The 56,073-nt window shown below is 34.5% G+C and carries 69 protein-coding genes, 1 pseudogene and 1 riboswitch (2 of these 71 running past the window's edge); of the genes and pseudogenes, 48 read left to right on the top strand and 22 right to left on the bottom strand.

The window, feature by feature from the left end; all coding sequences use genetic code 11:
- From FH036_RS21765 to cbpA, 8 genes are all read left to right on the top strand, one after another.
- Positions 1-887, top strand: partial view of a putative 2-aminoethylphosphonate ABC transporter permease subunit gene (locus FH036_RS21765; protein WP_000425510.1) — the 3' portion only. It extends 871 nt beyond the left edge of the window; the window shows 887 of its 1,758 coding nt (coding positions 872-1,758); its start codon lies off the left edge, out of view; its stop codon occupies positions 885-887.
- 21 nt (positions 888-908) lie between these two features.
- Positions 909-1,703 (top strand): phosphonoacetaldehyde hydrolase, encoded by a 795-nt coding sequence (gene phnX, locus FH036_RS21760; protein WP_000687359.1) that lies wholly within the window; start codon positions 909-911, stop codon positions 1,701-1,703.
- 15 nt (positions 1,704-1,718) lie between these two features.
- Positions 1,719-2,816, top strand: a complete 1,098-nt coding sequence (gene phnW, locus FH036_RS21755; protein ID WP_044792807.1) for a 2-aminoethylphosphonate--pyruvate transaminase — start codon at positions 1,719-1,721, stop codon at positions 2,814-2,816.
- Positions 2,813-3,997 carry a saccharopine dehydrogenase family protein gene (locus FH036_RS21750; protein ID WP_044792808.1) on the top strand — a complete coding sequence of 395 codons (1,185 nt, stop codon included), beginning with the start codon at positions 2,813-2,815 and terminating at the stop codon, positions 3,995-3,997. The genes phnW and FH036_RS21750 overlap by 4 nt, the downstream gene beginning before the upstream one ends.
- Before the next feature lie 40 nt (positions 3,998-4,037).
- Positions 4,038-4,820, top strand: coding sequence for a DeoR/GlpR family DNA-binding transcription regulator (locus tag FH036_RS21745; RefSeq protein ID WP_000117662.1), 783 nt, complete (start codon positions 4,038-4,040; stop codon positions 4,818-4,820).
- Between the two features lie 413 nt (positions 4,821-5,233).
- Positions 5,234-7,552 (top strand): NEAT domain-containing leucine-rich repeat protein, encoded by a 2,319-nt coding sequence (locus tag FH036_RS21740; protein ID WP_139896223.1) that lies wholly within the window; start codon positions 5,234-5,236, stop codon positions 7,550-7,552.
- Between the two features lie 249 nt (positions 7,553-7,801).
- Entirely contained in the window at positions 7,802-8,431 is a 630-nt protein-coding gene (locus FH036_RS21735) for a class II aldolase/adducin family protein (RefSeq protein ID WP_000895996.1), read from the top strand.
- Positions 8,432-8,556: 125 nt separating this feature from the next.
- Positions 8,557-9,180, top strand: a complete 624-nt coding sequence (gene cbpA, locus FH036_RS21730; RefSeq protein WP_001264219.1) for a cyclic di-AMP binding protein CbpA — start codon at positions 8,557-8,559, stop codon at positions 9,178-9,180.
- Positions 9,181-9,247: 67 nt separating this feature from the next.
- Here the strand turns inward: cbpA and FH036_RS21725 are convergent, their stop codons facing one another.
- Positions 9,248-10,018, bottom strand: coding sequence for a divergent polysaccharide deacetylase family protein (locus tag FH036_RS21725; protein WP_000549804.1), 771 nt, complete (start codon positions 10,016-10,018; stop codon positions 9,248-9,250).
- 336 nt (positions 10,019-10,354) lie between these two features.
- Between FH036_RS21725 and FH036_RS21720 the strand changes: the two genes are divergently transcribed.
- On the top strand, positions 10,355-10,636 hold the full coding sequence (locus FH036_RS21720; protein WP_000495540.1) for an aspartyl-phosphate phosphatase Spo0E family protein: 282 nt from the start codon (positions 10,355-10,357) through the stop codon (positions 10,634-10,636).
- 29 nt (positions 10,637-10,665) lie between these two features.
- Here the strand turns inward: FH036_RS21720 and FH036_RS21715 are convergent, their stop codons facing one another.
- Positions 10,666-12,162 (bottom strand): DUF3149 domain-containing protein, encoded by a 1,497-nt coding sequence (locus tag FH036_RS21715; protein WP_139896222.1) that lies wholly within the window; start codon positions 12,160-12,162, stop codon positions 10,666-10,668.
- Between the two features lie 190 nt (positions 12,163-12,352).
- Here FH036_RS21715 and FH036_RS21710 point away from each other — a divergent pair, with 190 nt between their 5' ends.
- The 4 genes from FH036_RS21710 to FH036_RS27485 all read left to right on the top strand — a co-directional run bounded on the left by FH036_RS21710 (position 12,353) and on the right by FH036_RS27485 (position 15,543).
- On the top strand, positions 12,353-12,799 hold the full coding sequence (locus FH036_RS21710; RefSeq protein WP_000203342.1) for a MarR family winged helix-turn-helix transcriptional regulator: 447 nt from the start codon (positions 12,353-12,355) through the stop codon (positions 12,797-12,799).
- Between the two features lie 161 nt (positions 12,800-12,960).
- Positions 12,961-14,655, top strand: coding sequence for a M3 family oligoendopeptidase (locus FH036_RS21705; protein ID WP_138322280.1), 1,695 nt, complete (start codon positions 12,961-12,963; stop codon positions 14,653-14,655).
- Between the two features lie 138 nt (positions 14,656-14,793).
- Positions 14,794-15,327 carry a DinB family protein gene (locus tag FH036_RS21700; protein ID WP_000941979.1) on the top strand — a complete coding sequence of 178 codons (534 nt, stop codon included), beginning with the start codon at positions 14,794-14,796 and terminating at the stop codon, positions 15,325-15,327.
- Between the two features lie 99 nt (positions 15,328-15,426).
- Positions 15,427-15,543: a DUF6254 family protein gene (locus FH036_RS27485; protein ID WP_000038254.1), complete on the top strand. Its 117-nt coding sequence runs from the start codon at positions 15,427-15,429 to the stop codon at positions 15,541-15,543.
- Positions 15,544-15,554: 11 nt separating this feature from the next.
- On the opposite strand, the gene kinB is transcribed toward FH036_RS27485, so the two are convergent.
- Entirely contained in the window at positions 15,555-16,763 is a 1,209-nt protein-coding gene (gene kinB / locus FH036_RS21690; protein ID WP_139896221.1) for a sporulation sensor histidine kinase KinB, read from the bottom strand.
- Between the two features lie 207 nt (positions 16,764-16,970).
- Positions 16,971-17,014, top strand: a riboswitch (PreQ1 riboswitch).
- 93 nt (positions 17,015-17,107) lie between these two features.
- On the opposite strand from kinB, the gene queC reads away from it, so the two are divergent.
- Genes queC through queF form a run of 4 tightly spaced genes read left to right on the top strand, consistent with a single transcriptional unit; the run spans position 17,108 to position 19,486 of the window.
- Positions 17,108-17,770 carry a 7-cyano-7-deazaguanine synthase QueC gene (gene queC, locus FH036_RS21685; RefSeq protein WP_000711596.1) on the top strand — a complete coding sequence of 221 codons (663 nt, stop codon included), beginning with the start codon at positions 17,108-17,110 and terminating at the stop codon, positions 17,768-17,770.
- Positions 17,770-18,261 carry a 6-carboxytetrahydropterin synthase QueD gene (queD, locus tag FH036_RS21680; RefSeq protein WP_098669890.1) on the top strand — a complete coding sequence of 164 codons (492 nt, stop codon included), beginning with the start codon at positions 17,770-17,772 and terminating at the stop codon, positions 18,259-18,261. The genes queC and queD overlap by 1 nt, the downstream gene beginning before the upstream one ends.
- The gene (gene queE / locus FH036_RS21675) at positions 18,254-18,970 is read left to right on the top strand and encodes a 7-carboxy-7-deazaguanine synthase QueE (protein ID WP_139896220.1); all 717 of its coding nucleotides are present in this window, start codon (positions 18,254-18,256) and stop codon (positions 18,968-18,970) included. Before queD ends, queE begins: the two co-directional genes overlap by 8 nt.
- A gap of 18 nt (positions 18,971-18,988) precedes the next feature.
- Positions 18,989-19,486 (top strand): preQ(1) synthase, encoded by a 498-nt coding sequence (gene queF / locus FH036_RS21670; RefSeq protein WP_000918895.1) that lies wholly within the window; start codon positions 18,989-18,991, stop codon positions 19,484-19,486.
- A gap of 55 nt (positions 19,487-19,541) precedes the next feature.
- Here queF and FH036_RS21665 read toward each other — a convergent pair whose 3' ends face one another.
- Positions 19,542-19,727, bottom strand: a complete 186-nt coding sequence (locus tag FH036_RS21665) for a YkvS family protein (RefSeq protein ID WP_001165081.1) — start codon at positions 19,725-19,727, stop codon at positions 19,542-19,544.
- Between the two features lie 259 nt (positions 19,728-19,986).
- Here FH036_RS21665 and FH036_RS27220 point away from each other — a divergent pair, with 259 nt between their 5' ends.
- Positions 19,987-20,145, top strand: a complete 159-nt coding sequence (locus FH036_RS27220; protein WP_180358392.1) for a hypothetical protein — start codon at positions 19,987-19,989, stop codon at positions 20,143-20,145.
- Positions 20,146-20,233: 88 nt separating this feature from the next.
- Positions 20,234-20,836 (top strand): histidine phosphatase family protein, encoded by a 603-nt coding sequence (locus FH036_RS21660; RefSeq protein WP_139896219.1) that lies wholly within the window; start codon positions 20,234-20,236, stop codon positions 20,834-20,836.
- 35 nt (positions 20,837-20,871) lie between these two features.
- On the opposite strand, the gene FH036_RS21655 is transcribed toward FH036_RS21660, so the two are convergent.
- The gene (locus FH036_RS21655) at positions 20,872-21,450 is read right to left on the bottom strand and encodes a GNAT family N-acetyltransferase (RefSeq protein ID WP_000619538.1); all 579 of its coding nucleotides are present in this window, start codon (positions 21,448-21,450) and stop codon (positions 20,872-20,874) included.
- 245 nt (positions 21,451-21,695) lie between these two features.
- Between FH036_RS21655 and FH036_RS21650 the strand changes: the two genes are divergently transcribed.
- The 12 genes and pseudogenes from FH036_RS21650 (at position 21,696) to FH036_RS21590 (ending at position 31,541) form a co-directional block, all read left to right on the top strand.
- Entirely contained in the window at positions 21,696-21,890 is a 195-nt protein-coding gene (locus tag FH036_RS21650) for an abortive phage infection protein (RefSeq protein ID WP_139896218.1), read from the top strand.
- Positions 21,891-21,915: 25 nt separating this feature from the next.
- The gene (locus FH036_RS21645) at positions 21,916-22,233 is read left to right on the top strand and encodes a hypothetical protein (RefSeq protein WP_139896217.1); all 318 of its coding nucleotides are present in this window, start codon (positions 21,916-21,918) and stop codon (positions 22,231-22,233) included.
- A gap of 476 nt (positions 22,234-22,709) precedes the next feature.
- The gene (gene nrdI, locus FH036_RS21635; protein ID WP_000959450.1) at positions 22,710-23,069 is read left to right on the top strand and encodes a class Ib ribonucleoside-diphosphate reductase assembly flavoprotein NrdI; all 360 of its coding nucleotides are present in this window, start codon (positions 22,710-22,712) and stop codon (positions 23,067-23,069) included.
- Positions 23,056-24,183 (top strand): annotated as a pseudogene (locus FH036_RS21630) (ribonucleotide reductase N-terminal alpha domain-containing protein); the annotation flags it as partial. The gene nrdI and the pseudogene FH036_RS21630, both read left to right, overlap by 14 nt.
- Before the next feature lie 382 nt (positions 24,184-24,565).
- Positions 24,566-25,516 (top strand): ribonucleotide reductase large subunit, encoded by a 951-nt coding sequence (locus tag FH036_RS21625; RefSeq protein WP_073536430.1) that lies wholly within the window; start codon positions 24,566-24,568, stop codon positions 25,514-25,516.
- A gap of 81 nt (positions 25,517-25,597) precedes the next feature.
- Positions 25,598-26,566: a class 1b ribonucleoside-diphosphate reductase subunit beta gene (gene nrdF, locus FH036_RS21620; RefSeq protein WP_001203038.1), complete on the top strand. Its 969-nt coding sequence runs from the start codon at positions 25,598-25,600 to the stop codon at positions 26,564-26,566.
- 216 nt (positions 26,567-26,782) lie between these two features.
- Complete coding sequence (locus tag FH036_RS21615) at positions 26,783-27,163, top strand: GntR family transcriptional regulator (protein ID WP_000706234.1); 381 nt, start codon at positions 26,783-26,785, stop codon at positions 27,161-27,163.
- Complete coding sequence (locus FH036_RS21610) at positions 27,160-27,858, top strand: ABC transporter ATP-binding protein (protein ID WP_000137715.1); 699 nt, start codon at positions 27,160-27,162, stop codon at positions 27,856-27,858. The genes FH036_RS21615 and FH036_RS21610 overlap by 4 nt, the downstream gene beginning before the upstream one ends.
- Complete coding sequence (locus FH036_RS21605; protein ID WP_000804803.1) at positions 27,855-28,643, top strand: hypothetical protein; 789 nt, start codon at positions 27,855-27,857, stop codon at positions 28,641-28,643. Before FH036_RS21610 ends, FH036_RS21605 begins: the two co-directional genes overlap by 4 nt.
- A 14-nt stretch (positions 28,644-28,657) precedes the next feature.
- A complete protein-coding gene (locus tag FH036_RS21600; RefSeq protein ID WP_000528824.1) occupies positions 28,658-29,560 on the top strand; it encodes an ABC transporter ATP-binding protein in 903 nt (300 codons plus the stop codon).
- Positions 29,560-30,336 (top strand): ABC transporter permease, encoded by a 777-nt coding sequence (locus tag FH036_RS21595; RefSeq protein WP_000916000.1) that lies wholly within the window; start codon positions 29,560-29,562, stop codon positions 30,334-30,336. Before FH036_RS21600 ends, FH036_RS21595 begins: the two co-directional genes overlap by 1 nt.
- Positions 30,337-30,527: 191 nt before the next feature.
- Positions 30,528-31,541, top strand: coding sequence for a CPBP family intramembrane glutamic endopeptidase (locus tag FH036_RS21590; protein WP_000558799.1), 1,014 nt, complete (start codon positions 30,528-30,530; stop codon positions 31,539-31,541).
- 29 nt (positions 31,542-31,570) lie between these two features.
- Here FH036_RS21590 and FH036_RS21585 read toward each other — a convergent pair whose 3' ends face one another.
- Entirely contained in the window at positions 31,571-31,753 is a 183-nt protein-coding gene (locus FH036_RS21585; RefSeq protein ID WP_000707103.1) for a DUF3913 family protein, read from the bottom strand.
- Between the two features lie 100 nt (positions 31,754-31,853).
- Positions 31,854-32,306: an Lrp/AsnC family transcriptional regulator gene (locus FH036_RS21580; protein WP_001175495.1), complete on the bottom strand. Its 453-nt coding sequence runs from the start codon at positions 32,304-32,306 to the stop codon at positions 31,854-31,856.
- A 126-nt stretch (positions 32,307-32,432) separates the two neighbouring features.
- On the opposite strand from FH036_RS21580, the gene FH036_RS21575 reads away from it, so the two are divergent.
- The 3 genes from FH036_RS21575 to FH036_RS21565 all read left to right on the top strand — a co-directional run bounded on the left by FH036_RS21575 (position 32,433) and on the right by FH036_RS21565 (position 33,893).
- Entirely contained in the window at positions 32,433-32,861 is a 429-nt protein-coding gene (locus FH036_RS21575) for a carboxymuconolactone decarboxylase family protein (RefSeq protein ID WP_000439766.1), read from the top strand.
- A complete protein-coding gene (locus FH036_RS21570) occupies positions 32,854-33,408 on the top strand; it encodes a cysteine hydrolase family protein (RefSeq protein ID WP_001064616.1) in 555 nt (184 codons plus the stop codon). Before FH036_RS21575 ends, FH036_RS21570 begins: the two co-directional genes overlap by 8 nt.
- Positions 33,409-33,494: 86 nt before the next feature.
- Complete coding sequence (locus FH036_RS21565; protein WP_000435209.1) at positions 33,495-33,893, top strand: SseB family protein; 399 nt, start codon at positions 33,495-33,497, stop codon at positions 33,891-33,893.
- A gap of 27 nt (positions 33,894-33,920) precedes the next feature.
- On the opposite strand, the gene FH036_RS21560 is transcribed toward FH036_RS21565, so the two are convergent.
- Positions 33,921-34,841 (bottom strand): S66 peptidase family protein, encoded by a 921-nt coding sequence (locus FH036_RS21560; RefSeq protein WP_000640094.1) that lies wholly within the window; start codon positions 34,839-34,841, stop codon positions 33,921-33,923.
- A gap of 115 nt (positions 34,842-34,956) precedes the next feature.
- Between FH036_RS21560 and FH036_RS21555 the strand changes: the two genes are divergently transcribed.
- Positions 34,957-36,051 (top strand): NAD(P)H-dependent flavin oxidoreductase, encoded by a 1,095-nt coding sequence (locus FH036_RS21555; protein ID WP_000495253.1) that lies wholly within the window; start codon positions 34,957-34,959, stop codon positions 36,049-36,051.
- 17 nt (positions 36,052-36,068) lie between these two features.
- On the opposite strand, the gene dltD is transcribed toward FH036_RS21555, so the two are convergent.
- The 5 genes from dltD to FH036_RS21530 form a co-directional block, all read right to left on the bottom strand.
- Positions 36,069-37,244, bottom strand: a complete 1,176-nt coding sequence (gene dltD / locus FH036_RS21550) for a D-alanyl-lipoteichoic acid biosynthesis protein DltD (RefSeq protein WP_044792823.1) — start codon at positions 37,242-37,244, stop codon at positions 36,069-36,071.
- Positions 37,241-37,480, bottom strand: coding sequence for a D-alanine--poly(phosphoribitol) ligase subunit DltC (dltC, locus tag FH036_RS21545; RefSeq protein ID WP_000807310.1), 240 nt, complete (start codon positions 37,478-37,480; stop codon positions 37,241-37,243). Before dltC ends, dltD begins: the two co-directional genes overlap by 4 nt.
- Positions 37,481-37,549: 69 nt before the next feature.
- Positions 37,550-38,716: a D-alanyl-lipoteichoic acid biosynthesis protein DltB gene (gene dltB, locus FH036_RS21540; RefSeq protein ID WP_000127945.1), complete on the bottom strand. Its 1,167-nt coding sequence runs from the start codon at positions 38,714-38,716 to the stop codon at positions 37,550-37,552.
- A complete protein-coding gene (gene dltA, locus FH036_RS21535; RefSeq protein ID WP_000770505.1) occupies positions 38,713-40,227 on the bottom strand; it encodes a D-alanine--poly(phosphoribitol) ligase subunit DltA in 1,515 nt (504 codons plus the stop codon). Before dltA ends, dltB begins: the two co-directional genes overlap by 4 nt.
- 12 nt (positions 40,228-40,239) lie before the next feature.
- Positions 40,240-40,386: a teichoic acid D-Ala incorporation-associated protein DltX gene (locus tag FH036_RS21530; RefSeq protein WP_000440293.1), complete on the bottom strand. Its 147-nt coding sequence runs from the start codon at positions 40,384-40,386 to the stop codon at positions 40,240-40,242.
- 337 nt (positions 40,387-40,723) lie between these two features.
- Between FH036_RS21530 and FH036_RS21525 the strand changes: the two genes are divergently transcribed.
- The 5 genes from FH036_RS21525 (at position 40,724) to FH036_RS27210 (ending at position 43,796) form a co-directional block, all read left to right on the top strand.
- Positions 40,724-41,893: an amidohydrolase gene (locus tag FH036_RS21525; protein ID WP_001082778.1), complete on the top strand. Its 1,170-nt coding sequence runs from the start codon at positions 40,724-40,726 to the stop codon at positions 41,891-41,893.
- Positions 41,894-42,116: 223 nt separating this feature from the next.
- Positions 42,117-42,293, top strand: a complete 177-nt coding sequence (locus FH036_RS27215; protein WP_000929023.1) for a hypothetical protein — start codon at positions 42,117-42,119, stop codon at positions 42,291-42,293.
- A complete protein-coding gene (locus tag FH036_RS21520; RefSeq protein WP_138322273.1) occupies positions 42,286-42,732 on the top strand; it encodes a flavodoxin in 447 nt (148 codons plus the stop codon). Before FH036_RS27215 ends, FH036_RS21520 begins: the two co-directional genes overlap by 8 nt.
- Positions 42,733-42,762: 30 nt before the next feature.
- Entirely contained in the window at positions 42,763-43,536 is a 774-nt protein-coding gene (locus FH036_RS21515) for a hypothetical protein (RefSeq protein WP_138322272.1), read from the top strand.
- Between the two features lie 98 nt (positions 43,537-43,634).
- Positions 43,635-43,796 carry a hypothetical protein gene (locus FH036_RS27210; protein WP_000651087.1) on the top strand — a complete coding sequence of 54 codons (162 nt, stop codon included), beginning with the start codon at positions 43,635-43,637 and terminating at the stop codon, positions 43,794-43,796.
- 2 nt (positions 43,797-43,798) lie between these two features.
- Here FH036_RS27210 and FH036_RS21510 read toward each other — a convergent pair whose 3' ends face one another.
- A complete protein-coding gene (locus tag FH036_RS21510) occupies positions 43,799-44,701 on the bottom strand; it encodes an aminoglycoside phosphotransferase family protein (protein ID WP_138322271.1) in 903 nt (300 codons plus the stop codon).
- An 83-nt stretch (positions 44,702-44,784) separates the two neighbouring features.
- Here FH036_RS21510 and FH036_RS21505 point away from each other — a divergent pair, with 83 nt between their 5' ends.
- Complete coding sequence (locus FH036_RS21505) at positions 44,785-45,303, top strand: biotin transporter BioY (RefSeq protein ID WP_138322270.1); 519 nt, start codon at positions 44,785-44,787, stop codon at positions 45,301-45,303.
- A gap of 64 nt (positions 45,304-45,367) precedes the next feature.
- Here the strand turns inward: FH036_RS21505 and FH036_RS27205 are convergent, their stop codons facing one another.
- The 3 genes from FH036_RS27205 to FH036_RS21495 all read right to left on the bottom strand — a co-directional run bounded on the left by FH036_RS27205 (position 45,368) and on the right by FH036_RS21495 (position 47,144).
- Positions 45,368-45,517 carry a hypothetical protein gene (locus FH036_RS27205; RefSeq protein WP_000744619.1) on the bottom strand — a complete coding sequence of 50 codons (150 nt, stop codon included), beginning with the start codon at positions 45,515-45,517 and terminating at the stop codon, positions 45,368-45,370.
- A gap of 18 nt (positions 45,518-45,535) precedes the next feature.
- Entirely contained in the window at positions 45,536-45,709 is a 174-nt protein-coding gene (locus FH036_RS21500) for a hypothetical protein (protein ID WP_000343560.1), read from the bottom strand.
- A gap of 73 nt (positions 45,710-45,782) precedes the next feature.
- Positions 45,783-47,144 carry an MATE family efflux transporter gene (locus FH036_RS21495; RefSeq protein WP_139896216.1) on the bottom strand — a complete coding sequence of 454 codons (1,362 nt, stop codon included), beginning with the start codon at positions 47,142-47,144 and terminating at the stop codon, positions 45,783-45,785.
- A gap of 180 nt (positions 47,145-47,324) precedes the next feature.
- On the opposite strand from FH036_RS21495, the gene uppP reads away from it, so the two are divergent.
- Both uppP and FH036_RS21485 read left to right on the top strand, forming a co-directional pair.
- On the top strand, positions 47,325-48,116 hold the full coding sequence (uppP, locus tag FH036_RS21490; RefSeq protein ID WP_000796249.1) for a bacitracin resistance undecaprenyl-diphosphatase: 792 nt from the start codon (positions 47,325-47,327) through the stop codon (positions 48,114-48,116).
- Positions 48,117-48,303: 187 nt separating this feature from the next.
- The gene (locus tag FH036_RS21485; protein WP_139896215.1) at positions 48,304-48,777 is read left to right on the top strand and encodes an SRPBCC family protein; all 474 of its coding nucleotides are present in this window, start codon (positions 48,304-48,306) and stop codon (positions 48,775-48,777) included.
- A gap of 27 nt (positions 48,778-48,804) precedes the next feature.
- Here the strand turns inward: FH036_RS21485 and FH036_RS21480 are convergent, their stop codons facing one another.
- Positions 48,805-49,392: a thioredoxin family protein gene (locus FH036_RS21480; protein WP_139896214.1), complete on the bottom strand. Its 588-nt coding sequence runs from the start codon at positions 49,390-49,392 to the stop codon at positions 48,805-48,807.
- A gap of 33 nt (positions 49,393-49,425) precedes the next feature.
- Positions 49,426-49,857, bottom strand: coding sequence for a regulatory YrvL family protein (locus FH036_RS21475; RefSeq protein WP_139896213.1), 432 nt, complete (start codon positions 49,855-49,857; stop codon positions 49,426-49,428).
- Positions 49,858-50,019: 162 nt separating this feature from the next.
- On the opposite strand from FH036_RS21475, the gene FH036_RS21470 reads away from it, so the two are divergent.
- Positions 50,020-50,439, top strand: coding sequence for a MarR family winged helix-turn-helix transcriptional regulator (locus tag FH036_RS21470; protein ID WP_000081439.1), 420 nt, complete (start codon positions 50,020-50,022; stop codon positions 50,437-50,439).
- 136 nt (positions 50,440-50,575) lie between these two features.
- Positions 50,576-50,731 (top strand): hypothetical protein, encoded by a 156-nt coding sequence (locus FH036_RS21465; RefSeq protein WP_000184931.1) that lies wholly within the window; start codon positions 50,576-50,578, stop codon positions 50,729-50,731.
- A 22-nt stretch (positions 50,732-50,753) separates the two neighbouring features.
- Here FH036_RS21465 and FH036_RS21460 read toward each other — a convergent pair whose 3' ends face one another.
- Positions 50,754-51,989 carry a dicarboxylate/amino acid:cation symporter gene (locus tag FH036_RS21460; protein WP_000814817.1) on the bottom strand — a complete coding sequence of 412 codons (1,236 nt, stop codon included), beginning with the start codon at positions 51,987-51,989 and terminating at the stop codon, positions 50,754-50,756.
- A gap of 995 nt (positions 51,990-52,984) precedes the next feature.
- Between FH036_RS21460 and FH036_RS21455 the strand changes: the two genes are divergently transcribed.
- Positions 52,985-54,328 carry a TrkH family potassium uptake protein gene (locus tag FH036_RS21455; RefSeq protein WP_139896212.1) on the top strand — a complete coding sequence of 448 codons (1,344 nt, stop codon included), beginning with the start codon at positions 52,985-52,987 and terminating at the stop codon, positions 54,326-54,328.
- Positions 54,329-54,361: 33 nt separating this feature from the next.
- Here FH036_RS21455 and FH036_RS21450 read toward each other — a convergent pair whose 3' ends face one another.
- Positions 54,362-54,754: an imidazole glycerol phosphate synthase gene (locus FH036_RS21450; RefSeq protein WP_001997037.1), complete on the bottom strand. Its 393-nt coding sequence runs from the start codon at positions 54,752-54,754 to the stop codon at positions 54,362-54,364.
- A gap of 112 nt (positions 54,755-54,866) precedes the next feature.
- Between FH036_RS21450 and ytfJ the strand changes: the two genes are divergently transcribed.
- Together ytfJ and FH036_RS21440 are read left to right on the top strand one after the other, a co-directional pair.
- Complete coding sequence (gene ytfJ / locus FH036_RS21445; RefSeq protein WP_002071000.1) at positions 54,867-55,334, top strand: GerW family sporulation protein; 468 nt, start codon at positions 54,867-54,869, stop codon at positions 55,332-55,334.
- A gap of 108 nt (positions 55,335-55,442) precedes the next feature.
- Positions 55,443-55,532: a hypothetical protein gene (locus tag FH036_RS21440; RefSeq protein ID WP_000608225.1), complete on the top strand. Its 90-nt coding sequence runs from the start codon at positions 55,443-55,445 to the stop codon at positions 55,530-55,532.
- A gap of 352 nt (positions 55,533-55,884) precedes the next feature.
- On the opposite strand, the gene FH036_RS21435 is transcribed toward FH036_RS21440, so the two are convergent.
- Positions 55,885-56,073, bottom strand: the 3' portion of a protein-coding gene (locus FH036_RS21435) for a YkuS family protein (protein ID WP_000101003.1). The gene runs 51 nt beyond the window's last position; only the last 189 of its 240 coding nucleotides appear in the window; the start codon falls outside the window, past its right edge — the gene reads right to left on this strand; the stop codon is at positions 55,885-55,887.

The raw sequence follows: 56,073 nt of genomic DNA, 5'->3' as shown, positions 1-56,073 counted from the left end.
CGAATTTCTTATCTTCCAAAGCAGTGCCATATAGAATAACGGCTAATAAGAAAAGAGATGTAGTCTCATTCATATATTGTAGTGTGATTACATTTATGATTATTCTTTTATTTGTGGCGGTTGGTATTGCTGCAAGTGTGAAAGTATGGCCATATAATATGAGTTTTACATTTGAGCATTTTAATTTTTCGAGTTTAACAGGAGATGGACTTGAAGCATTTAAAAATAGTGTGATTGTCTCAGCAGTTACAGCAGTTATTGGGGCAATTTTAACATTTATGTTCGCATATGCGATTGAGAAAATAGATCAGCTAAAGTTTTTCCGAAAAACAGGCTACTTTTTCTCGATTGTCCCTTTAGCAATCCCAGGTTTAGTACTTGGATTGGGATACGTCTTTTTCTTTAGTCAACCAACGATTCAAATACTTGGACTTTCAGTAACGAATCCGTTTCATTCTTTATACGGAACAATTGCTGTGCTAGTACTAGTAAACATCATTCATTTTTATTCGGTAACATTCGTTACCGCAACGACTGCTTTAAAGAAATTAGACCGAGAGTTTGAGCTTGTTTCGCAGTCGATGGGAATTCCGTTTTATAAAACATTCTTTAGAGTAACAGTACCGATGTGTTTACCAGCAATTTTAGAAATGGTGATGTACTATTTCGTCAATTCGATGGTAACTGTGTCAGCGGTTGTATTCTTATACGCAGCTGATTTTAAACTAGCTGCCGTATCAATCGTAAATATGGATGATGCAGGAAATGTAGCGCCAGCAGCTGCAATGAGTGTACTTATTGTTGTTACAAATATTGTAGTGAGAGTTGTATATGAATGGGGAACGAAAGCACTTCGTAACCGAACTTCACAATGGCAAAAAAGATAAGTGAGAAGGGTGATGGATTGTATGAAAATAGAAGCAGTTATTTTTGATTGGGCAGGTACGACAGTTGATTACGGATGTTTTGCACCACTGGAAGTATTCATAAAAATTTTTCGTAAACGTGGTGTTAAAATTACAGATGAAGAAGCCCGTAAACCGATGGGATTATTAAAGATCGATCATGTAAGGGCACTAACAGAAATGCCTCGTATTGCGAATGAGTGGGAGCGTGTTTTCGGACATTTACCAACAGAAGCAGACATTCACGAGATGTATGAAGAGTTTGAAGAAATACTCTTTACTATTTTGCCACACTATGCCACGCCAATTGATGGGGTGAAAGAAGTGGTTGCTTCATTACGTAAAAGAGGCCTTAAAATTGGCTCAACAACTGGTTATACGAGAGAAATGATGGACATCGTTGCAAAAGAAGCAGAAATACAAGGATATAAACCTGATGTTCTTGTGACGCCAGATGATGTTTCAGCAGGCCGTCCATACCCTTGGATGTGTTATAAAAATGCGATGGAACTTGGTGTGTATCCGATGAATCATATGATAAAAGTCGGGGACACAGTGTCAGATATGAAAGAGGGCAGAAATGCTGGTATGTGGACTGTGGGTGTAATTCTCGGTAGTAGTGAGCTCGGCTTAAGTGAGTGGGCAGCTGAAACTATGGATCCGGTAGAACTTCGTGAAAAAATGGAAGTAGTTCGAAAGCGTTTCGTTGAAAACGGGGCTCATTTTACAATTGAAACGATGCAGGGACTCGAAAACGTAATTGAACAGATCGAGAAACAAGAATTTATTATTTCATAAAAGGGGAAGAGGATCATGACTGAAAATCACTACTTATTATTAACGCCAGGACCATTAACGACAACAAAAACAGTAAAAGAAGTTATGCTATACGATTGGTGTACGTGGGATGTTGAATATAACACGATGGTGCAACAGGTAAGAGCTAAACTTGTATCGTTAGCAACGAAGGAAGAAGAGAGATATACAACAGTATTAATGCAAGGAAGCGGTACGTTTTCAGTTGAAGCAGTAATCGGTTCTGTCATTCCAAAAAACGGAAAGCTGCTTGTTTGTACAAATGGTGCGTATGGTAAGCGAATTGTACAAATGGCAGAGATGTTACATATAGATGTGGTGGTCAGTCAAACAGAAGAGTGGGAGCCTACTAATATTGTAGAAGTAGAAAAGATATTACAACAAGATAAAGAGATTACACATATTGCAGTTGTTCATTGTGAAACAACAACAGGTATTATCAATCCAATTGTAGATGTATGTAAATTAGGGAAGCAATACGGAAAAGTAACACTAGTTGATGCAATGAGTAGTTTTGGTGGTATTGAAATAGATATCGCTGAGTTGCAAATTGACTTTCTAATTAGTAGTGCGAATAAATGTATTCAAGGGGTTCCAGGGTTCGGATTTGTTATTGCAAAGCGCGATGAATTGTTGAAATGTAAAGGGCAGGCACGTTCATTATCTTTAGATTTATACGATCAATGGGAAACGATGGAAAATCAAAATGGAAAATGGCGTTTTACATCACCTACACATGTTGTACACGCTTTTTATCAAGCACTACTTGAATTAGAAAAAGAGGGCGGAGTAAAAGCACGTTACAATCGATATGATAACAATCAAAAACTATTAGTGAATCGAATGAGAGAAATCGGATTTAAGCCACTAGTAGATGAAAAATATCAATCGCCTATTATTACATCTTTCATTTATCCAGAAGAATGGTTTGATTTTGAGCGATTATACAATGAATTAAAGCGTGATGGATTTGTTATATATCCAGGTAAAATTTCAAAAGTAGATACATTCCGCATTGGAAATATCGGTGATGTACATGAGGCAGATATTCATCGCTTAGTTGATAGTATCGCTAAAGGAGTTGTTATAGGTTGAAAGTATTTTGCTTAGGTGGAGCAGGTAAAATTTGTCGTGAAGCAATTTTAGATTTAGTGCAATTTTCATCTTTTGAGACGATTACAGTAGCAGATTTTAACGAAGAAGAGGGGCTTAAAGTAGTAGAATGGCTCAACGATCCTCGCGTTGATTTTGTGAAAGTAGATGTAACGAATCATGAGGATACGGTTGCAAAAATGAAGGGCTATGACATTGTAATGGATGGTACAACAATTAAGTTAAATGGGTTATCTACTCGATGTATTGCAGAAGCAGGTTGTCACGGTGTGAATTTAAATGGATTTGGTGAAGAAAATGATTCGCATTCTATATTTGTTCAAAACGGAAAAACATGTTTACCTGGGTTTGGTATGACGCCAGGTGTAACGCAAATGATGGCGATGCATGCAGCAAATCAGTTACATACTGTAGAGTCAGTTCGTGTAAGTCATGGTTCGTATCGTCCCATTGCTTTTTCTGCATCCATTACAGAAACAACGACATATGAATATGATCCACATTTGCCATCGCGTACAGTGTATGAAGATGGTGAGTTTAAGCAAGTGCCTCCGTTTGCGCGTCCAAGAGAAATTGAATTACCGGCGCCTTATGGTAAGACAACGCAGTATATCATACCGCATTCTGAAACGATTACGTTAGCAAAAGCATTAGAAAATAAAGGCGTTAAACTAATAGAGACGAGAGGAACTTGGCCAAAGCAAAATATGCAGCTCGTACGTGCATTGTATGATTACGGTATATTGCGTAATGATCCAGTTGAAATAAATGGAAAAGAAATCGGCATTATGGATTGTATTTCGAAGTATTTATTGCAATCGAAAGAAGGACAAGAAACAGAGATTTACGGTTATGCACTTCATGTAGAAGTAATAGGTATGAAAAATAATGAGAAACAAAGACGTGTATTATATCATACACACCCGTTATCTGATGGATCTGTTGTAGGATGGGAAAAATTAAGAGCTTATACGAGAAACGTCGGTATTCCATTTGGGATTGCTACAGAGCTAATCGCAAATGGGAATGTAAATAAAGTTGGTGTTGTGACACCCGAGGAAGCTTTTGTCAAACCACAAATTATTTTTGATGAACTAAAAAAGCGTGGTATTCATATTCACGAGGAAGTTTTCGTTGAAAAGGAAAGTTATAACTTTGTATAAGTAAGGCAGTGTATGAGGTAGAAATCAATGGGGTGAGGTTATGTCTGTAGTAGGTGAAGAAAGAAAGCGAACCATTCTTGAGAAGGTAGAGTTTAAAGGGAAGGTAAAAGTTTCAGAATTAGCGAGAGAGTTTGCTGTATCAACAGAGACGATTCGTCGTTATTTAGAAGAATTGGATCGTGAAAAGAAGTTGAAGAAAGTGTATGGTGGAGCCGTCCAACTTCCGGGAGCTGGAATAGAGGCACCAATGTTAGAACGAGAGATGCTACATATAGAAGAGAAGAAGCGAATTGGGTATAAAGCAGCAACATTTGTAGAAGATGGAGATGTTATTGCGATTGATGACGGAAGTACACCACTTCAAATGGTACCATATCTTGTACATCGCAAAAATTTAACGATTGTAACAAGTTCATTTCCAGTAGCAACACAATTAATTTCTTCTATTAATAAAAAGATGTTTCACGGTGAAGTTTTATTTATTGGTGGAAAAGTATCTCCAAAACATTCACGCGTATCAGGATCTATTTCGCAGCAAGTTATCCAGCAATTTCATTTTCATAAAGCATTTGTTTCGATTGATGGATTATTACCTGGTTTTGGAGTTTCTAGTTTTGAATTAGAAAAGGCTAAACTGTCAGAAGCGATGATGAAATTAGCAGAGAAAACATATATTTTATGTGATCATACAAAGGTAGGCGTAAAAGGAAATTACCGAATAGCAGCGTTTTCGCGCATTCAACATGTAATTTGTGATAAGAAAATGCCCTATAGTTTTGAAGAGGAAGTTAAAAGGCATAATATTCAATGGACAATTTGTTAAATACGTAGAACTCCCACCTGATTGTGAGGTGGGAGTTTTACTGCCTGCAAATAGCGGGATAAAAGATTCGTATTTATGCAAAAAAAGTGGACACATTTTCCCATCTCTTTCATATAATTTACCAATACAAAAAAAGTTGGTCGAAGGAAAGAAGGGGAAGTATGTCAGAACGGATATATAATAAACTTGTATTGTATGCAAATATTTTGCAAAAAATTGGTGTCATCAATGAGAAGGAGAAAAATGAAATTCTTCATACGATAGGTAAAAAAGCTCTTTGAATAAAGGGCTTTTATATTTTTTGCCTTTAAAAATATAAATTTAATGTAATATTCTCGTTGACATCGATAATGATATTCATTATCATTTATTTATGAGTAATTGATAATGTTTATCAATTATAAAGATTATATATGATAGGGGATATTATTTTGAAAAAAAATTATATGAAGGCGCTAGTAGTAGCGACAACATTAGCAATTCCATTTGCTGCATACTCTACTCCAGCGTTAGCAGCAATAAAAATTGAAGCAAACCAATCGGTAGCGGCAGCTAGTGAACGTACATACGATACTGAGATTAAAATATATAAGGATCAAAAAGACGAGCCATCTATGGTTTCTCAATATATAAAAGATCCTAAAGTAACGATTGCGGATGGGAAAAAAATTGTAACTGTAACAATGCAAGATAGCGATTATTTTCAATACCTTAGAATAGAGGATAAAAACCAACCTGGCGTATTTCATGATGTAAAAGTTTTGTCAGAAGATAAGAGGAAGAATGGAACGAAAGTAGTTCAATTTGAAATTGGCGAGTTTGAGAAGAAGCACAATATGCAAATGCATATACTTATTCCGGCTATTGGATATGATCACAAATATCAAGTTCAATTTGAAATTAAAGATCCAACTGTAGGTGACAAAGAAACAGAGAAACCAGATGATAACTCTAATTCAGGCAATATGGAGACGGATCATCCAGTTGATAATCAAAATATGATAACAGATAATAAATTAAGAGAGCTTGTTAATAAAAAGGTATTTAATAGAAAAGATTTAAATACACCAATCACGAAAGAAGAGTTATTACAAGTAAAGGACTTGTTTTTAAATACGAATGAGATACTGGATTATAGTGCATTAAAATATATGCCAAATTTAAAATCTTTAACAGTTGCGAATGCGAAGATAAAAGATCCATCATTCTTTACGAGCTTAAAACAATTGAAACATTTAGCTTTACGTGGTAATGAATTTTCAGATGTAACACCACTTGTTAAGATGGATAATTTAGATTCTCTTGATTTAAGTAATAATAAAATTACGAACGTTGCACAACTAATTGAAATGAAAAATGTAAAAAGTTTATATTTATCAGGTAACCAAATAGAAGATGTAACAGCATTAGCGAAAATGGAACAACTAGATTACCTGAATTTAGCAAATAATAAAATTACGAATGTTGCGCCATTAAGCGCGTTGAAAAATGTAACATATTTAACTTTAGCAGGTAATCAAATTGAAGATATTAAACCGTTATATTCATTACCTTTAAAAGACTTAGTATTAACACGTAATAAAGTAAAAGATTTATCCGGTATTGAGCAAATGAAGCAATTAGAAGAATTGTGGATCGGGAAAAATGAAATAAAAGATGTTACTCCTCTAAGTAAGATGACACAGTTAAAACAATTACACTTACCTAACAATGAGTTAAAGGATATTACTCCATTATCAAGTCTAGTAAACTTACAAAAGCTTGATTTAGAAGCGAATTATATTTCAGACTTAACACCAGCTAGCAATTTGAAAAAGTTAGTATTCTTAAGTTTTGTTGCAAATGAAATTCGTGATGTTCGACCAGTTATAGAACTAAGTAAAACAGCCTATATCAATGTTCAAAATCAAAAAGTATTTTTAGAGGAAACAGAAGTAAATAAAGAAGTAAAAGTACCTATATACGAGAAAGATGGTAAAATCTCTACAAAAATTCGTTTAAAGAGCGAAGGTGGTACGTATAGTAATGATGCAGTTAAGTGGAGTACACCGGGTGAGAAAGTATATGAATTTGGTGTAAAAGATCCATTTGCGGATACAGGAATCTTCTTCACAGGATCTGTGATTCAAAATGTGGTAGAAAGTAAAGAAGATAACACTTCTAAAGAAGACAATAATTCTAAAGAAGATGAAAAAGTAGGAGTAGTAGAATTTAAAGATGTACCAAAAGGACATTGGTCAGAGGAAGCAATTCATTATTTAGCGAAAGAAAATATTTTTAAGGGATATGGAAATGGACAATTTGGATTTGGGGATCGTATTACTCGTGGACAAGTTGCGTCTTTAGTACAAAGGTATTTGAAATTAGAAAATAAAGTAGAGCAGAAAGAGAGATTTACAGATACGAAGGGACATATGTTTGAGCAAGATATTGCTACAGTTGCGCAAGCTGGAATTATGCAAGGAGATGGTACTGGGGAGTTTCGTCCAGATGGAGTATTAACTCGATACGAAATGTCTGTAGTATTATATAAAGTATTTCAGCTAAAAGAAGATGAAAATAATAAAGTGAACTTTAATGATGTACCAACTGGTCATTGGGCAGAAGAATATGTGAAAGCGTTAGCGGACAATAACATATCAAAAGGTGATGGAAAAGGAAACTTTTTAGGTGATGATTTTGTAACACGTGAACAATATGCACAGTTCTTATATAACGCAATGACGAAATAAAAGATGAGAAAATACGTTATTCTTTGATTGAAAAAGAATAACGTATTTTTTATGTATAAAATGAAATAGTCAATATACAGGAGTATAGACATATGAATAGCCCTTTTTAAAGAAGAGACGTGAAACTATATTGACAAAAAGGCGTTCTCATGTGATAATTCAATTAAATTTTTAGAATAATCAAAAAAATACTCCTTTTACATAGAAAGGATTCGAACATTATATGAATATTACGCCGGGGGTGACGAAATGTTATTTTTTCTAAAGAAATGGAATGAATTAAAAGATGTGAAATCTGAACTAGCACTTCGTGATTGGTTTTATGGTACAAAAATTAGCTTATCACTTTGTACGTCAAAAGAGCCGTTAACTTTTTTAGTAAACGTTGAGGGAAGAGATAAAGGGTTATTTTCAGAAGAAGATTTTATTGTTGTGAACTGTATGTGTGAACCAGTATTTGAAAATGAAGAAAAACCAGCTGCGGAATCATTTATGCATGCAGATATTTATAAAAAAAGTAGTGCAGAATGTATTCTACAAGTACAGACTGTAGATAGTCATTTAATATCAGAGTTGTATGGAGAAAAAGGGGAAGTAACATTCGATAAACGTAGCGTGGAACGTGTTTTTGGAAAAGAAGGTATAACAGAAATGACAATTCCCATCGTAGAAGATGAGAAAAAATTCGCAGATTTATTAGAGAATAATGTGCCGAATTTTATTGAAGGTGGAGGAGTAGTTCTCGTTCATAATTATGGCATGATTGTGTGGGGAAGAACTCCAGAATACGCGAAAAAATGGTTGGAGGGTATAGAATATTTAATGAACTACCATGTAAAATTGTTAATGATAAAAGGTGCAAAGAGCTCTGTTATATGAAATGTTTGTGATGTCGTTACAAGTCAATAAGTAAATGAAAGCGTTTTAAAAATAATTTTACTCATAAAATATAGGTCTCCTTATTATATATAGATTACATGTTGACATGTAAGGAGGAACATATTTTGCGAGTTAAATATCATTTTCTGCCAAAACAGCAAGTAACATTTTGCAAAATGAACGATTCAGGTAAGAAGGCTCTGCAAATTATGAATGAAACGGGATTTCGAGCAATCCCTGTATTAGCAGAAGATGAAAAGAAATTCATGGGGATTATTTATAAAGTGGATCTTTTAGAAAAGAAGTGTAATGGTGGATTAGAGGAATTAAGTACGGAACATATGCTGGAAGATTCCACTGCATTTATTTTTGAAAAGGACTCTTTTTTCAGAGCATTTTATGTTATTCGTCGTTTGCCGTTTTTAGCTGTATTAAATGATTATAATGAATTTGTTGGCATCTTAACTCATTCCAATATATTTGATGTTATTGAGGATTCATTTGGTATGCGGACGGGTGGTTATATATTAACGATTGCAACACAAGATTGTAAGGGAACGATTAAAGAACTTGGGACATTGTTGAAAGCATTTCATATCGGTGGACTATTTACGCTAGATAACGGCGATCAATATATTCGCCGCGTTATTGTCAATATAACAGATGAGTTAAATGAAAAAAGATTAAAGCAATTAATCGAAAAAATAGAGAAAAAAGGATTCAGGGTGAGTCATGTAGATTATATTTAAGATGAAAAGGAAAGGGAGCAATTTGCTATATGCAGATTGCTCTCTTTTTTAGTTTGAGTCATGAATCTTATTTTGAAACAGGAGGCGGAGATAATGCTAAATCGGATAAAAAAATAAAATCTGCATGTTCACGAATTTTAGGAATAGAGGTTTCTATAACACGTGATGTAATTTCACCTGGAGGCCCAACATGTCCGATAGCTACCATAATCGGTTTTTCTTGAAGTTTTTTAATGAGTAATTGGGCTTGTTTTGAAATATGTGCCGCTGTGTACACGTCATCAAAAAATAATTGATTTTCAATAATTGGTACTCCTAATTCTTTCCCGATTTTTGGGACGACACTCTTAGGATTTGTTTTGCTATCTAAATAAAATAAACCGTGTTTTTTACAAGCTGCGAGTATAAGTCGTACAATTCTTTCGTCTGCAGTCACCTTTGATCCCATATGATTATTCATCCCAATTGCATGTGGTACTTCTTGAATCGCTTGTTCGAGTCGATTATTTATTTCTTCGTCGCTTAAATCAGTTGTAATTGCTTTTGGTCCAAGCCATTCTTTTTTACCTTTAAGCGGTTCCATTGGCATATGTATAATAACTTCGTGTCCTTTCTTATGAGCCGCTATCGCATCTTCCTTTGTGGAAGGAAGAAAAGGCATAACAGCAACAGTTAGTGGAATAGGAAGTGATAACATTTTATCAGTTCCTTTCATATTATTGCCGAAGTCATCAATGACAATAGCTACTTTATTTGTATGGGCCTTGGCCTCAACAGGAAACAAGAAGGATGGTAAAAACATAGTCAAAATAAGCAATGCAATCGTATATTTGTGCATATAAATAGTTCCTTTCTATATTATCAATCACCATTATGGTTTGCGTTTTTATATAAATTAAACAAAAAATGTCGAAGAAAAGTATATGGAAAATAGGGAATCCGCTATTTAATTGGTGTTTGTAAAAAAAGGAGATAAAAAAATTGTCTATTATTGCGAATGTATTTACAAAGATAGAATAATTTGTAATAATTCTCAAAGTGAGGGTAAAGATTTGTAAATTACAGGGAGAAAATGTTAAATTTTCTGATTCTTCAAATTCAAATATGATAAGCAGTTAAAAGTTCAATGGAGAAGTGAAGTAGAGAGCATGGAAGTATAATAAGGGGGATATGAATGTTTACTGTAAAAAGGAAGTACACATTAGAAAAGCTTTCACGTGATATTCATATGAAACGTGAAGAGATGATTCAATTAGGTTTAACGAGTGGGTTAAATAGTACGGAGACGATTCAAGTTAGTCAAGAATTGGACAAGCTTATTTTACAGTACCAGTGTTATAAAGAAAAACAAACACCAAAATGGTTATCAATTATAAAGGTACCTATTTTTCAAATTGGGTATGAAGGGAAATCAAGTAATTTTTGGCGAATGCTTGTGGCTGGTTTTATGAAATAAGTATAATTACCCTTTAGGGATAAGGATAATTATACTATGTGTAACGGAATTTCGATATGAACTGTCGTTCCTTCGTTTTCTATACTGTTAATAAAAATATGCCCGTTGTACATCTCTATAATTCGTTTACATATGACAAGTCCAAGACCTGTTCCAGTATCTTTATTAGTAAAGAACGGATGAAAGAGGTGTTTTTGAATATGTTTTGGAATCCCTTTTCCAGTATCTATAATTTGCAATTGTGCGTGTGTTTCATTGTTTGTTACGAAAATAGTTAGTGTATCGCCAGAAGTCATAGCTTCAATTGCATTTTTTGTAATGTTTAAAACCACTTGTTTCATATGGTCTTTTGAGCACCGGATATGAACAGGACGGTCTGGCAAATGTAAATGGAATACAATATTATGTAGATTCGCCTCAGATTGAATAATTAATGCTACCTCATTTAGAATGGTTCTCACATCATATGTTTGTTCAATGATTGCAGTTGGCTTTCCAAGAATAAGAAATTCACTTACAATTTCATTAATTCGTTCTATTTCTTGTTCGATGATGGAAAAATAGAACTGATCTTGTTCATCTTTATATTTCTCTTTTAATAGAGCGACGAGCCCTTTAATTCCGGTAAGTGGATTACGGATTTCGTGGGCGGTACTAGCTGCAAAAGTTCCAACTAATTCAATTTTTTGTAGTTCATTTTGTTGTCTTTCTAGTTTTGTTTGTCGTTTTAACAACATATATTGAGCGAGTAAAAATAAAATTGATATTAAAAATAAAGTAGCTATACATTCTACGGCAACCCACTGATTTAAAGTTTTTTGATGAATAGGTAACGGAGAAACAGAGACCTTCCAATCTAATCTTTGGAGTGGAGTAGTAAGCATATTAGAATGTGCATCACTTGTTTCGTTATTATCATCGGTTAGAAAAACTACATCATACTTATCAGTTACTTCAAAATGGTATTGTGGCTTAATGGCATTTAAAGATGATGAAATGTAGTCAAAGCGTAAACTTGCTAACAATAAGCCTGAGAGCTCCTTCTGTTTATTAAAAATGGGGGAAGCAATCATAATAGCTTGATGGCCAAGAACACGATCTGTAATGACGGATGATACAGTTGTTTTCTTAGTTTGTAATGCGTTTTGAATATATTTACGATCTGAGACATCAACAGGTGGTCGGTCACCTTCCGATGCGATTGTAATGATACCTTCTGGTGTAGCGTAATATAGACCAGAAAAACGTGCATCGTTTCCATCTGTATCATGTACAATTTCTTTCATCCCATTAATATTTCCAGTCTCGGTTCCTACGACCTTTGCGAGCATTTCTAGGGCAGAAATTGCTTCGCCAAGGTGGTGATCTAAATAGTCTCTATATAAAAAGAGGACCGTATGGGCAACTTGTTTATTTTCTTGTTTCATTTTATACGAATGATATGAATAAAATGTAGCACCAATCCCTGTTGTTGGTAGGATAACAAGCAATATATATAAAACTATGCTGTGGAATTTGAACTTCAAATTTGGTACTCCTTCTTTTTTATTATCATTATATATAAACTATGTTAAAATTGTCATGTTTTTATTCAAGAATCATTCATAATATATTTGGGGAGAGATAATGAATGAGTGAATACTCATTCGGAATTTATTTGAAGTACTATTTTGTTCTTTTTATTATTGAGAATTTAAGTGAAGGGTTGAAAGTTGTATGACATCAAATAATGAACGAGAAGATATTTCTCAATCTTTAAAAGTATTTATTGCATTATCTCGTGTACATCGTTCTGTTATGGATACGACAAATAAGTCTATACAAAGTAACGGTTTAAATCCAACTGAGTTTGCTGTATTAGAACTGCTATATCATAAAGGCGGTCAACCACTTCAGCAAATTGGTGAGCGTATTTTAATAGCTAGTGGTAGCATTACATATGTTGTAGATAAGTTAGAGAAAAAGGGACTAGTAAAGAGAATTCCATGCCCGAATGACCGACGTGTTATTTATGCACAATTAACTGAATCTGGAGAGAACTTTATTTCTTCTATTTTTCCAGGGCATGAGCAAGTTATTCATCAGTCTTTTGAAATGTTAACGAAAGAGGAAAAGGAAGAATTACTGGATCTATTAAAAAAGATTGGAAAGTATGAAAAGTAATAATATGTTCCAAAGGAGCTTTGGATAAAGAAATCCAAAGCTTTTTTGTTTACATGTAATGATGGCAGTATATGCCGTATTTTGTTGAAGAATAAGAGGAGATTTGGAAGTAAGTATTGAATTATAGTAAAGGATGCATTTAATGGAGAGGAGGCTCGTTCATGTCATTTAAAGACTATGAATATAAAAGGCCAAATATTGAAGAATTAAAAGAGAAATTTACAGCTGCTTTAGAGAGGTTTGATAACGCAAAAACTGTAGAGGAACAAAAACAAGTCATTCATTCAATTAACGAAATTCGTAACGATTTTGGTACAATGGGGAATCTTTGTTACATTCGTCATTCTGTTGATACAACAGATGCTTTTTATAAGAAAGAGCAAGATTTCTTTGATGAATTCTCTCCAGTTGTACAAGGATATGGTACAAAGTATTATAATGCGTTAATTCATTCTCCATTCCGTGAAGAATTAGAAGCGTATTATGGGAAGCAATTATTTGCTCTTGCGGAGTGTGATTTAAAAACATATTCTGATGAAGTCGTGAAGGATTTACAATTAGAGAATAAATTATCTTCACAATATACACAATTATTAGCATCTGCAAAAATTAATTTTGCAGGAGAAGAAAGAACGTTATCACAGCTTATTCCATTTATGCAAGGGAAAGAAAGAAGTGAACGTAAAGCAGCAAGTGAGGCGTATTACGGATTTTTAGCTGAGAATGAAGAAGAGTTAGATCGTATTTATGACGAGCTTGTTAAAGTAAGAACAAAAATCGCCAAATCTTTAGGTTTCAAAAACTTTGTTGAACTTGGATATGCAAGAATGTACCGTACAGATTATAATGCGGAAATGGTAGCGAATTATCGTCAGCAAGTGCTAGATTATATCGTTCCCGTCACAACGGAATTAAGAAAACGCCAACAAGCACGTATCGGTGTAGAGAAGTTAGCGTATTACGACGAAAACTTTGAATTTCCTACAGGTAATCCAACTCCAAAAGGAGATGCGGATTGGATTGTTAATCATGGGAAAACGATGTATAAAGAGTTATCGGCTGAAACAGATGAATTTTTCAATTTCATGTTAGATAATGATTTATTAGATTTAGTTGCAAAAAAAGGAAAAGCTGGCGGTGGATATTGTACATATATTGAGAATTATAAAGCGCCGTTTATCTTCTCAAACTTTAACGGAACATCTGGTGATATTGATGTATTAACACATGAGGCAGGCCATGCTTTCCAAGTATATGAAAGTCGTAAATTTGAAATTCCAGAATATAATTGGCCAACATATGAAGCGTGTGAAATTCACTCTATGAGTATGGAATTCTTCACATGGCCATGGATGAAGTTATTCTTTGAAGAAGATGCAGATAAATATTACTTCTCTCACTTAAGTTCAGCACTTCTGTTTTTACCGTATGGTGTATCTGTTGATGAATATCAACATTATGTATATGAAAATCCTGAAGCATCACCAGAAGAGCGTAAGACAGCATGGCGTAATATAGAGAAAAAGTATTTACCGCATCGTGATTATGAAGATAATGATTATTTAGAGCGCGGTGGATTCTGGCAACGTCAAGGACATATTTATAGCTCGCCGTTCTACTATATTGACTACACGTTAGCACAAATTTGTGCACTGCAATTTTGGAAACGTGCAAGAGATAATAGACAAGAGGCATGGGAAGATTATGTGAATCTGTGCCAACAAGGTGGAAGTAAATCATTCTTGGAATTAGTAGAAGTTGCCAATTTAACATCACCATTTGCTGAAGGTTGTGTGAAAAGTGTTATTACAGAAATTGAAGCATGGCTACAAGCAATTGACGACACAAAATTGTAAAAAACATGCGCTTTTTTTCACATGTTTAACATCGACATAATGAGAAAATGATGAGATAATAAAAGAAAATTCAGAATACTAAAGAGGTGTTTCTAATAAGGGGCACCTCTTTTCACCAACAAAAGGGGGGAAAGAAGTATGCTTCAATCTAATATGGATGTGAGTTTAGAAAGTTTGGTGAGCTCATTACAGTCTACCCGAAGCACGCTATTGTCAGAAATTGAAATGTTAAATGATACAGAAGTGAATGTAAAGCCACGTCGTGATAAATGGAGTATTATTCAAATTTTGCATCACTTGCATTTAGTTGAACAATCTGTCACGTCTGCCCTTGTATATGCCTTACAAAAAAATGAAAGAAACACGACTCCATTTAAAGACCTCCAACTTACGCTGGATCGCACACATAAACGAGAAGCTCCTCAGCAAATGAAACCAACAGAAACGCTAATGAAAAAACAGCAAGGAATCCAATTACTAGAACATTCACGACAAGAACTATTACATGCGCTTCATAGCGTTATAGATGAAAAAGACCTATTTGAAAATGGATTAAAGCATCCTGTTTTTAATGATTTGAATTTGTATCAGTGGGTTCAATTTCTTGATTTGCATGAACAAAGACATCTTACGCAGTTAAAAGAAGCGAAACACGCAATTTTACAGCGATAATTAGGAAGAAGTGGGAGACCACTTCTTTTTCATATGTGCATAGTTTTTCTTCTTATTTTGGAATACTACAGAGAGAAAGAAAAGAAGGAGTTGAAAAGTATGTCCAAGAAAAAGAAAGAAGAAGAGCGCGCTTGGAAAGCACGTAAAGAAAATCAAAAACCACATGGAAAAGTGAAAGCTTTTGCTGAATTAGTTGAAGGAACAGAAAAAACGTGATGAGTATTTCATCACGTTTTTTGTATGAGTGGAAAAGTTAATAAGAAAGTTGTACCTGTACCTTTTTCACTTATAATATCAATTTTTCCGTTCATAGCTTGCACAACACTGAATACGACCATCATTCCAAGACCAGTACCTTTTTCTTTTGTTGAATAGAAAGGGGATCCAAGACGTTTTACTTGTTCTTGATCCATACCAACTCCTGTATCTTTTATATATAATTGAATATGCTTATGATCAGGAACTAATGTGAAATAAAGATCACCGCCTTTTGGCATGGCCTCAATGCAGTTTTTTAAAATATTTAACAAACATTGATTTAGTTTTTGTTTTTCTCCCGCGATAAAAAAAGAAGTACTTTGCTTTATATAATGTGTACGCACATTTGTTAAATTAGCAAGCGGTGTAATTAACGATAATGCATGCAGTAGTTCTTCTTCTAACTGTAATGTTTGTTCTTTTTCAATACTTGGTTTTGCAAAGGTTAAATAATCTGTAAGAACGTGATTTGCTTGTTCGATTCCGTTGATGGCTATGTCAATATATAATTTTCGCTCTTGCTCAGTGCATGTATCTGACTGCAAAAGTTGTAAAAATCCTTTTGTTGAAGTTAACGGATTGCGAATCTCATGAGAGATGGACGCTGCCATTTCGCCAATTAAATGAAATTTTTCAGCATTCATAAGTTCGTTTTGGAGACGAACTTGAGTTTGTAATATGTGTAGTAAATATAAAATAAGAATCGTACCAAGTATCGTACATAACTCATACACAATAATATGTGGTATATAATCAGTCTTATTTGTAACCTTTGAAAGGAAGAAAGGTATCCAACTCAATCCGTATGTGAGACTGTATATAATAGCGAGTGTTATTTTTATACGATTAGAAGTTCGATTGAAAAATTTATATGTAAATAGTAGAACAATAAATAGAAGGATAGAACCGATAAGCGATGGGAAAACACCTATTCCTCCTAATAAGAAGCGATATATATTTAATACAACTAATATTGATCCACCAGCAATAGGACCTCCGGTTAATGTACCGACAACTAATACGATATGACGCATATCAAATTGAAATCCATAATTTGTTTTTGCTGCGAAAGTGATACATAGTATAGTAACGAGGCAGCATAATACAATAAATATAGCTGAATTTAATTTAGGAGAGCGTTTCCCTTTTTGATTCCAAAATAAATGGTATACGAGCATTGTAACAAGGATGAATAATATATTTAGAAAGAGATAAATAATAAAGGATTTCAGTGGGATGCCTCCTCTCTTCTTATATTAAATTAATCATACTATAAAATGAAAGAAATGAAATGAGAAATAGCGGAAAAATCAGAAATTTTTTCTGGTAGTATACAATATGTTACAATAAGCTTTGTCAATGAAAGAAGGAATTCCGTGCAATGCGCGGGAGAGGTTCGCGAACTCCCTCTATAAAAAACTATGGAAACAACAATATCTTTAGGTATTGTTTTGTTTTTTTATTGTGACAGTTCAAGAACGTTCTTTCTTCTTATTCGTAGTAGAGAAGGAGAATGAGTGAAATGAAAAAAGAAAAGGCAGTTGTTGTTTTTAGTGGAGGACAAGATAGTACGACATGTTTATTTTGGGCAATAGAGCAGTTTGCAGAAGTAGAGGCTGTAACGTTTAATTACAATCAACGTCATAAGCTAGAAATTGATTGTGCAGCGGAAATTGCAAAAGAGCTAGGAATTAAACATACAGTACTAGATATGAGTCTATTAAATCAACTTGCTCCAAATGCGTTAACGAGAACGGATATGGAGATTACACATGAAGAAGGTGAATTACCATCGACGTTTGTAGATGGACGAAATTTACTGTTCTTATCATTTGCTGCTGTATTAGCAAAACAAGTTGGAGCACGTCATATTGTAACGGGTGTATGTGAAACTGATTTTAGTGGTTATCCAGATTGCCGTGACGTGTTTGTGAAATCGTTAAACGTTACTTTAAATTTATCTATGGATTATCCGTTTGTAATTCATACACCACTTATGTGGATTGATAAAGCGGAAACATGGAAATTATCAGATGAACTTGGAGCATTCGAGTTTGTTCGAGAAAAAACATTAACATGTTATAACGGAATCATTGGTGATGGTTGCGGTGAATGTCCAGCATGTCAACTTCGTAAAGCAGGATTAGATACGTACCTACAAGAACGCGAAGGAGCGAGTAACTAATGGAGAATTTCTTTGGATTTCGCATCGTAGAAAATTTGCAAAAAATGGACAAGGATATTCAGCGTAAACAGCTCAAATATCATAATAAACGAGTAATGGTCAGCAAGGAATTTACTTTTGATGCAGCACACCATTTACACTGTTATGAAGGAAAATGTAAAAACTTACATGGTCACACATATAAAGTGGTATTTGGGATTAGTGGATATGTAAATGAAATAGGTCTTGCAATTGACTTTGGAGATATAAAAGAAATTTGGAAGAATGAAATAGAAATTTATTTAGACCATCGTTATTTAAACGAAACGTTACCAGCGATGAATACAACTGCTGAAAATATGGTCGTTTGGATTTATGAAAAGATGGCAGAAGCGTTAACAAAAGATAATCGTGTGAACGAATATAAAGGAGCTCGTGTTGAATTTGTTCGTCTATTTGAGACTCCGACTAGTTATGCAGAAGTAAGACGGGAGTGGATGCTCGATGAGTAAGATCCCTGTCTTAGAAATATTTGGTCCGACTATTCAAGGTGAAGGAATGGTTGTAGGACAAAAGACGATGTTTATCCGTACAGCTGGTTGTGATTATAGCTGCGCTTGGTGTGATTCTGCTTTTACGTGGGATGGATCTGCTAAAGATCAAATTAGACAGATGACAGCAGAAGACGTTTGGAATGAGCTTGTAGAAATTGGTGGCGAAAATTTTTCTCATGTTACGATTTCCGGTGGAAATCCGGCATTGCTGAAAAATATTGAGTTTCTTCTTTCTATATTAAAAGAGAATGGAATGCGAACGGCAATCGAAACGCAAGGGAGTAAATGGCAAGATTGGTTACTCCAAATTGATGAGGTAACGATTTCTCCAAAACCACCAAGTTCGACAATGAAAACTGATTTTCAGAAGTTAGATGCTATGATTCAGAAACTATCAGGAAAAGATATTAGTTTAAAGGTAGTAGTATTTGACGATTATGATTTCGAGTATGCAGTTAAGATGCACGAACGTTATCCAGATGTACCATTTTTCTTACAAGTAGGGAATGATGATACAAAAACTGTGGATGATACGATGTTGATTAAAAAGTTATTAGATAAGTATGAGTGGCTTATTGAAAAAGCGGTTAACCGTAAAGAAATGAATAATGCAAAAGTATTGCCGCAGCTTCATGCGTTAGTATGGGGAAATAAACGCGGAGTATAATAAGAAGGGATGTTTAAAATGGCAGGAAGATTAGATGAAGATTTAAAAGATGTAACATTATTAGGAAATCAAAATACAAAATATTTATTTGAATATAGCCCAGAAATTTTAGAGGTTTTTGATAATAATCATCCAAACCGTGATTATTTTGTAAAATTCAATTGTCCTGAATTTACAAGCTTATGTCCGAAAACAGGCCAACCAGATTTTGCGACAATTTATATTAGCTACATTCCAGAACAAAGAATGGTAGAGAGTAAATCTTTAAAACTATATTTATTTAGTTTCCGCAATCATGGTGACTTCCACGAAGATTGTATGAACGTTATTATGAATGACTTAATTAAATTAATGGATCCACGTTACATCGAGGTATGGGGTAAATTCACACCACGTGGAGGGATTTCAATTGATCCTTACTGTAACTACGGTCGCCCAGGAACGAAGTATGAACAAATGGCTGACTACCGCATGATGAACCATGATTTATATCCAGAAACAATTGATAATCGTTAATATATAATAGAAAGAAAGGATCTGTATAACATACAGATCCTTTCTTTCTATTATATTATGCATTTTGATTAATGACAGTATAGTTTTTATGACTTACAACTGTAAGAGGTTCCATATCTAGTTCTCTAAAATTCTCCATAATTGTTATATCTACAATAACGGAGTTTTGATTTACTTTTTGAACACGGCCTTGCATTCCACCTTTAAATTCAATGATATCTCCAGTTTCTGCGATCTGCATAAGCAACTCTCCTTGTTACAGTTTTCCCAAAAAAGAATAATTTTGGTTTTTTTTATTTCCTCTTATTTTGAACCATATTGTCCACTTTGTAAATGTTTCCAAAGTAAAAATTCGAAAAATATTCACTTTTTGTAAGAAAATATGCAAAAATGTCATGTTATTAGAAAAAAAGAAAGGTTTAAATGCAGACATCTTTATATAGGGGTATAATAAAAATATACAATAACCTACTAAAGTGGGAGAAATTAGAGGCGGTAAAATGATGTTTGAATTTGTGGGGAGTGTTATAGTATTAACTTTATTTGTATTTTCTTATATAAATTTAAAAAAGATTCGTCATCATGAAACGACTACATATTTTGATGGGATGGATGGGATACATGCTGGGGTCACACATGAGAGTGGGGGGGATATGTAAAGTTGTATAACTTTCTTTTTTTGCGTGGTATGATATGTAAAAATAGTACATAATAGAGTTCGTAAGTGATGAATGGAGAGTGGAAAGAATGAAGATTTCTTTTATTCGTCATGGTCGCTTAAATCGTACTATAGAACCAATGACGGTTACATCCTTTCATGAATGGATGAAAGGATATGACTTACATACTATAACAGAAAAAGCACCTATACCAATGGAAACAAGAGAAGCGGTTGAGGCAGCAAAATTGATTGTATCAAGTGATCAACGGTGTGCTGTACAGTCAGTAGCTGAATTAATGGATTCTTTATCGTTTATACAAAATCCTCTCTTTAGAGAAGCTGCAGTTCCCACGAGCTTTTATGCTCCGAAATGGATAAAATGCAAGCCTAACGTATGGATGTTTATCGGACGAACATTATGGATACTTGGTTACCATAAAGATGTTGAGTCTTATAAGGAAGTAAGAGAGAGGGCGAGACAAGCGGCTTACTTATTACATCGTTACGCTCTGGTACATGGAAGTATTGCTCTTGTAGGTCATAATTATGTGAATGTAATGATTGGTGCCGAACTGAGAGCGATGGGATGGTCTGGTTCTCCTATTTTGCACAGAGGGCCATGGGGATGTACAACATATACGTTTCATGAGGCGATGAATGCAAATGTATTAAATACGAATTTAACATAAAAGCACACGATTTATATAAATCGTGTGCTTTCTTTTTAAGATATAGAAATTTTGATGTTCAATGGTTTTACGAGATGCGCATAAGGTTCGCCTACAAGCATAACGATTTGATCTTTTTTGTAACCTAGTTTTTCGTATAGTGAATAGGCACGTTTGTTTTCTAAATTAACAAGTAATGCGATTTTTTTATGCTCCTTTTCAGTTGCATAAATTTCAGCAGCTTCAATTAATTTAGAACCAATTCCTTTTCCGCCATATGCATTTGAAACGGATAATGTATCAATGTAATATTCATCAAGTTCAGCTTCTTTTTCTAACGTAATTGATTCATCTTTATGTAATTCTCTTAAGTGATGTACAATTGGTGCATCAAGCATTGTTGCTTCACTACCGTGATAAGCGACAATAACTCCAACTGCACCCCCGTCTTGCTCATATACAAAACAGTTTTCATAGCTCAGTCGATTTCTCTCTTTTGAGAACCATGTTTCAAGTCCTAGTAATACTTCTGTCTCAACTGTGCTACCTGTGATTTTTTCAGCAATTTCGTGCAGAGCGTTATACAATAAAGGTGCTACCAGTTTCGCATCTGTCTTTTTTGCTTTCCGAATCATAGTATCCCTCCTAGTTCTATTTATATATTGTAGCATAGTGGTATGGAACTTTGCATAATTGAATGTCGAAATGTTTGATATAGAGAAGTAGCTATGTTAGTATATGATATTTAGTGGACATATAATTAAGAGATATCTTTTGAAAAATAATGAAAATGAAATGAAGGTATAGCATCTGGATAATTTTACAGTTGTTGACCTATAGAATATAAGTTAAAATAAAATATTGCATAGAGGTGAAATACATGGATAAAGAATTAGCAAATACAATTTTGGATCAGCTGAAAAATGGTGAAATAAAGGAGTATGTTGTTACGAAAGATGTATTTTATACGTTCAGAGAAGTTTTAGTAAATCGAGAAGACTTTAAACATTTCATTGGTGACGCACAGCGCGGCGGACAGGTCATTTATACATACTCAGAAACGCCACGTTCGTAACTAGAAGAATATAGGGAGGAGACTTATGGGCGATTTTAAACAAGGCATATTACCGCATTGGGATTATATGTGGAAAGATAGAGCCGGCAACCGATTTATGGGAATGGTCATGTATCCAGAGAAAAGAAAGTGTTCGACAAAAATGCTTCAGAAAATAAAAAGAGCATATGAAGAGGCTGTAGAAATTAAAATAACTGTACAAGTTCAACATACGTATCAGTACATAGAAGGAATGATTGTATACTTTGATGAAGAAGCTCCTGTATGTACAATGATTGATAAAGATGAAAATCCACATCATATATTTGTAAAAGATATTTTGCGTATTGAGTACTCTGCATAATCTTTTCATAAATAACTTGAATTTCCATAATAATAATCTTTTTCTATAATAGTTATCTTTTAGTATGTAACGCGAATCGAAAGTATATGTATAATATTTAATAAAGTAAAGTTGATAAATGTAATCGTTTTTTAGAACAGATTATCGTTTCATGTCTGTTCTTTTTTGCGTGATGCTGGAGAAATATATTCCTCCAGCATTTGCCGTTTTATGACAAAATATATTGTTAACTTTTTTAAAAATAAGGTTAAATTCGTTGACAACTTTTTTGAAAAGCACTTTATTGACATGAGTTTTAGAATGTTGTTTCATAGTCATTGTATTGAAAAAAATCGACGGTCTTGTCGAAAAGTAAAAGTTAAAAAAAGAAAGAATTTATACATATATCTTGTGTCTTATTTTGAAACGTAATACAATATATAGAGAAATCAAGAAACAACATACAGAGAGTATAGATTGAAAAGGGAGGGTCGGAAATGTTAGTTGCATATGATTCTATGACAGGAAACGTGAAGCGTTTCATCCACAAATTAAATATGCCGGCCGTTCAAATTGGTGAAGATCTAGTAATAGATGAAGATTTTATTTTAATTACGTATACAACAGGTTTTGGCAATGTACCAGAACGTGTTTTAGAATTTTTAGAGCGCAATAATGAAAAATTAAAAGGCGTATCTGCAAGCGGCAATCGTAACTGGGGAGACATGTTCGGTGCAAGTGCTGACAAAATTTCTGCTAAATATGAAGTGCCTATTGTATCAAAATTTGAGTTATCAGGAACAAATAACGATGTAGAATATTTTAAGGAAAGGGTGCGGGAGATTGCGACACATTGAACTGAATAATGAAATCACGCAAATGCAGGACGGTTTTTATCAGCTTCATAAAGATAAAGAGGCATTAGAAGTCTTTATGGAAGAAGCTAGAGAGAATACCGTTCATTTTAATAGCGTGGCAGAGCGAATGGAGTATATGAAAGAACATGATTACTATTACAACGTTCTGGACGAGTATAACTTGGAGGAAGTAGAAGAGGTATATAACATCGCTTATGGTGAAAACTTCGAGTTCCAATCTTATATGGCAGCATCTAAGTTTTACAAAGATTATGCGTTAAAAACAAATGATCAAAAACAATACTTAGAAAGCTATGAAGATCGTGTAGCAATTGTGTCATTATACTTAGGACGCGGTGATGTTGCGAAGGCAAAACAATTCGCAAGCATGATTGTCAAACAAAACTACCAACCAGCGACACCAACCTTTTTAAATGCGGGAAGAAGCAGAAGAGGAGAAATGGTGTCTTGTTTCTTGTTAGAGATGGATGATAGCTTAAATTCAATCGGCTTTAACATTAATACTGCAATGCAATTATCAAAAATCGGCGGAGGAGTAGCTTTAAACTTATCTAAGCTACGCGCACGCGGTGAGCAAATTAAAGGTATCGACAACGCTGCAAGTGGTGTAGTACCTGTTATGAAATTACTTGAAGATTCGTTTTCATATGCGAATCAACTTGGCCAACGAAAAGGTGCTGGCGCAGTATACTTAAACATTTTCCATTGGGATATTATTGAATTCCTTGATACGAAAAAAATAAATGCCGATGAGAAGAGCCGTATTCAGTCTCTATCAATCGGAATTATCGTTCCAAGTAAGTTCTTTGAGCTTGCTGAGAAAAACGAACCTTTCCATGTTTTCGCGCCTTATACGGTGTATAAAGAATACGGAAAGCATTTAGATGACATTGATATCGATGAAATGTACGATGAATTAATGAGCAATCCGAAAGTGAAGAAGAAGCCGCTAGATATTAGTGCACGTGATATGCTTATTAAAATTGCTATGATTCAGCTTGAGTCGGGTTATCCGTACTTAATGTTTAAATCAAATGCAAATAATCAACATCCACTGAAGGATATTGGAACTGTGAAGATGTCGAACTTGTGTTAAATATGTAGCACCTTCTAGTAGAAATGCTAGTCGAAAACTCCGTTAAACGGGGAAAGCCTCAAATTTGAGGTAACCTACCGTGCTAAATCTTATCTTAGAATGAAAATATAAAAGTTCAGAATGTATCTTATTATTTTGTATAGCAGAGTTATGGGACAACATAAAGTAATAAGAGACTTTCTGAAAGATTAAGATAAGTAAAAGCCTAACGACTATCCCTTATGGGAGTAGAGCGCAAGCGATTGGCGTTCGAAAAGCGGAGCACCTAATCAGGTAATGCTGTAGGTGATGATATAGTCTGTCCTGTATGGTGACATACAGCAGTTGCATGAGCAACGGACTGAGGAGTAGCGAACTCGGTTGAACATTCGAGACAGAAATCTTCCAGCTTCAAGAAACTTCTGAAATAAATGATTACGGTACAGATGACATTATTCGTCGTGATATTAACTGTAACTTAGGATCGTTAAATATCGTAAATGTAATGGAAAACAAAGAAATTCGTGAAGCGGTTCATGCGGGAATGGAAGCTTTAACAGCTGTTTCTGATATGACGATTATTCCGAATGCACCAACTGTGAAAAAAGCTAATGATGAGCTTCATTCAGTAGGGCTTGGCGCAATGAACTTACACGGATATTTAGCAAAAAATAAAATCGCTTATGAAAGTGCAGAAGCGAAAGAATTCGCTCGTACATTCTTTATGATGTTAAATTACTACTCTATTGAGAAAAGTATGGAAATCGCTAAAGAAAAAGGCGAGACATTTAAAGACTTCGATAAATCTGATTATGCGAGCGGCACATACTTTGAAAAGTATGAAACGACAGATTACAGTCCAGTAACTGAAAAAGTTCAGCAATTATTTGAAGGAATTCATATTCCAACAAAAGAAGATTGGACAAGTTTAAAAGAGCAAGTACAGAAGAATGGTTTATATAACTCATATCGTCTTGCTATCGCTCCGACACAATCAATCAGTTACGTTCAAAATGCAACTTCAAGCGTAATGCCGATCGTAAGTCAAATCGAATCAAGAACGTATGCGAATGCGACAACATATTATCCAATGCCGTATTTATCAAAAGATACGTTCTGGTACTATAAATCTTCTTACGATATGAATCAGTTTAAATTAATTGATTTAATCGCAGAAATTCAAGAACATATTGACCAAGGGATTAGTACAATTCTTTACGTTAATAGTGATATTTCAACACGTGAATTAGCACGTTACTACATCTATGCACATAAAAAAGGCTTAAAGAGTCTGTATTATACGAGAACGCGTAAATTAAGCGTGGAAGAGTGTGTGGCTTGTACCGTTTAATATAAAAAGTGAGACATGATGAGCAGGGTTTTCTGAACCCTGCTCATGCTTAGTTATCATATTTAGAGAAGGGGCGATTGAATGCGTGCGGTAAACTGGAACAAAAAAGAAGATGATTTTAGTTTAATGTTTTGGAAGCAAAACATCGCTCAGTTTTGGACAGAAGAAGAAATCGCGGTGTCTTCTGACAAAAATACTTGGGTGCAATTATCAAAAGAAGAGCAAATTGCTTATAAGCGTGTATTAGGTGGTTTAACACTTTTAGATACGAAACAAGGCGGCGAAGGGATGCCACTTGTACTTGTTCATCTTGAAAATTTACAAGCGAAGAGTGTATTAGCTTTCATGGGTGCAATGGAAGAAGTACATGCGAAGAGTTACAGTCATATCTTTACAACATTAGCTACTGAAGAAGAAATCGATGAGATTTTTGACTGGGTAGATACTCATCCGTTACTTGAGAAAAAGGCTGGTATTATTACGAGTTACTATCGTCGTTTATTAAAACCTGAAGTGACGAAAAAAGAGTTATACATGGCAATGGTAGCAAGTGTGTTCTTAGAAAGTTACTTATTCTATAGTGGATTCTTCTATCCGCTTTACTTAGCTGGTCAAGGAAAACTAACAGCAAGTGGTGAGATTATTAACTTAATAATTCGTGATGAGTCAATTCACGGCGTATTCGTCGGTATTTTAGCACAACAAATCTTCGCGGAACTTTCTGCAGAAGATCAACAAGAAGTGCAAAAAGAAACGCAAGAGTTATTAATGGAACTATATGAAATCGAAATGGCATACACAGAAGAAATTTACACTTCTATCGGTCTTGTAGAAGATGTAAATCGTTTCGTTCGTTACAATGCGAATAAAGGACTTATGAACTTAGGACTTGAGCCGAAGTTTGAAGAGGAAGAAATTAACCCAATCGTTTTAAATGGTTTACGTACAGATACGAAAAACCATGATTTCTTCTCTGTAAAAGGAAATGGTTACGTAAAAGCAACGAACGTTGAAAAGTTATCTGATGATGACTTCGTGTTTAATTTTTAATATATGATCATAAAGAAAAGCTGTCTTATTCATTGATAAGACAGCTTTTCTTTATGGTTTTGTTTACATAACACTATTATTTTCTTATAACGATTTCTGTTTGAAAAATTCTATCTAGCTAACGGATAGAATTTTTTTGTAAGTAAATGGGTATTTACAATCCTTTTGTATCAGTGTATTATTTAACTAGTACACCGATACAAAAGGAGGGAAGAAATGAAAATAGTGTTTTCTCCAAATACACCAATTTACATTCAGGTAATGGAATACATAAAAAAAGAAATCGTAACAGGACATTTATTGCCTGGTGATAAAATTCCTTCTGTACGTGAATTAGCGAGTGAATTACAAGTAAATCCAAATACGATTCAGCGTACATTTCAAGAGCTAGAACGAGATGGAGTTGTTGTAACGCGTAGAGGAATGGGACGATATGTAACGAATGAAGGGGAGAAAATTATGGAGCTGCGAAAAGAGATGGCGAAAGAATTACTTCACTCTTTTATAGATGGAATGGACAATTTAGGTTTTTCAGAAGAAGAAATTGTTACAATTCTTCGTTCTTCATTACATGAGAAAAGGGAGGAGAGCGAATGACAGAGTTATTAAAAATAGAAAACTTATGGAAGAGGTACGGATTGAAAGCTGTGATCCGTGAATTAAACATAGAGATTACTGAAGGGAAAATTATAGGGCTTGTTGGAGATAACGGGAGCGGGAAAACGACGTTATTGAAAATGATTGCTGGTCTGCAGCACCCTTCTGAAGGTAGCATTACAATCGCTGGTCAAAAGGTAGGATTAGAAACGAAAGAAATTGTTTCTTTTATGTCGGATAAACCAGTATTTGATGATTGGATGACGGTAAAAGATTTTTTATTTTTCTACCGAGATTTTTATAAAGACTTCGATATTCAAAAAGCGGTAGATACGGTTGCGGAATTTAAAATACCGTTAGAAGAAAAAATTACAGCTTTATCAAAAGGGATGGTTGAAAAGCTACAAATTATTTTAACGTTTTCTCGGAAAGCGAAGTTATATGTACTAGATGAACCACTAGGCGGAATTGATCTCATTTCTAGGGCACACGTACTGGAACTTATTTTACAGTTTTATCGCGAAGATTGTACGATACTAATTTCGACGCACTTAATAAATGAAGTTGAAAATATTTTTGATGAAGTGATCTTTTTAAAAGATGGAGCAATTGTATTGTATGAAAATGTAGAAGAGTTGCGTTTTCAGAGAGGAAAAGCTGTTACAGAGGTGTTTAAGGAGGTGTTTAGTAGATGAAGCCGAGCTTAATATATATGTACAATATAAATAAAAAGCAAATAATTATTTCTTTGTTATCATTTATATTCGTTGTCGCTGTAGCTTTCGTAAGTTTGGGAAATTATATTAAGCAAGAATCAGGAGAAGTAAGACAAACAATTATAGTTAGTTTCGTTATTCTAGTATATATAACTTTTTTAGCAATGATAGTTATTCAGGCGGTGTCTGCATTTGGAAAAATGACTGAAAGCACATTATTTCGGTTAACATCGATATCCGGTAAAAAGATTGTTTTAGCAATATTGTTATATGCTGTGATTTATTTACTTATTTTTGAATTAATAGGCTCTATTTTTTTATATGGTATTTCTATGAAAATAATAAAAGGTACAGAGCTCTATGAAGTATTATTTACACAAAGTGTATTCAATCCACTAAAGCACCTCTTTAGTACTATGTTATATGTATTTAATTTATCTAGCATATTGCTAGTATTACTTTTTTCAGTAGCAAGCGTTAAAGTGTTTTCTTTGAAAAAGAAGAAGTTAAAATATCCAATTATATTTTTCTTATTTTTACTAGTAACAAAATTATTAGGTACTATATATGGAATGTTGGGTGGTCTTGCACCTACTGCACCTTTAATAAAAAAATTAGTATATATAGATGAATCATCAGGGGCGGATGTGTTGCTCTATCCGGAAAAACTTATGAATTTATATAGCCTTAGTTTTTCTATAGGAATATTTATTCTACTTGTTTATATAACAGGTCGCATAATCGATAAAAAACTAGAAGTCTAAAGGAGGAATCGGCATTGGGAAACGTAGTAGTAAAGTTGGAGAATGTTCGAAAAAGGATTGGTGGAACGGAAATTATTCGCGGTTTATCATTTGAAGTTCGCGAAGGGGAAGTGTACGGGTTCCTTGGACCGAATGGTAGTGGTAAAACGACGACAATTCGTATGATGACAGGTCTTATTTCAATGACAGAGGGCGATATTACAATTTGTGGTCATAGTATTCGCACGGAGCGTGAAAAGGCACTAGAGCAAATTGGAGCAATTGTAGAAAATCCTGAACTATATGATTATATGACAGGAATGCAAAACTTAAAGCATTTTGCGAACATGGCCATTACACCAATTAGTAAAGAGCGCATTGCTGAGATTGTAAAGCTTGTTGAACTAGAGCATGCGATTCATAAAAAGGTGAAAACATATTCACTTGGTATGAAACAGCGTTTAGGAATTGCACAGGCATTACTTCATCAGCCGAAAATTTTAATTTTAGATGAACCGACAAATGGATTAGATCCAGCTGGTATTCGTCAAATTCGTGATTATTTACAACGTTTAGCGAAAGAAGAGAATATTGCTGTAATCGTATCAAGTCACTTATTAAGTGAAATTGAACTCATGTGTGATCGCGTCGTTATTATTAAGCAAGGTGAGTTTGTACAAGAGTACAACTTACATGAACAAGCAAAACATGATGAGACAGTAGTTGTAGCGTTTGAAGTAGATCAAGTACAGAAAGCAAATGAAATCGTTCAAGGTAAGGCGCAAGGAAATGTCATTGTAGTATCTGTAACGAAAGAAGAAATTCCACAACTTGTAAAGAAACTTGTGAATGACGATGTGCTTGTATACGGAGTTACTGTTCAAAATAAAACGTTAGAGGACGAGTTCTTAGCGATTACAGGGGGAGTGAAAGCGTAATGTTGAAATTAATTCAAAATGAATTTTTAAAGTTGCATGCGAAAAAAGGTATGTATATTTTAATTGGTGTTATTGCAGTATTGGAGATTTTGGGAGTTTTAGCGATGCTGAAATGGGGAGACGGAACTGAATTTAAAGGATCCTATTTAGATTTTGCAAGTTCAGAGATTGGTTTAATTACTTTGTTTGCAACAATTTTTGGAATTACGATTGCTTCTCGTATGATTACGGATGAGTTTCAAAAAGGTACAATTAAGCAGCTATTAATCCGTCCAAGAAAACGAATGACAGTTTTATTCTCTAAATATATTACAGTATTACTTACTATAGTATTTATCATATTTGCTAACATGATCATTTCAATGATTATCGGCGGAATCGTAATGGATGGTAGTAAAACAGAATTAACGTTAGGAATCGTAATGAAATCTACTGTATATCAAGTACTTTCACCGCTCTTCTTTGCGACACTTGCATTTTTCTTAGCGAACGTATTTAGAAAGTCTGTCTTACCATTAATTATTACGATGTTCCTCTTCTTCTTACAAGGAGCAATTAATATGATGTTAATGATGTTTGCAAAAGGTGTAGCGAAGTTTGTAGTGTTTTTCCATTTAAATTTAAGTGTGTACGATAGCAATAAATTAGTAAGCGGCGGAGCGGAACCTACATTTACAGAGTTTACATTTACAACTTCCTTATTACTTGTAGCTGTATACTTTGTTGTATTACTTGTAGCATCAAGTGCATTATTCCAAAAACGTGACGTATTATAATAAAAGAAATCCCCGCTTGTAAAAACGGGGATTTTTATTACATAACTTTTTCATAGATTTCAAAGGAAAGAAAAAATTACTATATATGTCGTTCGAAATAATTTGAGAAAAATAGGAAGAATTTCAACTATATTTATATTAATATTTAGTTATCACACCATTTATTTTTACTATCTTTGGAGGTGTTCTATGTGCACTATGCATTTTCACGTATAAGACTACGCAGCTTTTTTGGATGGATGATTATAGGATTGTTCCTTACGATGATCCCATTAAGTCTAGCCAATGTTTCTGAGAATACGATGGAGGTTATTTCACAAATAACTTTATTTTTTGTATTTCCGTTATTTTGGTTATACGTAAAAACAAATAAAAATAATGTTGTATTCAATAGTTTTTTTGATAAACCAGGACGTTTACCGTGGGGATTAATTGTATTAGCAACGATAATGGGAATGATTTTTTCCGTTGGTATATCTCATATTCAATTTTACATATTAGCACATACGTTACCGAATTTCTTAGTTACTATGTTAGAAGACGGAACTGTTATTAATACGAGTAACATATATATGACGATATTTACTTTCATTTCAGCATGTGTATTAGCACCTATTATGGAAGAGGTTATTTTTAGAGGTTTCTTTTTACAGCGAATGGCTTATAAATGGGGGATTAAAAAAGCTGTCATTATATCTTCCATTATTTTTGGCTTAGGACATTTTGATGTTATTGGTGCGTTCATGTTTGGTGTTGTTATGTGTCTTTTATACATAAAGACACAAAATATATGGACGAATATCGCTGTACACGCTTTAAATAATTTCATTGCAACAAGTATGCAATTTGTTGGCGGAGAAGAGAGTAGCGCAATTTCAATTCCTGAATTACAAGCGCAAAGTAATGTATGGATCGGTATCGGTCTTACAGTTGTTGGATTACTTTGGTTAATTCCTTACGTTTGGAAACAATGGCGTACGGTAAAAGAAGTGGGTGTGCCACCAGTGCGCTTCATAAATGAGGAAAAAGTAGTGAGTGCATCACAAGAAAATGAAGTGTATAGTCAAGTGATTGTAACAGATAGATTGATGGCTGTAGAGCTACCAGATGAGGCTGTAAATAAGCTCGGGTTAGAAGAAAATGATTATGTAACAGTATCTGTAGAAGACGATAAAATCGTTATAAAGAAAGCGCATGATAGATAAGTAAAAAGTAGCTCCTTGTGAGCTACTTTTTACTTTGTGATAATTTCCACACGAAAATTATTGCCGTTCTTTACATATTTAATATCTGTAACAGTGCGGACTGCTTTTAAAATCTCAACTTTTTCACCAATTCGAGGGATAGTCGGAACATTGTCCCAAATGCCAAGCAAGTCATCTAATTGTGCCGTTTTTTCATAAAACCAGATTTTCAATGTAAAGCCCCTTTCTCGAACTATATGTATTTTAATACATAATATATTATTTTTATTCTTATTGTAAGGGGTTTTTATATATTTTATGAATAAAAATTAATTAATCTTCTGGAAAGATATGTTCAATATCAGGAGTAAGAGATATTTCTGATAATACGATATGAGAAACAGTCGTTGCATATGAAGAAACATCATTAATAAATTCTTCAAGTTCAACGAGTGAAGGAACAGAAATTTTTACAATGTAGCATAAGCTTCCTGTTACGCGGTAACAAAAACTTGCAGATGGATAGGACTGAATAAACTGTTGCATACGTGTTGTATCACCGTTTTTTAAAGTGATTTCTAAAATACAGTCTAAAACAAGTCCTGCTTTTTTATAATCGATATCGATTGTGTACTTTTGGATCACGCCTTCACTTTCGAGTTTACGAACACGTTCTGCAGTAGACGGAGCAGATAAGTTTACTCGTTTCGCCAATTCACGCATGGAAAGGCGACTATCATTATATAATTCATTTAAAATTTTTCGATCAACACGGTCTAGTTGCATTTGTAAATATACCTCCAGTAAAATGATAATTTTTGTAAAGGAAAAATATAAATTAAGATTCATATGAAATGTAAAGAGAACTTTATTTATTTTACAATAAAATAGAAGGAAATAGGAGGGGAAATGATGGAGAGAATTTCATTATCAAATGTGGGAAATACAAAGTTTCAAAAGTTATTAGGGCATAATCCAGAGTTATTACATTCATGGAGTATGGTAGAGAATACATTGTATAGTAAAGGAACTCTCTCGGCAGAGTTGAAGGAGCAAGTAAGAAGAACATTAGCTTACGGGAATGAATGTCCGTACTGTATGGCAAAGGGAAGGCCTGATGATATGCAAAAAGTAGAGGAAATAAGTGTAGCCGTTACTTTTGCACATACGTTTGTTCATGATAAACAAGCGATAGATGACAATATGTTTCGTGTGTTGAAACAATACTGGACGGAAAAAGAAATTGTAGAGCTTTGCGCTTATATTTGTTTTATTACTGCGTCACAACAATTGGGTTTTCTGTTTCAATTGCAGCCGAAAGAAGGAGAAAATGATGAATAATCAAATAGCACTTATTATAATTGATGTACAAAAGGCGTTTCAATTACCATACTGGGGTGAGAGAAATAATCTTTTTGCTGAAGAAAATATGAGAATTTTGTTAGCAGAATGGAGAAAAAGGAAACGACCAGTTTTTCATATTCAACATGTAAATAAAGAAAATGATCAGTCGATGTTTTATGAGGGAGCGGAAACAGTCAACTTTAAAGAAGAGTTGCAACCACTACCAGGTGAAGTGGTTATTCAAAAATCTGTTAATAGCGCATTCATTGGGACAAATTTAGAAGAGCAATTAAGAGAGAACAAATGTAATGCAGTAGTGATTGTAGGATTAACGACAAATCATTGTGTGGAGACTACGACACGAATGGCAGGGAATTTAGGATTTAAAACATATTTAGTGAGTGATGCGACGGCTACTTTTAACCGTAATGGTCTAGATGGTAAAGAGTATAGTGCAGAAGATATTCATAATATGACACTTGTAAATTTACATGAAGAGTTTGCTACAATTATGACGACAAAAGAAGTATTGAAATTATTTTAAGAAAATAATTGCGAATTATGTAGAAAAAAATAAGAATATTTCGTATAATTTAAGTACAATTATTTTGAAAATAGGGGTGGCATCATATGGAGCAAATTCCGGTAAAGAGAATAGAAGAAGTACTTGTTGTAGCAGGGGATGACAAACAAAAGCAAAAGGAATTTTATGAATTGCTCTTATCTACTGAGTTTTATGTTGCTGGCTCACTAGAAGCAGAGGAAGGGGCAACAGAAGGGATACTTCGTTTGCGTCATTTCCAAGGAGAGGGTAGATGGATCGTTCCGTTCTTTACACAAATGGAATTTGTAAAAGACGTGTTGCCAGAAGGAACACCCCTTATTACGATACGTGGGAAAGAATTATTTAGTAGTATTGAGAAAGATGCTACAGCCGTATTAAATGTCGGTACTGATATAAGTAAAACATTTATTCCAGAAGAAATTGCAGATATCGCATCTGGACGAATTTTTAATTATTATAAATAAAAGGAAAAGCGTAATCGCTTTTCCTTTTTAATTTGAACACGGAGTGGCTATGCCAGAAGAAATAGAGAGTGTTTTATTATTTGTATTTATTGTCGCTGTAGCTCCAAGAGGGATTCCGATGTTTGGGCTTATATGTCCAATCGGTAAACCGAATAGGACAGGTATAGCATATGAAGTGAAATATTCATATAGTATTGTTTGCAATGATTGAGATGGTTTAGAAGGAGTGCAGTCATGACAACTTGTAAAAATAACACCACTACATTCATTAAACTTTCCAGATAAAAGTAGCTGATTTAACATACGATCAACGCGATACGGTTCTTCCCCAATGTCTTCAAGCAATAAAAGTTTATTGGCTGTATTTATCTCGTAGGAGGAGCCAATGATACTCGTTAACACCGCTAAATTGCCGCCAACTAACTGACCTGTAACTGTACGGGAAGAGCTAGGTACGATACATTCTGAAGCAGATAAGATAGTTGAATATGGGTGAAATAGTTGGTTGAAAGAAGATAAAGAAAGAGAATCTACACCTTTACCTAATTCTTCTACCATTGGGCCATGAAAAGTAACAAGCTTTGCATAACGTGAAAAGGCAGTGTGTAAAGCTGTAATATCGCTATATCCCCAAAAGATTTTAGGGTTTTGCTGAATGATTTCATATTGAATGTGAGGGAGGAGACGAGCACTTCCGTAACCACCTCGTGCACAGAAAACGGCCTTTACTTCATCATTTGAAAATGCTTCATGTATATCATCGAGCCGAACTTGATCCCTTCCAGCTAAATATCCGTACTTCTCATAAACACTCTTCCCGATTACTACAGATAAACCCATTTCTTGTAGTACGTTTACCCCTTTTAATACATTTTCAATTGTTGGTGGGCCGGACGGTGCAATAATCATTACTGTATCACCTTGTTGTAATGCATTTGGATATATCATTGTTTTCAGCCTCCTTCACTTTCAATATATTCGCTTCATAGGAAGTTCAATCCTTGTAAAAGAAGGGGAAAGTTTGTCAAATAAAGAAGATATAAAGGGAATAGGAGGAGAAATGATGTTTACAAGTCGAGTTATAGATACATTACAAATTAAGTATCCCATCATTCAAGCGGGTATGGCAGGTGCAATTACGACGCCTGAGCTTGTTGCAGCTGTAAGTAATAGCGGAGGATTAGGAACGCTTGGAGCAGGCTATATGAGCCCTGAACAAATTCGTGATGCAATTTATAAAATAAGGGAACGAACGGATAAGCCTTTCGGTGTGAATTTACTGCTAACGAAAGAGATACAAATAGAAGAAGAGAAGATAAATTTGGCCAAGGGATTACTTAGCGGAGTGAATAGAGAATTCGGTATAGAGGAAGAAGAGCAGTTAAAGCTTCCAAAAAGTTATAAAGAACAATTACAAGTGTTAGTAGAAGAAAACGTGCCAGTCGTTAGCTTTGCATTTCAAACGTTAGAAAAAGAAGAAATAGATGAATTGAAAAGAAGAGGAATTAAAGTCATCGGAACAGCTACTCATGTGGCAGAGGCGAAAGTACTTGCTGAATTAGGAGTAGACATTATTGTCGGTCAAGGTAGCGAGGCGGGGGGGCATAGAGGAACGTTTATCGGGAAAGAACAGGACGCTATGATTGGGACGTTCGCATTAATTCCGCAGTTAGTAGCAGCTGTCCCTCATATCCCGATTGTTGCAGCAGGTGGTGTAATGAACGGACAAGGGCTTGTTGCGGCATTTACACTGGGGGCAGAAGCTGTTCAAATGGGATCAGCCTTTTTAACGAGTGAAGAAAGTATTACGCATGATGTATATAAACAAGCGGTTTTACGTAGTACAGATACGAGTACAACTGTGACTCGTGCGTTTTCCGGGAAATATGCACGGGGTATTCGTAATGAATTTATAGAGAAGCATGAAGGGAAAGAAGAAGGGCTTCCGATGTATCCAGTGCAAAATGTATTAACCTCTAAAATACGCCAAGAAGCAGCAAAACGTAATAAAGGAGAATATATGTCGCTTTGGGCAGGACAAGCGTCATCATTAGCACGAATGGAATCAGCTCAGCATGTAGTGGAGCGAGTGATGAAAGAAGCAGATAACGTAATCGAACAATTGCAAAATGTATATAGAAAAAGACCACTTGAATAATTCAAGCGGTCTTTTCTTTAGTTTGCTTTATAAAATTGTTGGATGGCTTCATCGATATAAACCCAGCCTTTCCAACCTAAGTGCATGTGATCTTTTAAGAAGTACTTATCATACTCATGATTTGAGAAGTCGGCAATTGGATAGCCAGCTTTCTCAATTTGCTCATGAACTTTCTTATAGTACAATTCTCGGCGTTCTTTCGGGAAGCCAGCGTAATCGTACCAAGGACCTTTTACAGGAACAGAAATGAAGAGTGGTTTTGCACCAGATTGTTTTAATAAATCAAGTGCAATTTGTAAATCTTCATATTCTGGCGATTGATCATAAGCATCATTTTTTAAGTAGCCTTCACGTTGTTTTAATTTCTTCTTGATTTTGCTGTTGAAGTAACCATCTTCGATACCATATTCGTTAGATCCAGATTCCGCTGCACCTGTTTGATCTGCATGTTTACGAGCTTCATCCCAGTTCATTTGTTTTAATGAAGGGTCAAGTTTTTCTTTATGCGGTTTAATATTAAACATTGCTGTAAATAAATCTTTGCGATCTAAAATGTTTCGATAAATATAAGCGAAAGGTTTAGCAGCAAGTGCTTTTACTTTATGCTTTGTATCATCGTAAACGATACCTTCAAGCGAAATTTTAAGTAAAGTTTCTTTCTTAACAATCTCAAAGTTTAATAAACGTTTTGCAATTTGCTTTTTCATTTCAGGTTTTACATCATCGTTGAAAATGAAGTGGTAACCTTGTTGTTTTGAAAAGTTAGGTGCAAAGTGTGTTTCATCAATACCTTGTGGCACAAACCATTGCGGAGAAAGAACGAATACCATTTTCTTATCCTTCAATTGATCCATTGTAGATGCAAAGTTTAATACATGTACAAGATCTTGTGTTCCACCGCGTCCAAGTAGGAATGGTGTGAAGCCTTCAGGCTTTACTTTGAAATAGTTTGATGGATGGTAAGCATCCATACGTGCGAATTCTGATGATCCATACATCGGAAGGTATTTCGAGTCTGCTAACATCTTTTGCTGTAAAATCATACTTTGAATCTTTTCTTCTTTTAAAGAAGTTGCAGCTTGTTCTACTTTTTCATCACTTAAAAGTGGAAGTAGGAAGCGCGTTGGAATAAGTAAGAATACAGCAAAAAGGGCCAATGCTAAAAGCATCGGACCAAATTTTGCTTTGTTCATCGGATTTCTTCCAACTTCTTAATAACCATGTTTGGAGTAGCCCACTCGTCACGGTCAAAATCAGAAATAGAAACTTCAATATCTAAACGCTCTTGGAATTCAACTAATAAAGATACTACAGCGAAAGAATCAAGAATACCTTCTTCAAATAATTGAACATCTAAGTTTTCTTTCACAATATCGTTTTCACATACTTCTTCTAAAATATCTAATACTTGCTCTTTGAATTCTGCCATTTTTAAAATCTCCTTTATATCCGAAATATATTATATGTGCAACTTCTTATTAGTTATAAGAAGAGTGCATTAAAAGTATCTGTTAAGGTGTCCAGAGAAAATAAGGAAACCGAAACATACAACGTGGAACGTAATTACGATCGCAAGGACGTGTGTAAATTTATTGTTTGGCCAAAACTTATGCTTCTTGTTTTTTCGTTCGAAAATATCGAATAAAATGAACAGTGCGGCATGATAGAGACCATAAATAATGTATTGATACACATGCTCACCAGTAATATGCCAAATTCCCATGATGAAAAAGTTTAAAAATGCACCGATATACGAAATTGTGTAACGGTTCTTAATTAACTTTTTCTTCGTTGCAAAAAAGACGAAACGCATGTAAATAAAATCACGGAACCAGAATGATAAACTCATGTGCCAGCGGTTCCAGAAGTCTTTAATATTACGGCTAATGAATGGCTTATTAAAGTTTTCTGGCGTCTTAATTCCCATCATATAACTTACACCAATTACAAATGAGCTATAACCAGCAAAGTCGAAGAATAAATATAAGCTATAGCTATACATGTAAATCATATTAGATAGAATTGTATCTTGCTGTGCAAATGCGGGATCCATAAAATATTGTTTTATTAAGTAAGCGATAATAAATTTATACAAGAAACCTTGGAAAATACGGTTTAATCCTGTATATAATAAGTTTTGATACTCCTCAGCGCTAGGTGGCTTTTGAATATCTTTTTGGAATCTACGGTAACGATCGATAGGTCCCGTTGAAATAGCTGGGAAGAATAAAACGAATTCCCAAAAATTAAAGAAGGATAGTTCTTTAATTAAGCCATCACGAACCTCAAATACCATTTGTACTGCTCTAAATGTTACATAGGACATTCCTAGAAATACAATAAACTTTAGATCAGGTGCAAACGGTGCGATTTTTGCCAAAATAAGTGGCAAAATCGATAAAATAACAGCTACACAAAAAGTGAGTGTACTATTCTTTTGTTTTCTTAATAATAAATAGCCTTTAATTAAGGCATATTGCCAAATAATAAATGCGGCTAACATAATTGCTTGCTTCGGTTTATCCGAGAAGATAATAGCAAGCATGACTAGTGTTAAAACGGCATTATATTTACGCAACATTTTACCTTTTAATCCAGCTATGATAGTAGGTATTAATAAAATGCCCACTATAGCGAAAAAATAAAATGATCCATATGCGGTCATGCTGTAACCTCACTCAATAATTTTTTGCGATCTACCTTTCCATTTGGTGTCATTGGAATAGAAGATTGATACATGAATTTACGTGGAATCATGTAGTTTGGTAATCGCTCATTGAGTTCTTTTTTGATTGCAGATGTTAATTTGAATTCTTTTTCAAATGAATGTTCTCCAGGAACAACAACCGCTAATAAATAATCGTATTTCTCACCTTTTTTAATTGGAACGATAACTGCTCCTTCTACGTAAGAACAAGCACGAAGGTGATGCTCAATTTCTTCTAATTCCATTCGATAACCATGCAGCTTAATTTGGAAATCAAGACGACCATTATAGAATAGAAGACCATTTTCAACATAGCCAGCATCGCCTGTTTTATAGGCGCGCTCACCGTCAATCATAGTAAATGCTTTTTCTGTTAATTCAGGGCTTCCTAAATATCCAACGCTTACGCTTGGACCAACAATTACGATTTCACCTTTTTCACCATCAGGCGCAATCGTACCATCTTCTTTCATAATAAGAAGGCGGCAGTCTGATTTACAGTAGCCAACTGGAAGTGATTTGTATTGATCAAGCACTTCTTCTGTAACGTGAATACCTGTTACAGCGACAGTAGCTTCAGTTGGACCGTACGTATTCATAATTGTTGCTTTTGGGAAACGCTCAATTAATTTTCTAGCTACTTCATTTGGTAACACTTCACCGCAGAATAAGAATGTTTTCATGTTTGGTAGCATACTCTCAGAGAAAGATGCTTCCATTAAACACATCTCTGCGAAAGATGGTGTGGAAGTCCATACTTGTATATCCGATTGCTCTAAAGAAGCAAACAAGTCTTTTGGACGTGCAATCATATCTTTATCGATTGCCCAAAGTGTCCCACCTGTTACTAATGATGGGTAAATATCCATGACAGATAAATCGAATGAGAAAGGTGCTTGGTTTAAGAATACTTGCCCCGTTTGTAAGTTGAAATCTTCTACAGCCCATTTTGTAAAGCTAACAAGGCAGTTATAAGTAATCTGAACCCCTTTCGGATTACCTGTGCTTCCTGATGTGTAAATAATGTAGAAGTTCTCATCACCTTTTACCGCATGTTCAGGATTTGGAGTGTTCCCTTTATGAGTAAAGAAAATATCTTTTAAGTTGTCTTCACTTACGATGCGAACTGGTAAATCAGTTACAGTTACTGCTGTTGCCGATAAAAGTAATTTCGCACCAGAATTTTCAGCAATACGTTGTACACGATCAGCTGGGATAGATAAATCTACAGGGATGTAAGCATGTCCAGCTTTTACACATCCTAAAAAGTTAATAATCATTTCAGGTTGCATATGGCCATACACCATAATTGGTGAACGATCGTCTGGATACTCAGAAGAAATCCAATGTGCTAACGCATCAGAATCTTCCTTTAATTGTTTGTACGTAATTTTCGCATCTCGCCAAACAAAAGCGGTTTGATCAGGCGTTTCTGCAGCCCACTTTTCAATTTGTTCTAATAACTTCATAACGTTCCCACCCTAGAATTCATTGTAAATAAATGTACTTGTGTTTGTATCATGGAATCCATACAACCAAAGTAATGCAAATAAAATTGCAAGGTAATAAACCGTCTTTGCAACCCATTGTGTGAGTGGTCGAGACCATATCTCTTTTAATCTTTCCATGTCTTTCCCTCTCTTAATGAAATAATAGCTCTTTGTAGGTATCATGTCCTACATTATTGTGAAAAAAACAAAATCCCACATTTTAGGTAAAAATAAGTCAAAAGGCTCTTTTTTGATATTAGCACTAAATACTAAAAAAGAAAATCCCTAACTTAGCAATTATATTACATTCAGCATGAATTTGTAATGGGTTTGACATGTAAATAGAAAGGAGATTGTGTGAATACATAAAAGTGGACTATAAGAATACGTAAAAATACAGTATTTGTTTTTATTAATCATTCAAGATGGAGTAAACTTTTAAATTTCTAGTTATTTTGAAAAGGAGGAAATTATCATGAATAGAGTGTGGAAGAATCTAATTTCGGAAGAAAATATCGTGAAATGGAGAAGGCACTTCCATAAGTATCCGGAATTATCATTTCATGAAAAAGAAACTTCGCAATTTATATATGATACATTATGCTCATTTTCTTCTTTTGAAGTAACGAGACCGACGAAGTATAGTGTACTAGCAATTAAAAGAGGTGTGAAGCAAGGGAAAGTAATTGCGATTCGAGCTGATATAGATGCTTTGCCAATTCAAGAGGAGACAAGTAAACCTTATACGTCTGTGAATAAAGGTGTAATGCATGCATGTGGGCATGATGCTCACGCGGCTATTTTGTTGGGTACAGCAGAAGTGCTAGCAAATATAAAGGGAAATTTTTCAGGTGAGATTCGTTTATTCTTTCAGCATGCAGAAGAGGTGTATCCTGGCGGGGGACAAGAAATGGTTGAAGCAGGCGTAATGGATGGTGTTGATTATGTAATAGGTTTACATGTTATGTCAGGACTTGAGAGCGGGAAGATAGGCATTGCGTATGGGCCGATGATGGCTGCACCAGACGTATTTACAGTTGAGATTCAAGGCAAAGGAGGACACGCGGCGCGACCAGAAGAAACGATAGATCCTATTGCTATCGGAGCACAGATTATTACAAATCTACAACATATCGTATCAAGAAATACAAGTGCTTTTATGCAAAGGGTTGTTTCAGTTACACAATTTCATGGGGGAACGGCTGACAATATTATTCCTAGTACAGCAACTTTAATGGGAACTGTTCGTTCATTTAATCAAGCATTGAGGGTGGAAGCAGAAGGGAAAATCGAGAAAATTGTGAAAGGAATTACAGAAGCACATGGAGGATCGTATACATATACGTATCGATATGGATATGATCCCGTTATTAATGATGAATATATTACGAAAATAGTAGAAGAAAGTGCACTACATTTGTTTGGGAATGAGCGTGTTGTGAAGCTTGAACCTTCTATGGGTGGAGAAGATTTTTCAGCATATTTAAGAAAAGCACCTGGTTGTTTCATTAAATTAGGAACAGGTAATGAAAATATATATACTTGTTATCCACATCATCATCCGAAATTTGACTTGGATGAATCAGCATTAATTTGTGGAGTGGAGCTATTTTTAGAGACGACTATAAGATTACTAAAATCATAGAAAAACAAAAAAAGGCAACTGCACTCTATTGCAGTTGCTTTTATTTCTTTCCGTCAGAGAGGGCTGAGAAAGAACTATGCTCATTTATAGTATATGAATAGCTAACGGACAAGCTTGTACATTTTAATCATTTTTAAAAAAAAGTTGTTGACAGTGATAATCAATATCAATTAATCTAAAAATAGTTGAAATTGATAATTATTATCAATAGGATGGATGCGACATGTTAATGAGAAAAAATTTTCACCTTCTGCGGAGGGGATTAAAAGATAAAAATAAAGATGTTGATCAGCATATGGAATGGCAAAGAAATGTAATTCGGTCTGAATATGTAGATGAGAAGAAGAGCATTCAAACAGAAAAAGAGATACAAAGTAAAGGGAGAGGTTCAGTTGAGTAAGTTAGTAATGATTTTTGCAAGTATGAGTGGAAATACAGAGGAAATGGCTGACCATATTGCCGGCGTAATTCGTGAAACAGAAAATGAAATTGAAGTTATTGATATTATGGATTCACCAGAAGCTTCTATATTAGAACAGTATGATGGAATTATTTTAGGTGCATACACTTGGGGAGATGGTGATCTTCCTGATGATTTCTTAGATTTTTATGATGCAATGGATTCTATTGATTTAACTGGGAAAAAAGCAGCAGTATTCGGATCGTGTGATTCGGCTTATCCGAAATACGGAGTGGCAGTTGACATTTTAATAGAAAAGCTACAAGAGCGCGGGGCAGCAGTTGTGTTAGAAGGACTAAAAGTAGAATTAACGCCAGAAGATGAAGATGTAGAAAAATGTTTACAGTTTGGAGCTGAATTTGTAAAACACTTTTCTTAATGGCAGAAGGGAGAGGAAGAGGAAGAGCAAGTGCATGAGAAAATCGCAATCAAAACGATGACAGATTATCATTTGTATGATTTTATGCGTTGTCCGCATAAATTTTATTTCCGTCATATAAAAAGAAGAGAACCTTCTTCGTTTGAATGGCAACAAATCGCACAAATGATTGTGAATCGAATTATTAACGAATATTACACACTACCTGCGGGCCAACAAACGAAAATCGTACTTTTAATATTAATAGAAAAGTATTGGAAAAAAGTAAGGATTAATATGTTTGCTTCAAAGACGGAGTATTATATTGTGTTAGCGAAGCTAACGGATCATTTATTACAGTTTGTTGAAAGAGATGATAGTCAAACACCGCCGTTATTTTTATATGAAAAATTTCAAACATATATGGAAGAGTTAGGTGTCCACATGTCATTGACATTAGAAGTTGGTGAGTGGAGTACTGGGGCGTTTGTAATTAAAAAGTATGTTGTCGATGCGGATGAGGAAATGCTTGCTCTTTGTCAAAAGTTAATAACAGTATTCAGTTATAAAGCTTTCGGCATTCTTCCAGGGAAAATTGAAGTTATTAATTTAATAGAAGGAACTAAGTATGAGTACATTCCGAAACAAGAAGATATAACAACTGGAATGGCTGATTTATCTAGAATGAAAGAAATGTTGCAGCAACCTGAGCACTACACAGAGCGTCATTTTCGTTCTGAGTGTATAAGTTGTGCATTTCGTAGCGAATGCCAAGGGGAAGAAATAAAGGAAGAAGCGAAGCAGAAGAAAAATATCGTACATTAAAGGATGCAATGTTGCATCCTTTTTTTGTATTGACATGAAAAGCTTTTCATCATTTACCGTATATTTGTAGCAGATTTTAATAAAGGGAGGAATAATCAATGAAAGATGAAACGAAAGTATTTCAATGGTTAAAAGAACAAAATGCTCCTTTTGGGATTCAACTGCAAATTTTACAAGCATTTCAACTATATAAAGTCATTATTGAAATGGATAAAAAGTTAATGATGTATGAGGAGAGGGAATATAGGGAGAGAATGTAATCTCATCCCTGCAGTATTACTTTCAGTTGTTCTATACTTGCTAGAAATTCAAGTTCATTCTTTGTTTCAAAGTTATAAATTATATTATGTAGTAAAGGACTGTATTGATAAAAATTTGTGATACGGTGAATGAGTAATGGATCATGGTGTGAAGTAAGTGTACAGTATTGTTCATATACTGATGTAGTAAATTCATGTCCGAAATCATCATATAGCCCAGCAAAGTCAAAGGCAGGATCTCCAATTTGAGCATCACCAAAATCAATGATTCCTGAAATGGTTTTATTTTGGTTATCAAATAAAATGTGATGATGTGTAAAGTCAGCGTGAATGATTGCATTTGGAAATACCGATGTAGCTATACAGGCAAAAAAATTCTCGAATAAACGGTTTAAGGTTGATTTCTGGAACGAAGTTAGACTGTTAGTAACATACTCATTTAATTTAGTTTGTAGCTCTTTCCAGTAGGTAAGTGTTTTTTCGGTAGGGAACCCTAACGCTGTAACACTTTTTAGAGGAATGCTATGTAGAGCCGCAAGGAAAGTAGCTAATTGTGTAATAATTATTTTTCGTTCTTTTTCATCTAAGTTCGCAACTATTTCTGTTTTTAATGGTTCACCATGAATGAGAGTATAGTAACTACAAAGAGGAACCTCATCAGATTCATTTTTATAAATTAGGTGATATTGTGGAACTTCGATTTCTTGTAGTGATTGAGTGAGAATTGTGCACAGTTCTTTTTCTAACGGAATTCGCATTGCATATTCCTGTTTTCGCGGGAAACGAAACAGTAGTTCATCATTTACAATAACCGCTACATTATCCCATCCTTCTTCATTTTGTTTATATGAGTGTATAGAAAGATTAGGCAAAGCTTCTTTTATATATTGTTTGTAAGAGTCCATACTTGTTCCTCGTTTCTAATTTAAGTTATTCCACTTTATGATATCAGAATTTTCTTTCTATATGTTAAAATATAACTATCATTATGAAGAAGGGCGGGAGAATTACGAAGAAAAGAATGGTAATCATTTCTCTATGTATCGTTTTTGGACTGTTTTGGTCATATAAAGAAGAAGTTTTTGCTAGCTATAAACCGATTGATCAGTACGGATTAAATAAGGAATTAAAGAACAAAAGTATAGAAACTTTAACTCATAATGAAATGAAAAAGGTAGGAGAACATTTTGTGACCGAACAACTATCAGTTTTTGAGTTTACTAATAAAGAAGATGTGAAACGAAAAGGTGAAGAACTATTTTTAAATAGAGGGTATGAACAATTAATGAAAAATTATTATCCAAATCGTTTTCAGGATTTAGAGTATAAATTTACAAACGAGGAGATACGTGAAGTGAAGGATGAAAGTTTTCTCTATAAAACTGTAGCGTACGTGACGGGTATTGAAAATGGTAAGAGAAGCGAAATGAAATTGAATTATGAAATGAAAATTGTAAAGGTTAATCATGCATTAAAGGTGTTAGAACAAAAACAGTATGTACAATAAAGAGAAACATAAATCAGTACCATAAATAGCGGGATAAAAAAATCCCCCAGTTCTTTGAGGGATTTTAAAGGTTTTCATTTTGTTGCCCAATTTCTTTTTGAGCAATATATAAATTTCCTTGCTCGACTTGTTTTTGAGTAAGAACAGAATCACCTGCATACCCTTTTTCTGTTTTCACAATTCTTTTTGAACGATTGGAATTTTGTTTCTTCATATAATAAACCACCTTTCATCAAAAATAAACGAAAATGATAAGCACGAGTAATACAGCAGCAAAAATGGTAATACCCATTAAAAACGAAGTGTTTTTATATTTAGGTTGTTTATGTACATCTTGCCGATAACCAGGTGAAATTTCAGGGGCGAATTCTTCGTCGAATGATTGCTTTTTTTCTTTTTCGTCCATATGTATCCACCTTTCTTTTTCATTATGTTATACGTTACAAGAAAAAATATGCATAAAGAAAACAACCGCTATATTATGAGCGGCTGTTTTGCGTTGTATATTTTCTCTGAACTTGAAAGAGACGGATAAGGAGGAAGGTTGCTCCAAATGCTAGACCGATAATAAGACCGATCCAATATCCTTTTGCTGCCCAATCAGTATAGGTTGCTAATATGTAACCGAGAGGGAGACCAATTACCCAATAGGCGATTAATGTCATAATTAAGGCGACATTTACATCTTTATAACCACGTAGTGCCCCTTGTACAGGAGTTGCAATTGCATCTGAAATTTGAAATAAAATCGCAAATATAAGGAATTCTTTTGCTAAATGATGAACTTGTATATCTGTCGTATAAATCGAAGCAATTTCATCATCAAAGAAGTAAAGAAGAATGGAATATAATAGGGCGAATGCAAGTGCTAAGCCAATCCCGATAAATCCATATTGTTTTGCGTTATTATATCGTTTCGCTCCAACTTCAAATCCAACAGAGATGGTCATGGCCATTGCTAAACTTAAAGGAGTCATATATAGCAAGGAAGCGAAGTTCATAGCCGCTTGATGAGCTGCGATTGTTGTCGTACTAAAATTACTCATCATAAGTGTTACCGCAGCGAAAATACTCGTTTCAAAAAAGATAGCAAATCCGATAGGGACGCCAAGTTTTAAGAATTCTTTCCAACTCGAAAGAGAAGGGCGATATAATTGTTTAAAGATATGGAAAGATGCAAAAGGCTCTTTCGTACGAATAATCATAACGGTAATAATTAAAATGCACCAATAGGTTGCTGCAGAAGCAATTGCTGCTCCGACACCACCGAGTTTTGGAAAACCGAAGTTACCGAAAATTAATACATAATTTAATACTACATTAATTGGTAATGATAGTAATGTAATGATCATCGTTGTAAGAGTTTTTCCTAATGCATCAATAAATCCGCGTAAAACTGTGTAAGTAAATAAAGGGATAATTCCAATTGCGATAATACTTAAAAATTGTGCTGCAATACGTTCTACAGGTCCTTCTAATTGCATGCCATTTAAAATAGGTGTAACAGTAAAGAAACCGATAAGGATAACAACGAGGCTAGCGAAAATGGCTAAATATACTGCTTGTATGACAACGTGAGGAACATCCTCTTTTTTCTTAGATCCAACGAGTTGTGCAACAATTGGAGTCGTAGCCATCAAAATTCCTGTTAATCCCGTACTAACTGGAATCCATATACTTGTTCCGATAGCAACACCTGCTAAATCAATAGGGCTTGCATGTCCTGACATTGTCGTATCGAAAAAACTCATTGCAAATAATGACATTTGCGTAACGAAAATCGGGAAAAATAGTAATACAAATTGCTTTAATTTTTGTGATAATGAATTAGTTTCTTTCATAAAATCCCCTTTCCGCTAAAAAACAAACTCTAACTATCATACAATTTAATCAAAAAATAGAAAAGAAATACGCGCATGCAATATGTACAATCAATAAAAAAAGGATGCACTTTAAAAGGGGATAAGGTATTATGATAAGGTGTGAAAAATTACATATTTGTTATTAAGGAGGCACTACTCGTGGCTGATTGGTTAATTGGAATAATCATGGGTGCTGTTGAAGGTTTAACAGAGTTTTTACCAGTTTCATCAACAGGGCATATGATTTTAACAGGTCATTTACTTGGATTTGACGATGAGAGAGCGAAAGTTTTCGAAGTTGTTATTCAATTGGGATCGATTTTAGCAGTTGTAGTTATATTTTGGAAGCGTCTATGGTCTTTAGTAGGTATAGGAAAAGTAACAGATGGACCGTCGTTAAATTTATTACATATTATTATCGGGATGATTCCTGCCGGCGTACTTGGCGTATTATTCCATAGTGCGATTAAAGAAGTTTTATTTGGGCCAGGCCCAGTTGTCATTAGCTTAGTGGCTGGTGGTATTTTAATGATTGTTGCTGAGAAGTTTTCGAAACCAAGTACAGCAAGAACATTAGATGAAATCACATATAAGCAAGCATTTACAATTGGAATGTTCCAATGCTTAGCACTTTGGCCAGGATTTTCTCGTTCTGGTTCTACAATAAGTGGTGGTTTATTAGCTCGCGTATCACATACAGCGGCAGCTGAATATACATTCATTTTAGCAGTACCAATGATGGTAGCTGCAAGTGGTTTAGATTTAATTAAAAGCTGGGATATATTAAGTGCGGCTGATCTACCGTTATTTGCAACAGGATTTATTACAGCATTCGTTGTTGCGATGCTTGCAATTGTTTCATTCTTAAAATTACTATCTCGTGTAAAACTAACACCGTTTGCTTACTACCGTTTCATTTTAGCTGCGGTATTCTATTTCTTCATTATGTAAGAAATAAATTCTTGGTAACACCCTATAGAATAGACATTTGAAAAAAGTCTATTCTATAGGGTGTTTTTTATCGTGAGAGAAAATTTTTACTCTCATATACTTGTATTTCACCATATGAAATATGACATAATGATGTCGATATAATAATTTTAAGGAAATCGATAGTGTATTTGAGAGGGGCAGTTTAGTGAGTTTTGCAATAGAAATAGTAATTCCAGCACCAATTGATGTTGTATTTGATTATGTAAATAATGACGAGAAAATAATGGAATGGAGTACCTTTATGGTGGAAAATAGGTATCCTCCACATGTAGATGTAAATAATCCTCGTGAAGGTGATAAATATATATCCGTGCAAAAGATGGGGAAGAAAATATATGAGCTTGAGGCAGAAATTTTAGAGTGTGAAGCACCTTATATCGTATCAATTGGATGTGAAATGAAGCAAGGCTATACAGCCGCAACTTATATGTTAGAAGAGGATGAGGAAGGTACATCACTTACTTTAATTATAGAATTTGAACCGAAGAGTTTTTTATATAAGATTATGTATAAGTTGACTGGATGGATGACCCGTGCAGTATATATGGGTGAAATGGAACGGTTAGCAGAGTGCGTAGATGCTGCATATTCTCAGAAAAAGGATTGTAATTTTGCTTAATAAAAAACCTGCCGAAATCGGCAGGTTTTATTTTACTACTTTCTCAATCATGCTTTCCATTACATGTTCCCAAAGAGAGGTATCATCCGCTAATGTAGCACGGAAATTAGCGTACATTTCTTTTTGTTTCTCTTCGAATGTTGGATCTTCTTTTTCAGGCAATGTAGCGCGCATTGAAGTTACTAACTCTTGTACTTTTGGAGCACGTGGTCCCCAAACAGCTTGTTCATTTCCATCTTTATCAATGAAAATAAAGATTGGAATCGCACGAGCTGTTCCATTTGTTAAATATTGATCCATTAATTCTAAGTTTTCATCGCGAATTAATAATGACATTTCAATATTTGCAACTTCAGAAATTCGTTTCATAACAGGTACGCATAAAAGAGCGTCACCACACCAATCAGCTGTTAATACGATAACACGCCAGCCGTCATTTTGACGTTCTTCTAATACAGGAAGTAACTCATTTGGAATTAAAAAGTTATTGTAAATGTGCAGTAGCTCGTATTGATTTACTTTCATTTCATTCACATATGTATCAAAGGACATACCTTTATCAGCCCATTGTTGTAAGTTCATAAGTAGCACCTCTTTAGTATGATTTGTTTTCATTGTACCAATTTTTATATAGAAAAGCTTGTATTCTTACTCTTTCTTGTCGCTTAATAATTTATTTACTAGGAAAAAGAATAGTACGACACATAATTCAGCTATGTTGGACAGTTGTACGCTTTCTATCCATTCGTCGGCGGTATGTATGACGAACCAATCTAGCGTAATTTCAATGATTGCGAAAAGAGTAATAGAAAGCCAATTTGGCATGTTTTGTGTCATTGGATATAGCAGTGCCTTGAAGAAACTGAAGATGAAAAATATAATACCGTCTAAGAAAGTAATTAATAAAAAAAATAGAAGTAAGGCAGTGCGCGATCTATACTCTACACCAGTAATATGAAAGATTCCTACATATACAAAAAATATAAATGCAAAAATTACAATGAGGAACAGAATAACAAAACCAATGATCAAAGTTTTATCTTTTAGATTGAAATTCGAAAATTTGTCTTCTTCACCCACTATCCCAACTCCTTTTTTTGGAAATTTAACTTCATTTTATCATGAAATATCTATTAAAAAACTACGAATTATGGGAAAATAAGGTGACAAAAAGTAAGATTTCATGTAAAATTATTAATAAGGTTTTTATTTAATCAAATGAAATAAAAGGGGCTGTCAAAGTTGTCTCAAAATCGAGAGCAATTAATGGAAGAACTATCGACAAATGTTTTTGCTATGTTCCGCACGTTGCGTAATGATATTGGAAAAATATTTGGTGGTTACATACCGTGGAATGAGTTCATCGTCCTTAGAATATTGAATCGTACGAATAAAGAAATGGTATCACGTGTGGCGAATGAGTTAAATGTGTCGAATAGTCATATTACAGCTGTTACAGAAAAATTAATTAATAAAGGTTTTGTAACTCGTTCACGTTCTACGTCAGATCGCCGAGTTGTATATTTGGAGATTACTGAACAAGGAAAAGATTTAGTTGCAAAAATGGAAGGTGCAAAAAAACAATATTTGCAAGAAAGATTTTCTACGCTCTCAGAAGAAGAAATGAATATAATGATATCTATTTCTAAAAAACTTATTTAAGTCATTATAAGTGAGAAAACGCTTACACTCCGAAAAAGAAGACTTTCCTTATATGAGGAAGGTCTTTTTTCGCATGTAAAAGATTATAAAAAAGAAAATATGTAACATACTACTAATAAAGGAAGGGGGCAGAAATATGACAAATCGAAATGGTAGTAAAGGGAGCGGAAATCAAGGCTCACCGAAATCAGGGCAATTTCAACAAGAGTTTAGTGCAGAATTTGAAACTGGTAACGATAATAAAGGAAAAGAATATCGTTCGAAAAAGGGAAGTAAATCAAAAAAGGAGTGAATCATTTCACTCCTTTTTTGATTTAAGATGCGGCAGATTGATCTGTATTATATTTTTCTTCTGATTTTGCGACAATCATTGCGCAAATTGCATCACCAGAAATATTTACAGCTGTTCTTGACATATCTAGAATGCGGTCAATACCGATAATTAAGGCAATACCTTCTACCGGTAGATTTACTTGATTTAAAACCATCGTCAGCATTACAAGCCCAACACCTGGTACACCAGCAGTGCCGATACTAGCTAGTACAGCAGTTAATACGACTACAGCTAGTTGGGAAATAGTAAGTTCAACGCCGTATACTTGAGCGATAAATACAGTTGCTACACCTTGCATAATGGCAGTACCATCCATATTAATTGTTGCACCTAGTGGTTGTACAAAAGAGCTGATTGCTTTTGGAACACCAAGCTTCTCTTGTGCGGTTTTCATTGCAAATGGAAGAGATGCATTAGAGCTAGATGTACTAAATCCAATCGCCATTACTGGTCCGAAATGTTTAAAGAAACGGACAATGCTTTCTTTTGCTAATACTTTTAATAAGCCACCATATACGAAGACACCATGAATAATAAGTACTAGCATAACGACAATCATATACTTGAACATCGCAGCGACGCCTGCAAGACCCATTTTACCGACGGATGAAGCAAGCAACCCAAATGTTCCGATTGGAGCTAATTTCATAACGAGATTAACGAGATACATCATTAATTCGTTGCCCTGTTCAAGTAATGAATGAATACCTTGGACACGTTTTCCTAAAATAGCTATACCAAGTCCAATTAATACGGCAAAGGCAATAATTTGTAACATGTTTCCATCAGCCATCGCTTTTGCTGGGTTATCTGGTACGATATTTAGCAATGTATCAACGAAAGATGTTTCGGTTTTTGCACCTTCATATTTAAGCCCTTCGGTTTTAAAATTACCGCCAGATCCTGGTTGTATAATCAGTGCAAATGTAACTGCAATAGAGATGGCAACGGCTGTAGTTACAAGAAAAAATGAAATTGATTTTAAACCAATTCTTCCAAGTTGCTTCGGGTCCCCAAGACCAGCAGCTCCAAGTACGATAGAAATGAATACAACAGGGACAACTAGCATTTTAATGAGGCGAATAAACAATTGACCAAGTGGATTGAACACATATTGATTTAATGGTTCAAAAATGGATGGTGCAGCTAAATTTAAAGTGAGTCCGACAACTAAACCGAGAAATAATGCAATTAAGATTGCTTTTGTTTGTTTCAATAAAACCCCCTCCTTATTTTTGTGAAATTACTTTCTACATTAATTGTACCGAAAAACTACCTATTTTGACAATATTTTCTGAATATTTAGTACAAAAAGTATCTATTTAAATATAGATTGCTTTTACGAAAGTAAGCAGAAAAAGCTAAATAAACTATTTAGAAAACAAAATAGACCATCACATATGATGGCCTAGGGAAGGGGACAATTTATGTCAATTTAATTAGGGATGGAAGTTGTTCAAGACACTGGGGAATGTCTTATAAATTAGGGAGGAACAACTTCGATACATATACTATAAAATGTGGATGTGACGCCCATGTGAACATAGAGTGAAAGAGAGAGGGAGTTTTAAATAGAAGATAGAAAGACAAAAAATAAGACCATCACGCAGGATGGCCAAAGGAAGGGGACAATTTATGTCAATTTAATTAGGGATGGAAGTTGTTCAAGACACTGGGGAATGTCTTATAAATTAGGGAGGAACAACTTTGATACATATACTATAAAATGTGGATGTGACGCCCATGTGAACATAGAGTGAAAGAGAGAGGGAGTTTTAAATAGAAGATAGAAAGACAAAAAAATAAGACCATCACACAGGATGGCCAAAGGAAGGGGACAATTTATGTCAATTTAATTAGGGATGGAAAGCTGTTCAAGACACTGGGGAATGTCTTATAAATTAGGGAGGAACAGCTCCGATACATATACTATAAAAGATAGATGTGACCCCTATGTGAACATAGAGTGAAAGATATGAGGATTTAAGCAATGATACATATAAAATGATTGTTGTGAGAGTTATAGAGTAAGGATACTTATAATAGAAAGAGTCTTTTCATAAATGAAGTGAAGTTCGAGTATAAATAAAAGTTGAAAACTATGAAAAAAAGGATTATGCTCAACTATATTATAAGAATATAAGGTTTATCCTGCTATTTAAGGTTTTTTATAAGCCTTTAGTTATGAGGGGGAAAAGGGAGCTAGTGAATATGGAAGTAACAAAAAGACAAAGGCTGTATAATCGTTTTATACGATTAAATCCACCACAAATATTAGCATTAGGTTTTTTCTGCTTAATTGTGGTTGGCGGTTTGTTATTAAAGTTACCATTCGCAACGAAAGTACATATTAGTTGGGTAGATGCTTTCTTTACGGCAACGTCAGCAGCAACTGTAACGGGGTTGGGAGTAGTAGATACTGCAAGTACGTTTACGATGTTTGGCGAAATTGTAATTATGTTTTTAATTCAAACGGGCGGTTTAGGTCTTATGACAATTGCCATTTTAATTGTTTGGGTATTAGGTAAAAAAATCGGATTACGTCATCGCTTATTAATTGGAGAGGCATTTAATCAGACGAATATAGGTGGTCTTGTAAAATTAGTAAAACGCGTCTTTATATTTTCAATTTGTATTGAGTTGATTGGGGTTATCTTTTTATCGTTTCGCTTTATTCCAGAGTTTGGCTTTGGAAAAGGTATACACTATAGTATTTTTCACGTGATCGCATCTTATAATAATGCCGGATTTGCTCTGTGGCCGGATAATTTAACGAGGTATGTAGGCGATCCGATTATTAATATTGGGATTTGCTCTTTAATCGTAATAGGTGGTCTCGGATTTACCGTACTAATTGATATATGGTATAGCCGGAGTTTTCGAAAGCTATCGCTTCATTCCAAAATCATGATTATTGGAACGGTAGCGCTAAATGTGATAGCGATGATTGTGATTTTTGTATTGGAATATAATAATGTGAAGACTTTAGGGAATTTACCGTTAAATGAAAAGTTATGGGCTTCTTTTTTCCAAGGGATTACTCCTCGTACGGCTGGATTTAATACAGTTGACTACGGTGGAATGGAAGAATCATCTATATTATTTACGATGGTTTTAATGTTTATTGGTGCAGGAAGTGTATCAACAGGTGGAGGGATTAAATTAACAACGTTTGTTATTTTAGTTACATCTGTTCTTTCTTTCTTTAGAAAGAAAGAGGAAATCGTATTATTTCAGCGCACAATTAAAATGTCGACAGTAACGAGAGCATTAGCAATTGCTGTGGCCAGTCAAATTCTCATTTTTGCAGCAGTATTTATATTAATGCTTACAGAAGACTTCAGTTTTATTCAGTTACTATTTGAAACAATTTCAGCGTTTGGAACGGTAGGATTAACGATGGGAATTACTGCAAAGTTATCAGCGTTTGGAAAATGTATTATTATGTTTGTTATGTTTTGTGGATTAATCGGACCGTTAACACTTGTATTTTCTTTAGCGCGACCAGCAAAACAAAAAATTAAATATCCGTCAGAAGATGTATTTACAGGATAAGGTATCTCGCATAAGCGAGATACCTTTTTCTTTTTAAAAGAGGGAGAACAATAAGCCGATAAGCGCTACTCGGAATAAAATTGCAATGAGTGCTGCAATTCCGCCGACAATCGCAGCGATACCACCAGTTACAGTAGCTCCGCGGTTATAAGCGTAAATACCTAGTAGTACAGAAACAAGACCGAATAATGTTGGGAAGGTGAAAAGTGATAAGATAGATAAGGCAAGAGCGATAAAGCCAGCCGTTGATCCAGCAGCGGACGATCTTACATCATCTTTATGTTCCTTCTCATCGTAATCATAATCAATGCGCTGTGGCGCAACCTCAGCTGCATATTCTTCTTTATAGTCACTATAATCACTATCTATTCTATCTCTTTTTTTATACTCATCAAATTTCTCAGTCAAAGTCATGACTCCTTTCATAACAAGGTTCAATAGTAGTATGTATCTCTTTTCCCTTTTTATCCGAGTATGTACAGGGAGTAATATCCATTTAAAAGGTGAAGATTGTTTTTTTGAAATAGGAAAAGTTAGTATGACTTCCTCTATTTTGGAAAGTATAAAAAAGAATAATGAGGAAAGGGTGCAATACATAATGGAACATCCAATTGAAAATTTAATGAAAACAGCAATGACAAATTTAAAAGAGATGGTAGATGTAAATACAATTGTTGGCAGCCCGGTTTCAACAGCTGACGGAAATGTAGTATTAACAGTATCTCAAGTGGCCTTTGGTTTTGGAGCTGGCGGAAGTGATTTTAAAGGTGATTTTATTTCCGAAAAACATAAGAACGGACAAGGGCAACATAAAGAGCACAAACAAAGTCATCCATTTGGAGGCGGGAGCGGGGCTGGGGTTTCTATTAGCCCAGTTGCTTTTTTAGTAGTTGGTTCTAACGGTGTGCAAGTATTGCACCTCAATAGTAGTACACATTTAATTGAGAAGGCTTTAAATACTGTACCAAGCACTGTAGATAAATTTGTAAATAATCGTCAAAAGTGAACTTGCATTTTTTAGGAATTATGATATATTAGAACAAGTGTGCTTTATGATGATCGGAATAAATGAACTGTAAATATATATGATGTGTGGAATAAGGGAGAGGAATTTATGATTAATATCAAAAACTTAGTAGTTGGCTTATGTATGTTAGTAAGCGGCTTTGTTGTATATGTAATAAAAGAAAAAGCTCCATTCTAAAACAGACAAACCGTTACTGTCTGTTTTAAATTTGTAAAAAATGTTGACAAGTTATCGTATTGATGTTAAAATTTTAATTCGTGTCTCGGTTACAGCTAGTGTAAAGTAAATAAATCTTATAAATATAATACGAAAAGTTTGCGAAAGATCGGGTAATCTTACCAACAACTTTTGTGAACAAACCCTATAAATTATAATTATAGGCTTTATAGGTATACTAGTGAATCAAGGAGCGGTCAGTGGAACCGTAATGATGAGAGAGAGGTAGGGCTTTCATCCAGTATATGTTACTTTCCCGTTAGGTGAATATAAAAAAGAGGACTCCTTTTCAAAAGGGGTCCTCTTTCATTTTTTAAGTGCGACTTTCAACTTGTTGACAAATTTCATCCGTTGTTAAACCATGAGCTGTAATTACTGAACCCTTAATTGATGCATCTGCAATACCCATCATATTAGAATCTTGCCCAGTTACAACGCAACAGTCGCATCCTTGTGCATCCTGTTCGGAGTTAAGGGGAACGACTTCATGTCCTTGTTGCTT

Source organism: Bacillus sp. CD3-5, from assembly GCF_006349665.1.
Lineage (GTDB): Bacteria > Bacillota > Bacilli > Bacillales > Bacillaceae_G > Bacillus_A > Bacillus_A paranthracis.
The sequence above is the reverse complement of the archived record's forward strand: the minus strand, read 5'-3'. Positions and strand labels throughout refer to the sequence as shown.

What these genes read in the sequence shown, in the direction of transcription:
- FH036_RS21580 (WP_001175495.1), bottom strand. Translation starts at nt 32,306, where the DNA reads ATGCAACTAGACCGTGTTGATCGAAAAATTTTAAATGAATTATATAAT.
- FH036_RS21705 (WP_138322280.1), top strand. Translation starts at nt 12,961, where the DNA reads ATGTCATTTAAAGACTATGAATATAAAAGGCCAAATATTGAAGAATTA.
- dltB (WP_000127945.1), bottom strand. Translation starts at nt 38,716, where the DNA reads ATGACCGCATATGGATCATTTTATTTTTTCGCTATAGTGGGCATTTTA.
- ytfJ (WP_002071000.1), top strand. Translation starts at nt 54,867, where the DNA reads ATGACTTCCTCTATTTTGGAAAGTATAAAAAAGAATAATGAGGAAAGG.
- FH036_RS21700 (WP_000941979.1), top strand. Translation starts at nt 14,794, where the DNA reads ATGCTTCAATCTAATATGGATGTGAGTTTAGAAAGTTTGGTGAGCTCA.
- FH036_RS21450 (WP_001997037.1), bottom strand. Translation starts at nt 54,754, where the DNA reads ATGAAAGGAGTCATGACTTTGACTGAGAAATTTGATGAGTATAAAAAA.
- FH036_RS21455 (WP_139896212.1), top strand. Translation starts at nt 52,985, where the DNA reads ATGGAAGTAACAAAAAGACAAAGGCTGTATAATCGTTTTATACGATTA.
- dltD (WP_044792823.1), bottom strand. Translation starts at nt 37,244, where the DNA reads ATGAACAAAGCAAAATTTGGTCCGATGCTTTTAGCATTGGCCCTTTTT.
- dltA (WP_000770505.1), bottom strand. Translation starts at nt 40,227, where the DNA reads ATGAAGTTATTAGAACAAATTGAAAAGTGGGCTGCAGAAACGCCTGAT.
- queD (WP_098669890.1), top strand. Translation starts at nt 17,770, where the DNA reads ATGGAGAATTTCTTTGGATTTCGCATCGTAGAAAATTTGCAAAAAATG.
- FH036_RS21610 (WP_000137715.1), top strand. Translation starts at nt 27,160, where the DNA reads ATGACAGAGTTATTAAAAATAGAAAACTTATGGAAGAGGTACGGATTG.
- FH036_RS21645 (WP_139896217.1), top strand. Translation starts at nt 21,916, where the DNA reads ATGGGCGATTTTAAACAAGGCATATTACCGCATTGGGATTATATGTGG.
- kinB (WP_139896221.1), bottom strand. Translation starts at nt 16,763, where the DNA reads ATGCTCGTATACCATTTATTTTGGAATCAAAAAGGGAAACGCTCTCCT.
- FH036_RS21725 (WP_000549804.1), bottom strand. Translation starts at nt 10,018, where the DNA reads ATGCACAAATATACGATTGCATTGCTTATTTTGACTATGTTTTTACCA.
- FH036_RS21660 (WP_139896219.1), top strand. Translation starts at nt 20,234, where the DNA reads ATGAAGATTTCTTTTATTCGTCATGGTCGCTTAAATCGTACTATAGAA.
- FH036_RS21565 (WP_000435209.1), top strand. Translation starts at nt 33,495, where the DNA reads ATGGAGCAAATTCCGGTAAAGAGAATAGAAGAAGTACTTGTTGTAGCA.
- FH036_RS21510 (WP_138322271.1), bottom strand. Translation starts at nt 44,701, where the DNA reads ATGGACTCTTACAAACAATATATAAAAGAAGCTTTGCCTAATCTTTCT.
- FH036_RS21605 (WP_000804803.1), top strand. Translation starts at nt 27,855, where the DNA reads ATGAAGCCGAGCTTAATATATATGTACAATATAAATAAAAAGCAAATA.
- FH036_RS21495 (WP_139896216.1), bottom strand. Translation starts at nt 47,144, where the DNA reads ATGAAAGAAACTAATTCATTATCACAAAAATTAAAGCAATTTGTATTA.
- FH036_RS21575 (WP_000439766.1), top strand. Translation starts at nt 32,433, where the DNA reads ATGGAGAGAATTTCATTATCAAATGTGGGAAATACAAAGTTTCAAAAG.
- FH036_RS27485 (WP_000038254.1), top strand. Translation starts at nt 15,427, where the DNA reads ATGTCCAAGAAAAAGAAAGAAGAAGAGCGCGCTTGGAAAGCACGTAAA.
- queC (WP_000711596.1), top strand. Translation starts at nt 17,108, where the DNA reads ATGAAAAAAGAAAAGGCAGTTGTTGTTTTTAGTGGAGGACAAGATAGT.
- FH036_RS21440 (WP_000608225.1), top strand. Translation starts at nt 55,443, where the DNA reads ATGATTAATATCAAAAACTTAGTAGTTGGCTTATGTATGTTAGTAAGC.
- nrdF (WP_001203038.1), top strand. Translation starts at nt 25,598, where the DNA reads ATGCGTGCGGTAAACTGGAACAAAAAAGAAGATGATTTTAGTTTAATG.
- FH036_RS21615 (WP_000706234.1), top strand. Translation starts at nt 26,783, where the DNA reads ATGAAAATAGTGTTTTCTCCAAATACACCAATTTACATTCAGGTAATG.
- FH036_RS21650 (WP_139896218.1), top strand. Translation starts at nt 21,696, where the DNA reads ATGGATAAAGAATTAGCAAATACAATTTTGGATCAGCTGAAAAATGGT.
- FH036_RS21525 (WP_001082778.1), top strand. Translation starts at nt 40,724, where the DNA reads ATGAATAGAGTGTGGAAGAATCTAATTTCGGAAGAAAATATCGTGAAA.
- FH036_RS21530 (WP_000440293.1), bottom strand. Translation starts at nt 40,386, where the DNA reads ATGGAAAGATTAAAAGAGATATGGTCTCGACCACTCACACAATGGGTT.
- FH036_RS21745 (WP_000117662.1), top strand. Translation starts at nt 4,038, where the DNA reads ATGTCTGTAGTAGGTGAAGAAAGAAAGCGAACCATTCTTGAGAAGGTA.
- FH036_RS21720 (WP_000495540.1), top strand. Translation starts at nt 10,355, where the DNA reads ATGTTTACTGTAAAAAGGAAGTACACATTAGAAAAGCTTTCACGTGAT.
- FH036_RS27215 (WP_000929023.1), top strand. Translation starts at nt 42,117, where the DNA reads ATGTTAATGAGAAAAAATTTTCACCTTCTGCGGAGGGGATTAAAAGAT.
- phnX (WP_000687359.1), top strand. Translation starts at nt 909, where the DNA reads ATGAAAATAGAAGCAGTTATTTTTGATTGGGCAGGTACGACAGTTGAT.
- FH036_RS27210 (WP_000651087.1), top strand. Translation starts at nt 43,635, where the DNA reads ATGAAAGATGAAACGAAAGTATTTCAATGGTTAAAAGAACAAAATGCT.
- phnW (WP_044792807.1), top strand. Translation starts at nt 1,719, where the DNA reads ATGACTGAAAATCACTACTTATTATTAACGCCAGGACCATTAACGACA.
- FH036_RS21655 (WP_000619538.1), bottom strand. Translation starts at nt 21,450, where the DNA reads ATGATTCGGAAAGCAAAAAAGACAGATGCGAAACTGGTAGCACCTTTA.
- FH036_RS21570 (WP_001064616.1), top strand. Translation starts at nt 32,854, where the DNA reads ATGAATAATCAAATAGCACTTATTATAATTGATGTACAAAAGGCGTTT.
- FH036_RS27220 (WP_180358392.1), top strand. Translation starts at nt 19,987, where the DNA reads ATGATGTTTGAATTTGTGGGGAGTGTTATAGTATTAACTTTATTTGTA.
- FH036_RS21560 (WP_000640094.1), bottom strand. Translation starts at nt 34,841, where the DNA reads ATGATATATCCAAATGCATTACAACAAGGTGATACAGTAATGATTATT.
- FH036_RS21500 (WP_000343560.1), bottom strand. Translation starts at nt 45,709, where the DNA reads ATGGACGAAAAAGAAAAAAAGCAATCATTCGACGAAGAATTCGCCCCT.
- FH036_RS21505 (WP_138322270.1), top strand. Translation starts at nt 44,785, where the DNA reads ATGAAGAAGGGCGGGAGAATTACGAAGAAAAGAATGGTAATCATTTCT.
- dltC (WP_000807310.1), bottom strand. Translation starts at nt 37,480, where the DNA reads ATGGCAGAATTCAAAGAGCAAGTATTAGATATTTTAGAAGAAGTATGT.
- queF (WP_000918895.1), top strand. Translation starts at nt 18,989, where the DNA reads ATGGCAGGAAGATTAGATGAAGATTTAAAAGATGTAACATTATTAGGA.
- FH036_RS21480 (WP_139896214.1), bottom strand. Translation starts at nt 49,392, where the DNA reads ATGAAAACAAATCATACTAAAGAGGTGCTACTTATGAACTTACAACAA.
- nrdI (WP_000959450.1), top strand. Translation starts at nt 22,710, where the DNA reads ATGTTAGTTGCATATGATTCTATGACAGGAAACGTGAAGCGTTTCATC.
- FH036_RS21665 (WP_001165081.1), bottom strand. Translation starts at nt 19,727, where the DNA reads ATGCAGATCGCAGAAACTGGAGATATCATTGAATTTAAAGGTGGAATG.
- queE (WP_139896220.1), top strand. Translation starts at nt 18,254, where the DNA reads ATGAGTAAGATCCCTGTCTTAGAAATATTTGGTCCGACTATTCAAGGT.
- FH036_RS21710 (WP_000203342.1), top strand. Translation starts at nt 12,353, where the DNA reads ATGACATCAAATAATGAACGAGAAGATATTTCTCAATCTTTAAAAGTA.
- FH036_RS21465 (WP_000184931.1), top strand. Translation starts at nt 50,576, where the DNA reads ATGACAAATCGAAATGGTAGTAAAGGGAGCGGAAATCAAGGCTCACCG.
- FH036_RS21735 (WP_000895996.1), top strand. Translation starts at nt 7,802, where the DNA reads ATGTTATTTTTTCTAAAGAAATGGAATGAATTAAAAGATGTGAAATCT.
- FH036_RS21740 (WP_139896223.1), top strand. Translation starts at nt 5,234, where the DNA reads ATGATAGGGGATATTATTTTGAAAAAAAATTATATGAAGGCGCTAGTA.
- FH036_RS21555 (WP_000495253.1), top strand. Translation starts at nt 34,957, where the DNA reads ATGTTTACAAGTCGAGTTATAGATACATTACAAATTAAGTATCCCATC.
- FH036_RS27205 (WP_000744619.1), bottom strand. Translation starts at nt 45,517, where the DNA reads ATGAAGAAACAAAATTCCAATCGTTCAAAAAGAATTGTGAAAACAGAA.
- FH036_RS21595 (WP_000916000.1), top strand. Translation starts at nt 29,560, where the DNA reads ATGTTGAAATTAATTCAAAATGAATTTTTAAAGTTGCATGCGAAAAAA.